The sequence below is a fragment of the Pseudomonas fluorescens genome (assembly GCF_001307275.1).
GTDB classification, from domain to species: Bacteria; Pseudomonadota; Gammaproteobacteria; order Pseudomonadales; family Pseudomonadaceae; genus Aquipseudomonas; species Aquipseudomonas fluorescens_AA.
In genome coordinates, this window is sequence record NZ_CP012831.1 from 1,438,718 (window position 1) to 1,495,937 (window position 57,220).

At 58.5% G+C, this 57,220-nt stretch carries 57 protein-coding genes, 1 tRNA gene and 2 pseudogenes (2 of these 60 cut by a window edge); 18 read left to right on the forward strand and 42 right to left on the reverse strand.

Translation table 11 applies throughout. The features are described from left to right. The 3 genes from AO356_RS06505 to AO356_RS06515 form a co-directional block, all read right to left on the reverse strand. Positions 1-10, reverse strand: the 5' portion of a protein-coding gene (locus AO356_RS06505; RefSeq protein ID WP_060739074.1) for an alpha/beta fold hydrolase. It extends 836 nt beyond the left edge of the window; the window shows 10 of its 846 coding nt (coding positions 1-10); it begins with the start codon at positions 8-10; its stop codon lies off the left edge, out of view. Between the two features lie 169 nt (positions 11-179). Then, positions 180-557 carry an antibiotic biosynthesis monooxygenase family protein gene (locus AO356_RS06510; RefSeq protein ID WP_060739075.1) on the reverse strand — a complete coding sequence of 126 codons (378 nt, stop codon included), beginning with the start codon at positions 555-557 and terminating at the stop codon, positions 180-182. 56 nt (positions 558-613) lie between these two features. After that, complete coding sequence (locus tag AO356_RS06515; RefSeq protein ID WP_060739076.1) at positions 614-1,507, reverse strand: NAD(P)/FAD-dependent oxidoreductase; 894 nt, start codon at positions 1,505-1,507, stop codon at positions 614-616. Positions 1,508-1,612: 105 nt separating this feature from the next. On the opposite strand from AO356_RS06515, the gene AO356_RS06520 reads away from it, so the two are divergent. Further along, complete coding sequence (locus AO356_RS06520) at positions 1,613-2,242, forward strand: TetR/AcrR family transcriptional regulator (protein WP_060739077.1); 630 nt, start codon at positions 1,613-1,615, stop codon at positions 2,240-2,242. A 192-nt stretch (positions 2,243-2,434) separates the two neighbouring features. Here the strand turns inward: AO356_RS06520 and AO356_RS30690 are convergent. From AO356_RS30690 to AO356_RS06545, 6 genes and pseudogenes are all read right to left on the reverse strand, one after another. Continuing rightward, positions 2,435-2,606, reverse strand: a pseudogene (locus tag AO356_RS30690) (GMP synthase (glutamine-hydrolyzing)); the annotation flags it as partial. 13 nt (positions 2,607-2,619) lie between these two features. Next, complete coding sequence (locus tag AO356_RS06525) at positions 2,620-3,900, reverse strand: delta-60 repeat domain-containing protein (protein WP_060739078.1); 1,281 nt, start codon at positions 3,898-3,900, stop codon at positions 2,620-2,622. A 396-nt stretch (positions 3,901-4,296) separates the two neighbouring features. Then, positions 4,297-5,874, reverse strand: a complete 1,578-nt coding sequence (guaA, locus tag AO356_RS06530) for a glutamine-hydrolyzing GMP synthase (protein WP_045155136.1) — start codon at positions 5,872-5,874, stop codon at positions 4,297-4,299. Positions 5,875-5,953: 79 nt separating this feature from the next. Further along, positions 5,954-7,423: an IMP dehydrogenase gene (guaB, locus tag AO356_RS06535; RefSeq protein ID WP_060739079.1), complete on the reverse strand. Its 1,470-nt coding sequence runs from the start codon at positions 7,421-7,423 to the stop codon at positions 5,954-5,956. Between the two features lie 253 nt (positions 7,424-7,676). Beyond that, positions 7,677-8,225 carry a hypothetical protein gene (locus AO356_RS06540; RefSeq protein WP_060739080.1) on the reverse strand — a complete coding sequence of 183 codons (549 nt, stop codon included), beginning with the start codon at positions 8,223-8,225 and terminating at the stop codon, positions 7,677-7,679. 66 nt (positions 8,226-8,291) lie between these two features. Next, positions 8,292-9,059: a sulfite exporter TauE/SafE family protein gene (locus tag AO356_RS06545; RefSeq protein ID WP_060739081.1), complete on the reverse strand. Its 768-nt coding sequence runs from the start codon at positions 9,057-9,059 to the stop codon at positions 8,292-8,294. Positions 9,060-9,305: 246 nt separating this feature from the next. On the opposite strand from AO356_RS06545, the gene xseA reads away from it, so the two are divergent. The 3 genes from xseA to leuA all read left to right on the forward strand — a co-directional run bounded on the left by xseA (position 9,306) and on the right by leuA (position 13,677). Then, entirely contained in the window at positions 9,306-10,685 is a 1,380-nt protein-coding gene (gene xseA, locus AO356_RS06550) for an exodeoxyribonuclease VII large subunit (protein WP_060739082.1), read from the forward strand. A gap of 3 nt (positions 10,686-10,688) precedes the next feature. Continuing rightward, complete coding sequence (locus tag AO356_RS06555) at positions 10,689-11,510, forward strand: peptidoglycan DD-metalloendopeptidase family protein (protein ID WP_060739083.1); 822 nt, start codon at positions 10,689-10,691, stop codon at positions 11,508-11,510. 487 nt (positions 11,511-11,997) lie between these two features. Then, complete coding sequence (gene leuA / locus AO356_RS06560; RefSeq protein WP_060739084.1) at positions 11,998-13,677, forward strand: 2-isopropylmalate synthase; 1,680 nt, start codon at positions 11,998-12,000, stop codon at positions 13,675-13,677. A gap of 190 nt (positions 13,678-13,867) precedes the next feature. On the opposite strand, the gene AO356_RS06565 is transcribed toward leuA, so the two are convergent. The 22 genes from AO356_RS06565 to trmJ form a co-directional block, all read right to left on the reverse strand. Continuing rightward, the gene (locus AO356_RS06565) at positions 13,868-14,281 is read right to left on the reverse strand and encodes a hypothetical protein (RefSeq protein WP_060739085.1); all 414 of its coding nucleotides are present in this window, start codon (positions 14,279-14,281) and stop codon (positions 13,868-13,870) included. 63 nt (positions 14,282-14,344) lie between these two features. Continuing rightward, the gene (locus tag AO356_RS06570) at positions 14,345-15,139 is read right to left on the reverse strand and encodes an amidohydrolase (RefSeq protein ID WP_060739086.1); all 795 of its coding nucleotides are present in this window, start codon (positions 15,137-15,139) and stop codon (positions 14,345-14,347) included. Continuing rightward, positions 15,127-16,275, reverse strand: a complete 1,149-nt coding sequence (locus AO356_RS06575; RefSeq protein WP_060739087.1) for a pyridoxal phosphate-dependent aminotransferase — start codon at positions 16,273-16,275, stop codon at positions 15,127-15,129. Before AO356_RS06575 ends, AO356_RS06570 begins: the two co-directional genes overlap by 13 nt. Before the next feature lie 236 nt (positions 16,276-16,511). Beyond that, positions 16,512-17,984 carry a ribosome biogenesis GTPase Der gene (der, locus tag AO356_RS06580; protein WP_053118638.1) on the reverse strand — a complete coding sequence of 491 codons (1,473 nt, stop codon included), beginning with the start codon at positions 17,982-17,984 and terminating at the stop codon, positions 16,512-16,514. Between the two features lie 201 nt (positions 17,985-18,185). After that, positions 18,186-19,337 carry an outer membrane protein assembly factor BamB gene (bamB, locus tag AO356_RS06585; RefSeq protein WP_060739088.1) on the reverse strand — a complete coding sequence of 384 codons (1,152 nt, stop codon included), beginning with the start codon at positions 19,335-19,337 and terminating at the stop codon, positions 18,186-18,188. Then, the gene (locus AO356_RS06590; RefSeq protein ID WP_003198017.1) at positions 19,330-19,971 is read right to left on the reverse strand and encodes a YfgM family protein; all 642 of its coding nucleotides are present in this window, start codon (positions 19,969-19,971) and stop codon (positions 19,330-19,332) included. The genes bamB and AO356_RS06590 overlap by 8 nt, the downstream gene beginning before the upstream one ends. Before the next feature lie 40 nt (positions 19,972-20,011). After that, positions 20,012-21,301, reverse strand: coding sequence for a histidine--tRNA ligase (hisS, locus tag AO356_RS06595; protein WP_025212010.1), 1,290 nt, complete (start codon positions 21,299-21,301; stop codon positions 20,012-20,014). Positions 21,302-21,325: 24 nt separating this feature from the next. Continuing rightward, positions 21,326-22,435 carry a flavodoxin-dependent (E)-4-hydroxy-3-methylbut-2-enyl-diphosphate synthase gene (ispG, locus tag AO356_RS06600; RefSeq protein WP_003185136.1) on the reverse strand — a complete coding sequence of 370 codons (1,110 nt, stop codon included), beginning with the start codon at positions 22,433-22,435 and terminating at the stop codon, positions 21,326-21,328. 3 nt (positions 22,436-22,438) lie between these two features. Then, positions 22,439-23,467 carry a RodZ domain-containing protein gene (locus tag AO356_RS06605; protein ID WP_060739089.1) on the reverse strand — a complete coding sequence of 343 codons (1,029 nt, stop codon included), beginning with the start codon at positions 23,465-23,467 and terminating at the stop codon, positions 22,439-22,441. After that, the gene (gene pilW / locus AO356_RS06610) at positions 23,467-24,225 is read right to left on the reverse strand and encodes a type IV pilus biogenesis/stability protein PilW (protein ID WP_060739090.1); all 759 of its coding nucleotides are present in this window, start codon (positions 24,223-24,225) and stop codon (positions 23,467-23,469) included. Before pilW ends, AO356_RS06605 begins: the two co-directional genes overlap by 1 nt. A 12-nt stretch (positions 24,226-24,237) precedes the next feature. After that, on the reverse strand, positions 24,238-25,386 hold the full coding sequence (gene rlmN / locus AO356_RS06615) for a 23S rRNA (adenine(2503)-C(2))-methyltransferase RlmN (RefSeq protein ID WP_053118626.1): 1,149 nt from the start codon (positions 25,384-25,386) through the stop codon (positions 24,238-24,240). A 28-nt stretch (positions 25,387-25,414) separates the two neighbouring features. Next, complete coding sequence (gene ndk / locus AO356_RS06620) at positions 25,415-25,840, reverse strand: nucleoside-diphosphate kinase (RefSeq protein ID WP_042727994.1); 426 nt, start codon at positions 25,838-25,840, stop codon at positions 25,415-25,417. An 88-nt stretch (positions 25,841-25,928) separates the two neighbouring features. Continuing rightward, positions 25,929-26,129 (reverse strand): Fe-S cluster assembly protein IscX, encoded by a 201-nt coding sequence (gene iscX / locus AO356_RS06625; protein WP_060739091.1) that lies wholly within the window; start codon positions 26,127-26,129, stop codon positions 25,929-25,931. 13 nt (positions 26,130-26,142) lie between these two features. Continuing rightward, complete coding sequence (fdx, locus tag AO356_RS06630) at positions 26,143-26,484, reverse strand: ISC system 2Fe-2S type ferredoxin (protein WP_042727996.1); 342 nt, start codon at positions 26,482-26,484, stop codon at positions 26,143-26,145. 3 nt (positions 26,485-26,487) lie between these two features. Then, the gene (hscA, locus tag AO356_RS06635; RefSeq protein ID WP_060739092.1) at positions 26,488-28,350 is read right to left on the reverse strand and encodes a Fe-S protein assembly chaperone HscA; all 1,863 of its coding nucleotides are present in this window, start codon (positions 28,348-28,350) and stop codon (positions 26,488-26,490) included. Between the two features lie 50 nt (positions 28,351-28,400). Next, the gene (gene hscB / locus AO356_RS06640; RefSeq protein ID WP_060739093.1) at positions 28,401-28,922 is read right to left on the reverse strand and encodes a co-chaperone HscB; all 522 of its coding nucleotides are present in this window, start codon (positions 28,920-28,922) and stop codon (positions 28,401-28,403) included. Positions 28,923-28,930: 8 nt separating this feature from the next. Beyond that, a complete protein-coding gene (gene iscA, locus AO356_RS06645) occupies positions 28,931-29,254 on the reverse strand; it encodes an iron-sulfur cluster assembly protein IscA (protein ID WP_003185155.1) in 324 nt (107 codons plus the stop codon). A 24-nt stretch (positions 29,255-29,278) separates the two neighbouring features. Continuing rightward, on the reverse strand, positions 29,279-29,665 hold the full coding sequence (gene iscU / locus AO356_RS06650; protein WP_003185157.1) for a Fe-S cluster assembly scaffold IscU: 387 nt from the start codon (positions 29,663-29,665) through the stop codon (positions 29,279-29,281). A gap of 43 nt (positions 29,666-29,708) precedes the next feature. Further along, positions 29,709-30,923, reverse strand: coding sequence for an IscS subfamily cysteine desulfurase (locus AO356_RS06655; protein ID WP_060739094.1), 1,215 nt, complete (start codon positions 30,921-30,923; stop codon positions 29,709-29,711). 50 nt (positions 30,924-30,973) lie between these two features. Then, complete coding sequence (gene iscR, locus AO356_RS06660; protein WP_003185160.1) at positions 30,974-31,465, reverse strand: Fe-S cluster assembly transcriptional regulator IscR; 492 nt, start codon at positions 31,463-31,465, stop codon at positions 30,974-30,976. Positions 31,466-31,828: 363 nt separating this feature from the next. Beyond that, a complete protein-coding gene (gene cysE, locus AO356_RS06665) occupies positions 31,829-32,605 on the reverse strand; it encodes a serine O-acetyltransferase (RefSeq protein WP_060739095.1) in 777 nt (258 codons plus the stop codon). Between the two features lies 1 nt (position 32,606). Further along, entirely contained in the window at positions 32,607-33,377 is a 771-nt protein-coding gene (trmJ, locus tag AO356_RS06670; protein WP_038856918.1) for a tRNA (cytosine(32)/uridine(32)-2'-O)-methyltransferase TrmJ, read from the reverse strand. Positions 33,378-33,521: 144 nt separating this feature from the next. On the opposite strand from trmJ, the gene suhB reads away from it, so the two are divergent. Then, on the forward strand, positions 33,522-34,340 hold the full coding sequence (suhB, locus tag AO356_RS06675) for an inositol-phosphate phosphatase (RefSeq protein ID WP_003185165.1): 819 nt from the start codon (positions 33,522-33,524) through the stop codon (positions 34,338-34,340). 249 nt (positions 34,341-34,589) lie between these two features. On the opposite strand, the gene AO356_RS06680 is transcribed toward suhB, so the two are convergent. From AO356_RS06680 to queA, 6 genes are all read right to left on the reverse strand, one after another. Next, positions 34,590-35,138, reverse strand: coding sequence for a glycine zipper 2TM domain-containing protein (locus AO356_RS06680; RefSeq protein WP_014336691.1), 549 nt, complete (start codon positions 35,136-35,138; stop codon positions 34,590-34,592). Between the two features lie 117 nt (positions 35,139-35,255). After that, entirely contained in the window at positions 35,256-36,170 is a 915-nt protein-coding gene (secF, locus tag AO356_RS06685) for a protein translocase subunit SecF (RefSeq protein ID WP_060739096.1), read from the reverse strand. Between the two features lie 9 nt (positions 36,171-36,179). Continuing rightward, a complete protein-coding gene (gene secD, locus AO356_RS06690; RefSeq protein ID WP_060739097.1) occupies positions 36,180-38,048 on the reverse strand; it encodes a protein translocase subunit SecD in 1,869 nt (622 codons plus the stop codon). 63 nt (positions 38,049-38,111) lie between these two features. Continuing rightward, complete coding sequence (gene yajC / locus AO356_RS06695) at positions 38,112-38,450, reverse strand: preprotein translocase subunit YajC (protein ID WP_007916913.1); 339 nt, start codon at positions 38,448-38,450, stop codon at positions 38,112-38,114. Positions 38,451-38,493: 43 nt separating this feature from the next. Next, positions 38,494-39,609 (reverse strand): tRNA guanosine(34) transglycosylase Tgt, encoded by a 1,116-nt coding sequence (gene tgt / locus AO356_RS06700; protein ID WP_161951757.1) that lies wholly within the window; start codon positions 39,607-39,609, stop codon positions 38,494-38,496. A gap of 14 nt (positions 39,610-39,623) precedes the next feature. After that, a complete protein-coding gene (queA, locus tag AO356_RS06705) occupies positions 39,624-40,673 on the reverse strand; it encodes a tRNA preQ1(34) S-adenosylmethionine ribosyltransferase-isomerase QueA (RefSeq protein WP_028237240.1) in 1,050 nt (349 codons plus the stop codon). Positions 40,674-40,781: 108 nt separating this feature from the next. Between queA and AO356_RS06710 the strand changes: the two genes are divergently transcribed. The 3 genes from AO356_RS06710 (at position 40,782) to AO356_RS32995 (ending at position 42,520) form a co-directional block, all read left to right on the forward strand. Next, positions 40,782-40,866 (forward strand) — tRNA-Leu (locus AO356_RS06710). A 230-nt stretch (positions 40,867-41,096) separates the two neighbouring features. Further along, positions 41,097-41,426: a hypothetical protein gene (locus AO356_RS06715; RefSeq protein WP_060739098.1), complete on the forward strand. Its 330-nt coding sequence runs from the start codon at positions 41,097-41,099 to the stop codon at positions 41,424-41,426. Between the two features lie 29 nt (positions 41,427-41,455). After that, positions 41,456-42,520: a hypothetical protein gene (locus tag AO356_RS32995; RefSeq protein WP_237140805.1), complete on the forward strand. Its 1,065-nt coding sequence runs from the start codon at positions 41,456-41,458 to the stop codon at positions 42,518-42,520. Positions 42,521-42,554: 34 nt separating this feature from the next. Here AO356_RS32995 and AO356_RS06725 read toward each other — a convergent pair. Beyond that, positions 42,555-42,752 (reverse strand): annotated as a pseudogene (locus AO356_RS06725) (phosphotyrosine protein phosphatase); the annotation flags it as partial. 91 nt (positions 42,753-42,843) lie between these two features. Here AO356_RS06725 and AO356_RS06730 point away from each other — a divergent pair. From AO356_RS06730 to AO356_RS30705, 6 genes are all read left to right on the forward strand, one after another. Continuing rightward, positions 42,844-44,220, forward strand: a complete 1,377-nt coding sequence (locus tag AO356_RS06730; protein WP_060739101.1) for a hypothetical protein — start codon at positions 42,844-42,846, stop codon at positions 44,218-44,220. A gap of 464 nt (positions 44,221-44,684) precedes the next feature. Further along, on the forward strand, positions 44,685-45,965 hold the full coding sequence (locus AO356_RS31585) for an N-6 DNA methylase (RefSeq protein WP_109791046.1): 1,281 nt from the start codon (positions 44,685-44,687) through the stop codon (positions 45,963-45,965). After that, entirely contained in the window at positions 45,962-48,232 is a 2,271-nt protein-coding gene (locus tag AO356_RS06735; protein ID WP_060739102.1) for a sensor histidine kinase, read from the forward strand. The genes AO356_RS31585 and AO356_RS06735 overlap by 4 nt, the downstream gene beginning before the upstream one ends. Positions 48,233-48,236: 4 nt before the next feature. Continuing rightward, positions 48,237-48,878, forward strand: coding sequence for a hypothetical protein (locus tag AO356_RS06740; protein ID WP_060739103.1), 642 nt, complete (start codon positions 48,237-48,239; stop codon positions 48,876-48,878). A gap of 1 nt (position 48,879) precedes the next feature. Next, entirely contained in the window at positions 48,880-49,530 is a 651-nt protein-coding gene (locus tag AO356_RS30700) for an HNH endonuclease (RefSeq protein WP_081015326.1), read from the forward strand. 109 nt (positions 49,531-49,639) lie between these two features. After that, positions 49,640-50,602, forward strand: coding sequence for an HNH endonuclease (locus AO356_RS30705; protein WP_081015327.1), 963 nt, complete (start codon positions 49,640-49,642; stop codon positions 50,600-50,602). 172 nt (positions 50,603-50,774) lie between these two features. Here the strand turns inward: AO356_RS30705 and AO356_RS06750 are convergent, their stop codons facing one another. Both AO356_RS06750 and AO356_RS06755 read right to left on the reverse strand, forming a co-directional pair. After that, positions 50,775-51,134 carry a DUF6124 family protein gene (locus tag AO356_RS06750; protein WP_060739105.1) on the reverse strand — a complete coding sequence of 120 codons (360 nt, stop codon included), beginning with the start codon at positions 51,132-51,134 and terminating at the stop codon, positions 50,775-50,777. Between the two features lie 499 nt (positions 51,135-51,633). Further along, entirely contained in the window at positions 51,634-52,200 is a 567-nt protein-coding gene (locus AO356_RS06755; RefSeq protein ID WP_060739106.1) for a helix-turn-helix domain-containing protein, read from the reverse strand. Between the two features lie 150 nt (positions 52,201-52,350). On the opposite strand from AO356_RS06755, the gene AO356_RS06760 reads away from it, so the two are divergent. The 3 genes from AO356_RS06760 (at position 52,351) to AO356_RS06770 (ending at position 54,385) form a co-directional block, all read left to right on the forward strand. Then, positions 52,351-53,133, forward strand: coding sequence for an aldolase (locus tag AO356_RS06760; protein WP_060739107.1), 783 nt, complete (start codon positions 52,351-52,353; stop codon positions 53,131-53,133). A gap of 19 nt (positions 53,134-53,152) precedes the next feature. Beyond that, positions 53,153-54,040: a dihydrodipicolinate synthase family protein gene (locus AO356_RS06765; RefSeq protein WP_060739108.1), complete on the forward strand. Its 888-nt coding sequence runs from the start codon at positions 53,153-53,155 to the stop codon at positions 54,038-54,040. Positions 54,041-54,124: 84 nt separating this feature from the next. After that, entirely contained in the window at positions 54,125-54,385 is a 261-nt protein-coding gene (locus tag AO356_RS06770) for a Rho-binding antiterminator (RefSeq protein ID WP_060739109.1), read from the forward strand. A 120-nt stretch (positions 54,386-54,505) separates the two neighbouring features. Here AO356_RS06770 and AO356_RS06775 read toward each other — a convergent pair whose 3' ends face one another. Continuing rightward, a complete protein-coding gene (locus AO356_RS06775; protein ID WP_060739110.1) occupies positions 54,506-55,189 on the reverse strand; it encodes a hypothetical protein in 684 nt (227 codons plus the stop codon). Positions 55,190-55,552: 363 nt separating this feature from the next. On the opposite strand from AO356_RS06775, the gene AO356_RS06780 reads away from it, so the two are divergent. Next, entirely contained in the window at positions 55,553-56,740 is a 1,188-nt protein-coding gene (locus tag AO356_RS06780) for an S-type pyocin domain-containing protein (RefSeq protein ID WP_060739111.1), read from the forward strand. Positions 56,741-57,041: 301 nt separating this feature from the next. Here AO356_RS06780 and AO356_RS06790 read toward each other — a convergent pair whose 3' ends face one another. Further along, positions 57,042-57,220, reverse strand: partial view of a DUF6124 family protein gene (locus AO356_RS06790; protein WP_060739113.1) — the 3' portion only. Its footprint extends 187 nt past the window's final position; 179 of the gene's 366 nt are visible here — the last part of the coding sequence; its start codon lies off the right edge, out of view; it ends in the stop codon at positions 57,042-57,044.

The window sequence follows — 57,220 nt, forward strand, 5'->3', positions numbered from 1 at the left end:
CGAACTCCATGTGTGTCAGCCTTTTTTCAAGAGTGGTCGGGCGAGAATGCTGATGCTGGCTTCGGTTTTTCTGCTCTTGGACATGTGCGCCTCCATGCTCATCTCCAATCTGTGCTCTCAAGCCGGCATCGACTGCTGGGCGAAGGTACCCGCCATCGCGCCTTGCCATATTTCTGGAGTCAGGCCGTGCAAAAACCGGGGACGGCAACCTTCTGGAACAAGTGCGGAGTGGCTACGACGGATGACGGATAGGCCGAAACCTTCGCGACGAATTCGGGACGAGCGAAGGCATCGCGGAGCGTCTCGGTGGACTCCCACACCACATAGTTCAGGAACGTCGGGCTATCACCGATCGCTCGGTGCAATTGGGTGGAGATGAAACCCGGCTGCTGCTTCAGGGTTTCGCCTGCCGCCTTGAAGGCGTCCAGGAAGCCCGCTTCGTCGGCGGTACCGACCGTGAATATGTTGATAAGTACGATTGGCGCGGCCGAGATGCCGAGTTGGCGCTCAAGCGGGAATTTATCGTCTAGCGGCTTGAATTTCTTCAGCACTTCCATGGTGGCACTCGCGTCTGTTGTGAAATTGGAATTGGCGTGGTCGATGCTGCTTGATCTCAAACCAGCATCGACTGCTGGGCGGAGATGCCCGCCGTCGCGCCTTGCCATGATGCCGTGGTGACCGAGGGCATTCCGAGGCTGGCGAGGTCGCCGGCGGCGTAGATGCCGGGCACGCTGGTTTCGCGGCGCTCGTCGACCTTGAGGACGATGCCCTGGGGCGTATCGACCGTGGCGAGACCCAGCGATTCATGCAGGCGTGCGGACGGTTTGTTGCGCGGATGCGCGAACAGGATGTCGACCGCGACAGAGGGGCCGGCGTCGAGCCTGACGGTGGCGTTATGGCTCTCGTCATGGTCGATTTCGGTGACCCGGCCATCGACGACAGGGATGCCACGGCGCGCCAGATCGGCCCGGATGTCGGGTGGAATGTCGTGACCATTGGCAAAGACCGTCAACGTGTCAGTCCAATCGTGGTACAGCCTGACGTAGTTGTGCGACATTGGGCCGGACCAGACGAGGCCCCAATGCCGGCCGGCAACTTCAAAGCCGTCGCAATAGGGGCAAGGCACGATGGAGGTGCCCCAGCCTTCGGCAAAGCCGGGAAGTTCAGGCATCTGGTCGGCGACGCCATAGCTCAGGATCAGGCGGCGCGCCCTCAGGGTTTCGCCCTCGCCCGTGAGGACGGAGAAATCGTCGATTGCGCCGGAGACGCTCTCGGCCCGGGCAGTGACCAGCTGGATCGTGGGATAGCGCGCCAGCTGCTGCCGCGCCTCGGCCAGGATCTCCAGCGGTGGCTTGTGGTCGTGGCCGAGCAGGCCATGGGAGTGGTCGGCGAAGCGATTGCGCGGCAGGCCGGTATCGAGGACGGTGACCTTGCGGCGGGCACGGCCGAGTTGCAGGGCGGCGGCAAGCCCGGCAAAGCTGCCGCCGATGATGATGACGTCATTCATGATGATGGACTCCGCGCTGTGGATGAAGGGAGATCGCTTGCACAATTAAGAAACTAGGAAGTACCATAATCCACTAATTTAGATACTGTCAAGTACTGGAATTTTATGACCGAACACAGTCAGGCCCGACGCGGCCGGCCCGCCAACGATGCGCTAGGCCAGACGATCATCGACGCCGCGGGCGAACTTTTTGTGGAATTGGGTTTTCAAGCGACGACAATGGACAAAGTCGCCCAGCGGGCGAAGATATCCAAGCTCAGCATCTATCGGCACTTCGAGAACAAGGAGGCGCTGTTCAGTGCGGCCATCGCGGCCCACTGTCAACAGTTTGCACCGCAGGCCCTTATTGAAGGCGTCGGCGGTTCGGCGGCAGATCAGCTCATGGCGGTGGGAACATCCCTGCTTCGCACGTTGTTGAGCCCCGACGTGCGCAGTGTCGAAGCCATGATCATGGCCGACAAGACGAATCAAAAATCGTTAAGCAAGCGCCATTACGAAGCCGGCCCCGCCTATGTCATTGCCCAGATCGAGGCCCTGTTGGGTCAGTTGCACGCGAAGGCGGTTCTGAACGTGCCCGATCCTCTCCAGTCCGCCCGCTTGTTTGCCGCGCTGTTCAAAGGATCCGATCTCCTGATAATCGCGCGCTTCGATGAGGCCTGGGCAGAGGACGACAACGAAATCGAATCCTATTGCCGGGCGGCCGTCGCCATGTTCATCGCCGCGCACGAAAAATAAAACCGTACCCGGAAAAGCACTCATGCATCACGAGAGAACCCAGTGGAATCGGACTGATCAAGAGATTTGATCCCGGGGCCTTCCCTTATCGATTACCCAGCAGGGCATTTACCCCAAAAAGCCAGAAGCCCGCATTACGCGGGCTCCAGGGCAGTTCTTGCTAGTCGGTGCCGGATAATGCCGGACACCCAATCATTCCCACCCAATCGTCGCCGTCGGCTTTGCTCGACACGTCATACGTGACGCGGGAGATGCCTTCGATTTCGTTGATGATGCGCTCGGAAACGGTTTCCAGCAGCCCCTACGGCAGGTGTGCCCAGCGAGCGGTCATGAAGTCGATGGTTTCCACGGCACGCAGGGCTACAAAAGGCCGCTGGCTATCCCAGCAGTTGAAAAACAAAAGAAACGCTTCCTTGGTCGGTGCGCATTTCGCCTGCGACAACAATAGCGTTGTTGTTCTGCAGCGCCATCGCAACGCGCGTCACCTCTTTGCCCAAGCTGATAGGTTTCCACCCCTTGCCATTGAAAGAAGTATCCGGTTTCCCATTTGGCAGATGGCGACCTACAATTATCTCTATATCCACATAGGCCAGAAGGCCGCAGGTCACGATGCGGGCGTCCGGCTGAATCGCGCAACCGACCCAGAACGAGCCTTTGTTATCCACTGTGGGTTGAATCACGGGGTTGCCCTCGTTGAAATCCATGTCCTGGGTCCCGTCTCGATTCAGACTCACCAACATGCCGTTCGAAGCGAACATCGCTTCGCGAACGCCAGTGCCCCCACAGCCCAGAAGCTTTGAGTTTTTTTGCAGAACAACTTTATCGATCTCCCCTGGGCCCTGGGGGCCGAAGACGAAACCATTGACGCCAAAGTCGACGTCAAGTTCGCCTCTCATGTTGACGCGAGCCCAGGCACTCCAGACGATCCTCGTGTCGGTTTCCAGATAACCCGCCAAATAGAGGTGTTGGTCGATTAGGAGTGTCTGCGTCAAGACGGTGTTAGACCCGGGATGTTTAATGACGACAGCACCATTGTTGCCGAACTCTTTTATGAAATGGCCGCCTTCATCAAAGTGCATGATGAGCGTGACGTTTTGTCTGTTATGTATGCCCTTCAAGGCGACATAAATATTTCCGTTATGAACAAGACAGGACAGTCTTGGGTTCAAGTCGACGTATTCAGGAGTTGCGTCTTTCTCGGCGATGAAGGCGGGTAGGCGGATATTTTCATAGTCATAGAGAGGCACGACATGCCCGGAAACACCGAAACCCTGATCCAGTGTACCGTCAGGATGATAGCGGGCAAGCCCAAGCATGATTGCGCCAAAGGAGTTACTTTGAGTAAGGCCTGCAAGCAGGATTTTTCCATCGGGTAATACGGTAATGTCCATGCCCATGGAGTACGCGTCAGGCATAAAGTCCCCGATAACCGGTTCTCCGTTATTGAAATCCCGGTTTCGAGTACCGTCAGGATTCAGGACGGTGATGATATAGCCGCCCATGAATGCGCCTACAGCGCCAGCTACATATATCTTTCCTGCGGCATCAGTAGCGACGGTGGTTGCGATTTCGCCCGGGATAACCACAAGCTTTCCATCGTTAAATGCAGGATCGAAGTCACCGGGTTGTTGTCGTTCGGTTGTTCCATTGGAGTTCATGCCTATGTCCTTTCCGAGCAGCGAAGAATGCAGAAGCGACGTAACTTCATAGGAATAGGAGAGTCAGATTACGTGTCTGCGGTTTGGCTTTGCCTCACGATGATGGGGGACACAAAATTCTCTGTAAGCTGTCAGGAATGACAGTTTTTTAGTCGAATCTGCACTGATATCATTTTTTTTAGTATTTTTAGATCTGAAATAAGTGCCACCAGCGAGTTGATGACGCTGAGGGCGATACTGATTTTCCAGTGTTAGAAAATGCAGCCATCGTCCATGCCATGCCTGGCGGTGCCCAAAACTTTCAGAAGTTGCCAACCCAAAAAGCCAAAAGCCCGCAATTACGCGGGCTCCAGGGCATTTCTTGCTAGTTGGTGCCCGGCAATGCCGGACGCCCCATCATTCCCACTCAATCGTCGCTGGCGGCTTGCTCGACACGTCATAAGTGACGCGGGAAATACCTTCGATCTCATTGATGATCCGACCGGAAACAGTCTCCAGCAGCTCATAGGGCAGGTGTGCCCAGCGAGCAGTCATGAAGTCGATGGTTTCCACGGCACGCAGGGCCACGACCCAGGCGTAACGACGGCCATCGCCAACCACGCCCACCGATTTCACCGGTTGGAACACCACGAACGCCTGGCTGACCTTGTGGTACCAATCGGCCTTGCGCAGTTCTTCGATAAAGATGTGGTCGGCGCGACGCAGCAGGTCGGCGTATTCCTTCTTCACTTCACCGAGAATCCGCACGCCCAGGCCCGGGCCCGGGAATGGGTGGCGGTAGACCATGTCGTAGGGCAGGCCCAGTTCGAGACCAAGGCGACGGACCTCGTCCTTGAACAGTTCGCGCAGCGGCTCGACCAGCTTGAGGTTCATCTCTTCCGGCAGGCCACCGACGTTGTGGTGGGACTTGATCACGTGGGCCTTGCCGCTCTTGGCGCCAGCCGACTCGATCACGTCGGGGTAGATGGTGCCCTGGGCCAGGTACTTGATGTTGTCCAGCTTGCAGGATTCGGCATCGAACACGTCGATGAAGGTGCGGCCGATGATCTTGCGTTTCTTCTCCGGGTCGGACTCGCCGGCCAGGTTGTTCAGGAACTGCTCTTCGGCGTTGGCGCGGATCACCTTGACGCCCATGTTCTCGGCGAACATGGCCATCACTTGCTCACCTTCGTGCAGGCGCAGCAGGCCGTTGTCGACGAAGACGCAGGTCAACTGGTCGCCGATGGCCTTGTGCAGCAATGCGGCAACCACCGAGGAGTCGACGCCGCCGGACAGGCCCAGCAGCACGTTGTCGGTGCCGACCTGGGCGCGGACTTGGGCGATGGCGTCTTCAGCGATTTTCGACGGAGTCCACAGGGCTTCGCACCCGCAGATGTCGAGGATGAAACGCGACAGGATGCGGCCGCCCTGCTTGGTGTGGGTCACTTCAGGGTGGAACTGCACGCCGTAGTAACGGCGATCATCGTTGAACATGCCGGCGATCGGGCAGCTCGGGGTGCTGGCCAGGATGTGGAAGTCTTCCGGCATCTTGGTGACCTTGTCACCGTGGCTCATCCACACGTCCAGGCCGAACAGGCCGTCGGCGTCGACGTGGTCTTCGATACCGTCCAGCAGGCGGCTCTTGCCGACCACGTCGACGCGGGCATAACCGAACTCACGCAGGTCCGAACCTTCGACCTTGCCGCCCAGTTGTTCTGCCATGGTCTGCATGCCGTAGCAGATACCGAAGACCGGCACGCCCAGGTCGAACACGGCTTGCGGGCAGCGCGGGCTGTCGGCTTCGTGCACGGACTCGGGGCCGCCGGCGAGGATGACGCCTTTCGGAGCGAATTCGCGAATCGCTTCGTCATCCATGTCGAACGGATGCAGTTCGCAGTACACGCCGATTTCACGCACGCGGCGGGCGATCAGCTGGGTGTACTGGGAACCGAAGTCGAGGATCAGGATGCGGTGAGCGTGAATGTCGAGGGCCATGACTCATTCTCATGTAGTGAATCAGAAACAACTCGGGGCTGAATGAACAGCCCCGGTGATTAACGTTTTGCTGGAAGCCTTAACCTACGCGGTAGTTCGGCGCTTCCTTGGTGATCTGCACATCGTGGACATGGGACTCGGCCATGCCGGCGCCGGTGATGCGCACGAATTCCGGCTTGGTACGCATCTCTTCGATGTCGGCGCTGCCGGTGTAGCCCATTGAGGAACGCAGGCCGCCCATCAGTTGATGGATGATGGCGCTCAGGGTGCCTTTATACGGCACGCGACCTTCGATGCCTTCCGGCACCAGCTTCTCGGCACCCGCGGAGGAGTCCTGGAAGTAACGGTCGGAAGAGCCCTGGGCCTGGGACATGGCGCCCAGCGAACCCATGCCGCGATAAGCCTTGTAGCTACGGCCCTGGAACAGCTCGATCTCGCCCGGCGCTTCTTCGGTACCGGCGAACATCGAACCCATCATCACGCAGTAGGCACCGGCGACAATGGCCTTGGACAGGTCACCGGAGAAGCGGATACCGCCGTCGGCAATCAACGGCACGCCCGTGCCTTCAAGGGCGGCGGCGACGTTGGCGATGGCGCTGATCTGCGGCACGCCGACACCGGCGACGATACGGGTGGTGCAGATCGAGCCAGGGCCGATACCGACCTTGACCGCGTCGGCGCCGGCTTCGGCCAGGGCCTTGGCGGCTTCGCCGGTGGCGATGTTGCCGCCGATCACCTGCACGTCAGGGAAGTTCTGCTTGACCCAGCGAACGCGGTCGATCACGCCTTTGGAGTGACCGTGGGCAGTGTCGACCACCACCACGTCAACGCCGGCATTGACCAGGGCAGCGACGCGGTCGCCGGTGTCCTTGCCGGTGCCGACCGCGGCGCCGACACGCAGACGACCCTGGTCGTCCTTGCTCGCCAGCGGGTAGGCCTTGGCTTTTTCGATATCGTTGACGGTCATCATGCCCTTGAGGGCGAACTTGTCGTCGACGATCAGCACGCGCTCGATACGGTGCTTGTGCAGCAACTCGCGGACTTCGTCCTTGTTGGTGCCTTCCTTGACCGTGACCAGGCGCTCTTTAGGCGTCATCACTTGGCGAACGGAAGCATCGAGACGGTTCTCGAAACGCACGTCACGGGAGGTGACGATGCCGACCAGGTCGCCATCGTGCAGTACCGGAACGCCGGAGATGTTGTGCATGCGGGTCAGTTCGAACAGATCCCGGACCGTGGCGTCAGCCTCGATGGTGATCGGATCCTTGACCACGCCAGCCTCGAACCGCTTGACCTTGCGCACTTCGGCGGCCTGCTGTTCGATGGTCATGTTCTTGTGGATGATACCGATACCGCCTTCCTGGGCCATGGCAATGGCCAGACGGGCTTCGGTCACGGTGTCCATGGCGGCGGAAACCAGGGGGATATTCAGTTCGATGCCACGGGTGAGACGGGTTTTGAGACTGACTTCGTTAGGCAGTACTTCGGAATAACCGGGCACTAGGAGAATGTCGTCGAAGGTCAGAGCTTCTTGGCTGATACGCAGCATCGCGGGGGCTCCCGAGCGGGAAAATGGAAGCGCGCCATTATACTCATGGACCCCGTCTGGCTCAATGTAAAACTCTGCCTATTATTGGCGGGCTGATTGACGGGGCAAAACCACCACACTCTCATACAACACAGAACCCCTGTGGCGAGGGAGCTTGCTCCCGCTGGGCTGCGAAGCGGCCCCGGCTTTTGGCGGTTGCTGCGCAACCGAGCGGGAGCAAGCTCCCTCGCCACGGGACCGCATGCCTCCTCACCTACAACTCCACCCTCACCCAACTCACCGGCTGATCGAGCCAATCGGCGAACTCATCGAGAAAGTCCTGCTTGAACCCCGCCTCCAGCCAGTTGTTGAAAATGAACCCCAGGTTGGAAAAGCCGCACGGCTGCAGGAACAGAAAACCATTGATGTCATCTTCATGGCCGCATTCGGGGCAGGTGAAGTTGTCGGTGCGCGCTGGCATCCAGTCTTCCAGGCTTTCGAACAACGCTTCGCCGACTTCCTTGCGGCACTCGGCGCAACCGGCTTCTTCGAGAAAGCCCTTGGCTGGCGTATAGATGCAGCGCTTGGTGATGATCTCCAGGCCATTGATCGCTTCGCCGAACGGCAAGGCATCGGGGTGCAGGACCACCGTCCGTGCGCCGGGGGCGATGGCGTGGGCCATGCGATTGCCGGTGCGCCCGCAGGTGGTCAGTTGTTCTTCGACGATATTTTTGCGCACCAGCCAGCGCACGATCGCCCGGGCCCGGGGCTCGTGGACCGGCAGGGTGGAAATTTTCGGGACGATGATGCTTTGCGAATTCATGACGAGGCCTGGAGGTTCCCATGGGGGCGAATAAAGGCCGGCAGCTTAATCCCTGGCCGAGCCAGGTCAAGCACTCAGGTAACGCCCGATCAAGGCAATGCCGCTGGCGAGCACCAGCCAGGTCACCAAGCGCACGAACGCCTCGCGCGACAACCTCATGGTCAGGCGACGACCCACCCACAGCCCCAGCGCCATGGCCGGCAACAAACACAACGCCAGTACCAACAAGGGTAGCTCGGCATACACACCGGCGACGATAAACAGGCTCAAGCGCACCACCGTGCTGCAACTGATCAAGGCACTTTGCGTGGCCCGGGCCGGGTCCTTGGGCAGGCGGCTATTCAAGTAGATGGCATATAAAAAGCCGCCACTGCCAAACAACGCCCCGAACATCCCGCCCACCGTGCCCATCGGAAACGCCCACCGCGATGACAGCTGCGTCGGCCGGGTTTTTATCAACAGGCTATAGATGGCATAGCTGCTGATAAACAGCCCCATCAACAGCAACAACAGGTCGGACTTGAGATTGAGCAGGAAAATCACCCCCAGGGTGCACCCTAGTGCCATGCACGGCAGCAACCGCAGCAGCTCCGGCCGGGACACGTCCCGACGCGATGGCAACAGGTTGCCGAAGGCCGCGACAAAATCCAGCAGGACCAGCAGCGGGATGATCTTCGACAAGGGCATGAACAGCAGCAGGATGGGCGCGGCCACCAGCGCCGTGCCGAACCCGGCGATGCCGAACACGATGTAGGCCAGGGCGATGGCCGAGCCGATCGCCAGCCATTCCAGGGGGGCAAATGCCCACTGGCCCAACCACGACAGAAGATTCATCCGGCACTTCCTTGATGACGAAGCGGCGACTTTAGCCAGATGTGTCGGGGCATATCCAGCATTTGTGGTGACAGCTCCACCACTATCGCGAGCAAGCTCGCTCCCACAAATGGATCCCTGATGCTCACAAAGCTTGCGACCACCCAAGATCCCTGTGGGAGCGAGCTTGCTCGCGATGAAGACAACTCGGTCCGATTTGTTTCCACACATGGAGATTCACCAGCGAATGCCCTTATCATGCCGCCCATGATTAAAGATCCCTTTGCCCGACTGGGCCTGGACCGTGAGGTCCTGACTGTCAGCCAGCTCAACGGCCGTGCGCGGGTGTTGCTCGAAGACGTGTTCAGCAACATCTGGGTCGAGGGCGAGATTTCCAACCTTGCCCGTCCGGCCTCCGGCCATGTGTACTTCACCCTCAAGGACAGCGGTGCCCAGGTACGTTGCGCGCTGTTCCGGCAGAATGCCGCGCGGGTGCGCCAGGCCTTGAAGGACGGGCTGGCGGTGAAGGTCCGCGGCAAGGTTTCGCTGTTCGAAGGCCGTGGCGATTATCAGTTGATCCTCGACACCGTGGAGCCGGCCGGCGATGGCGCCTTGCGCCTGGCCTTCGATGCCCTGAAGGAAAAACTCAGCGCCGAGGGCCTGTTCAGCGCCGAGCGCAAGGTGCCGTTGCCGGCCCATCCGCAACGCATCGGCATCATCAGTTCGCCCACGGGTGCGGTGATCCGCGACATCATCAGCGTGTTCCGCCGCCGGGCGCCGCAGATATCCCTGACCCTGATTCCCACCGCCGTGCAAGGCCGCGAAGCCACCGGGCAAATCGTCCGTGCCCTGAAACTGGCGGACGCCCGTGGCTTCGATGCGCTGATCCTGGCCCGGGGCGGCGGCTCGCTGGAAGACCTATGGTGCTTCAACGAAGAAGCCGTGGCCCGGGCGGTGGATGCCTGCGTCACGCCAATCGTCAGCGCCGTCGGCCATGAAACCGACGTGTCCATCAGCGATTTCGTCGCCGACGTTCGCGCCCCGACCCCGTCCGCCGCCGCCGAACTGCTGGCGCCGGATGCCGGCGACCTGGTGCGCCGGGTCGAAAGCCTGCATCGCCGGCTGGTGATGCGCATGCGCGACCGGCTGATGCGCGATCAATTGCGCCTCGAAGGCCTCACCCGGCGCCTGCGTCATCCCGGTGAGCGCCTGCGCCAGCAAGCCCAGCGCCTCGACGACCTGGACATGCGCCTGCGCCGGGCCTTCGAACGCAACCTCAATACCCGCCGCGAGCGGCTGATCCGCCTGGAAACCCGCCTCGCCGGGCAACACCCGGGCCGACAGTTGGCCATGTTGCGCCAGCGCCTGGACAGCCTGGCCGAACGCCTGCCCCGGGCCATGCGTGAAGGCCTCAAGGCGCGCCGCGTGCAATTGCACAACCAGATGCAGACGCTGCACATCGTCAGCCCCCTGGCGACCCTCGGCCGCGGCTACAGCATCTTGCTCGACGAACGCGGCCATGCGATCCGCAGCGCCGGGCAAACCCAGACCGGCCAGCGCCTGACCGCCAAGCTCGGCGAAGGTGAACTGCTGGTGCGGGTCGAAGACAATCACCTGACGCCAGTCACCCTTTCTTTACTGGACTGATTCATGCCGCGATATCTCGCCCCATTGTTCTTGCTGTGCCTGACCTTCAACGCCCACGCCGACAGTTACATCACTCGCTTGTTGAACAAGCCAGTGCCCGGCGGCGTGGCTGTGGTGGACCTGGGCAGCGCGGCCCAGGCCCCCAAAGCCACTTACCAGGGCAAGCCGGTGCTGGTGGTCAAGGAACAGGACAACTGGCTGGCGATTGTCGGCATCCCGCTGACGGTCCAACCCGGCACCCAACAGATCAGCAGTGGCGGCGGCACCCAGCCGTTTGTGGTCGGCTACAAAAAGTACCCCGAGCAACACATCACCCTGAAGAATAAACGCCAGGTCAACCCGAACCCGGCGGACCTCAAGCGCATCGACGCCGAGCTGGCGGTGCAACTGAAGGCCTACCGCAGCTTCAGTCCGAACATCCCCAGCAACCTGTTGCTGGACAAACCGGTCAACGGCCCGCTGTCGAGCAAGTTCGGCGTGCGTCGTTTCTTCAACGGCGAAGAGCGCAACCCCCACGCCGGCCTGGACTTCGCCGTGCCCGCCGGTACACCGATCAAGACCCCGGCCGCGGGCAAGGTGATCCTCACCGGCAATTACTTCTTCAATGGCAATACGGTGTTCGTCGACCATGGCCAGGGTTTCATCAGCATGTTCTGCCACATGTCGAAGATCGACGTGAAGGTCGGCCAGCAATTGGCCCGAGGCACCGTGGTGGGCAAGGTCGGTGCCACCGGCCGCGCGACCGGGCCGCATATGCACTGGAATATCAGCCTGAACGATGCGCGGGTGGATCCGGCGATTTTCATCGGGGCGTTCCAGCCCTGAGATGTGTGCTGAGGCGACTGGCCTCATCGCGAGCAAGCTCGGCTCCCACAGGTACGACGCTGTTCTTAAAAGTACCTACTTCCACAGGTTCAGCACTATTTCAGAAGTACCGAGCTACCCTGTGGGAGCGAGCTTGCTCGCGATGGGGCCAGCAGCAGCACCGTCTCTCCCTGAATTGCCGAGCCACAAACATCGACGCAATAAAACTACAAATTTCCGAAGAACTCGCGATTAAATCTCGCTAAACCTCCCCAAAGCAAAACTTCTCTCAATTTTTTCCGACTGCTTGCGATCCGCCGTTCACGCGGTTAGGGTTGGAGCATGAAAACCTCTCACACCCTCATCCAGCTTCGCCAGCACCGCAGCCTGTGCCTCGTCAGCGCACGACTGCCGGGCTGAATCGCGGCACCTCGTCCAGGCTTCAAGCCACCCCATTCGAACCACCGGCAGGCCGCCTTTTTCCGGCCACGACAATAAGGATTTCCCCATGAGCATGCTCAAAGACCCGTCTTCCAAATACCGCGCCTTCCCGACCATCAACCTGCCGGATCGCACTTGGCCGTCGAAGACCATCACCGCCGCGCCGATCTGGTGCAGCTCCGACCTGCGCGACGGCAACCAGTCGCTGATCGAGCCGATGGACGCGGTCAAGAAGCTGCGCTTCTGGAAAACCCTGGTCGCGGTGGGCGTGAAGGAAATCGAGGCATCGTTCCCGGCCGCTTCCCAGACCGACTTCGACTTCGTGCGCACCCTCATCGAAGAAGGCCACATCCCGGACGACACCACCATCCAGGTGCTGACCCAGGCCCGTGAAGACTTGATCGCCCGTACCTTCGAATCCCTGCGCGGTGCGAAAAAAGCCATCGTCCACCTGTACAACGCCACCTGCCCTTCGTTCCGCCGCATCGTGTTCAACCAGGACAAGGAAGGCGTGAAGGAAATCGCGGTGAACGCGGCCAAGCTGTTCGTCAAATACGCCGCCCAGCAGCCGGAAACCCAATGGCAGTTCGAATACTCGCCAGAAACCTTCAGCGCCACTGAGCTGGAGTTCGCCAAGGAAGTCTGCGACGCGGTGATCGAAGTCTGGAACCCGACGCCCGAGCGCAAGGTGATCCTCAACCTGCCCGCTACCGTGGAAGTCGCCACCCCGAACATCTACGCCGACCAGATCGAGTGGTTCCACCGCAACATCACCCGGCGTGACAGCGTGCTCATCAGCCTGCACACCCACAACGACCGTGGCACCGGCGTGGCCGCCACCGAGCTGGGCCTGATGGCCGGCGCCGACCGTGTCGAAGGCTGCCTGTTCGGTAACGGCGAACGCACCGGTAACGTCGACCTGGTGACCGTGGCGCTGAACCTCTACACCCAGGGCATCAACCCGGAGCTGGACTTCTCCGACATCGACGGCGTGCGCAAAGTGGTCGAGGAATGCAACCAGATCCCGGTGCACCCGCGTCATCCGTACGTCGGCGACCTGGTCCACACCGCGTTCTCCGGCTCGCACCAGGACGCCATCCGCAAGGGCTTCGCCCAGCAGAAACCGGACACCCTGTGGGAAGTGCCGTACCTGCCGATCGACCCGGCCGACATCGGTCGCAGCTACGAGGCGGTGATTCGCGTCAACAGCCAGTCGGGCAAAGGCGGTATCGCTTACCTGCTGGAACAGGAATACGGCATCAGCCTGCCGCGTCGCATGCAGATCGAGTTCAGCCAGGTGGTACAGCGCGAAACCGATCGCCTGGGCCTGGAAATGACCGCCCAGCAGATCCACGGCCTGCTGCAGCGTGAATACCTGCAAGCCAACACCCCGTACGCGCTGGTCAGCCATCGCCTGCAGGAAGAGAACGGCAACAGCGCCGTAGAGGTGGAAGTGGCGAGCAAGGGCCAGGGCGAGACCAACCTGCACTGGCGCGGCAAGGGCAACGGCGCCCTGGAAGCGCTGGTGGCCGGCCTGCCGATTCCGGTGGAGATCATGGACTACAACGAACACGCCATCGGCGCCGGCACCAATGCCAAGGCGGCGGCCTACATCGAACTGCGAGTCAACGGCGAGCGTGCGGTGCACGGCGTGGGTATCGATGAGAACATCACCACGGCGAGCTTCAAGGCGCTGTTCAGTGCGCTGAACCGGTCGCTGAGCCAGCCGGAAGCCAAGGCAGCCTGATTCCTGGGCTGAAATGCAAAAAGGCCCCGGGGTGTGAACCTTGGGGCCTTTTTGTTTGGCTGATGGTTGGGTGCTGACTGTACTGGCCTCATCGCGAGCAAGCTCGCTCCCACAGTGGATTTATGGTAGCCACAGATCCACTGTGGGAGCGAGCTTGCTCGCGATGACGGCCTGTCAGACAACCAAACTGTCAGGCATGGGTATCGACAGAAACGGTCATGGCCTGCAACAACGACGCCCGCAAGGTTTGCAGCATTGCCTGGGTACCCATGATCTGGGTCTGGATGGCCATGGCCTGCTGGGCCTTCTGCTCTTCGTTGGCCTGGCTCTTCTGCACGCGGGCCAACTGAGCTTGCTGCTGAGCCAGCAGTTTTTCGGCCTGCTCGATCTGCTTTTTCAGTTGCTCAATGATGTCCACACCGCCGCTGGCGGGAGCGCCGGCGACATTCGCGCCGCGGGTATCGACCTGCAGGGTCTTGTCCTTGTCGTCGGCGTCAGTCGATGTCACTGGACTGACCGCTTTCTCTTCTTCAGTCCCGCGGATGGAGACTTTAGGGGCTGACAACGGATAAGGGTTTACGGTGGTTGCGCTGATGCTGGTCATAGGGACTTCTCCTTGGCTGACCGGTTATCGGCACGCAACACCGTTCCTTGAGGCTGAATCGTTTCAATTCGTGAATTCGAAGCGATCGGCATCCAGGTTCGCCGGGAACCGCGTGCGATACGCCGCCAGGTCCACCGCATTCAAACACACGGTGAACACGCCATCCGCGTCGCCGGCGCTGAGCAAGGTTTCACCCTGGAAATCCAGCACCTGGCTGTCACCGGTGTAGGCGAAGCCCTTGCCGTCGGTGCCAACGCGGTTGACCGCCGCCACGTAGCACAGGTTCTCGATCGCCCGGGCCGGCAGCAGCCGATTCCAGTGCATACGCCGCGCTCCGGGCCAGTTGGCGGTGTACAGCAACAGGTCGGTGTCCTCGGCGTCGCGGCTCCACACCGGAAAGCGCAGGTCGTAGCAAATCAACGGGCGAATCCGCCAGCCCTTGAGTTCGAACAGCACCTGTCGCTCGCCCGGCGTGTAGTGGTTGTGCTCGCCGGCCATGCGAAACAGATGGCGCTTGTCGTAATGCAGCACTTCACCGTCCGGTCGCGCCCACAGCAGGCGATTGCGATGGCTGCCGTCGCCGGCCTGGACGATCACGCTCCCGGTGATGACAGCATCCAGTTTCTTCGCCTGGTCCTTGAGCCAACGGCGGGTGGGGCCGTTTTCCGGCTCCGCCAGGGTCTCGGACTCCATGGAAAAACCCGTGGTGAACATTTCCGGAAGGATGATCAGGTCAGCCCCGCGCGCCTGCTCGAGCAGCGCTTCGAAATGCTCCAGGTTGGCCTCGCGGTCGTGCCAGGCCAGGGTGGTCTGGACCAGGGCAATGTCGAGGTCCGGCAACGCGCTCAAATCACGCATAGTTTTTCCGCCGCTTCGCGCAGCGTCTCCTCGCGTTTGGCAAAACACAGGCGCACCAGGCGCTGGCCTTGGGGTGGGTCCTGGTAGAACACCGAGATCGGAATCGTCGCCACGCCATGCTCGCGGGTCATCCACACCGCCATGTCGACGTCATTGAGGTCCGGGCGAATCAGCGAATAATCCACCAACTGGAAATAAGTGCCGGTCACGCGCTTGAAGCTGAACCGTGACGGGGCCAGCAGATCGCAGAACAGGTCGCGCTTGGCCTGGTAGAAGTCCGGCAGTTCGTCGACGTGCTCCGGATGTTCGGCCATGTAGTCGGCCAGGGCGTACTGCAACGGCGTCACGCCGCAGAAACTGACGTACTGGTGCACCTTGCGCAGCTCTGCCGTCAGGGCCGCTGGGGCCACCACGTAGCCGGTTTTCCAGCCAGTGACGTGGTAGGTCTTGCCGAACGAGCTGACCACGAAGGCGCGGCGGTACAGTTCTTCGTGGGCCAGGACACTGGCGTGGGCGACGCCGTCGAACACCAGGTGTTCGTAGACCTCATCGCTGACCAGGTAGATGTCACGGTCGCGAATCAGCGTCGCCAATTGATCGAGTTCGGCGCGGCTGATCAGGGCGCCGCTGGGGTTGTGCGGCGAGTTGAGGATGATCATGCGCGTGCGCGGGCTCAGGGCTTCGCCGAGCTTCTCGAAGTCGATGGCGAAGTCATCCAGGCCCAATGGCACGTGTATGCAGCGCCCACCGGCCAATAGAACGGAAGGCTCGTAGCTGTCATAGCTAGGGTCGAAAACGATCACTTCGTCACCGCTGTGGACCACCGCCGCGATGGCACAGAAAATCGCCTGGGTCGCGCCAGGGGTCACGGTGACCTCTTGATCGGCATCGACGTTGGCGCCGTAGCTGCGGGCGATCTTCGCCGCGATCTGCTGGCGCAGCGCCGGCAGGCCGGTCATCGGTGAGTACTGGTTATGGCCTTGAGCAATATGCCGGCCAACCGCATCGCGCAGGGCCTGCGGGCCATCGAAATCGGGAAAGCCCTGGGACAGGTTCAGCGCACCCGTCTGCGCGGCGAGCTGGGACATCTGGGTGAAAATCGTGATGCCGACGTTCGGCAACTTGCTGGTGATCATGGAGGGGTCCCTGCTCTGCACCCGGCTCTGGTACGGCGCGGGAGAGCTCGAGGATAGCCCAATCGCCGGGCATGAAAAAGGGTGCCACAAAGGGCACCCTTCTCACACTGAAACAACTCATACCCTGTGGGAGCGAGCTTGCTCGCGATGGCGGTGGATCAGCCTGCATCCCTGTTGATGTACTGCCGCTATCGCGAGCAAGCTCGCTCCCACAGTGGATCTGCGGTGACTATCGATCAACGCTTGTCGCGGCGCTTCTTGTCGGCTTTCTTGTGGTGCGACATCAAGCGGCGCTTCTTGTTGACCTGGCGGTCGGTGAGCGTGTTCTTGTTGCCTTCGTACGGGTTCTCGCCACCCTTGAACTCGATGCGGATCGGCGTGCCGACCAGCTTCAGGACGCGGCGATAGGTGTTTTCCAGGTAACGGACGTACGACTTGGGCACCTTCTCGATCTGGTTACCGTGGATCACGATAATCGGCGGGTTGGCACCACCCAAGTGGGCATAGCGCAGCTTGATCCGACGGTTGTTGACCATCGGTGGCGCGTGCTCGCCTACCGCATCTTCGAGGATCTGGGTCAGGCGGTTGGTTGGCCAGCGGGTGACCGCCGACTTGAACGAGTTCTGCACCGAAGCGTAGAGGTTGCCCACGCCCGTGCCGTGCAAGGCCGAGATGAAGTGGATGTCGGCGAAGTCGACGAAGAACAGCCGGCGCTGCAATTCGACCTTGACGAAATCCCGCTCGCTCGGCGTCATGCCGTCCCACTTGTTGATCGCGATGACCAGCGCACGCCCGGCTTCCAGGGCGAAGCCCAGCAGGTTCAGGTCGTGATCGACCACGCCTTCGCGGGCGTCCATCACGAAGATCACCACGTTGGCGTCTTTGATCGCCTGCAAGGTCTTGACCACGGAGAACTTTTCAACTTCTTCGTGGATCTTGCCGCGCTTGCGCACACCAGCGGTGTCGATCAGCGTGTACTTCTCTTCGTTACGTTCGAAGGGAATGTAGATGCTGTCACGGGTGGTGCCAGGCTGGTCGTAGACGATGACCCGGTCTTCACCGAGCATGCGGTTGACCAGCGTCGACTTGCCCACGTTGGGACGGCCGATGATCGCGATCTTGATCCCGTCTTTTTCGCTCGGGCCCGGAATGCGCTTGGCTTCCTCGCCCTCGGCAACGATCTCTTCCTCGCCCTCTTCCGGCTCTTCCGCGTCGTCCTTGGGGAAACTCTCCAGGGCGATTTCCAGCATCTGGGTGATGCCACGACCGTGGGCGCCGGCGATCGGGATCGCCTGGCCCATGCCCAACGGTGCGAACTCGGCGCGGGCCATGTCCGGGTCGATGTTGTCGACCTTGTTGGCGACCACGTAGGAACGCTTGTTACGCTTGCGCAAATGCTCGGCGATCATCTGGTCGGCGGCGGTAAAACCAGCCTTGGCGTCTACCAGGAACAGCACCACATCGGCTTCTTCAATGGCGAGCAGCGACTGCTCGGCCATTTTTTCGTCCATGCCGTGTTCATCACCGGAGATGCCGCCGGTGTCGACCAGAATATAGGTACGCCCTTGCCACTTGGCCTCACCGTATTGGCGATCACGGGTCAGACCGGACAAGTCGCCGACAATGGCGTCGCGAGTCCTGGTCAGGCGGTTGAACAAGGTGGACTTGCCGACGTTCGGTCGGCCCACCAGGGCGATTACGGGAACCATGCGGCTCTCCACTTCGTTATTTCAGAAAATACAAAAGCCGCTGCGAGGCAGCGGCTGGTGCTCGGAGGCAGTCCTGTAGGAGCGGGCTTGCTCGCGAAAGCGGTGTGTCAGTTAACAAATTTTCTTCTGATACACCGTATTCGCGAGCAAGCCCGCTCCCACAAAGGACGGGCCGCTTGAGATCTAGCCCCAAGCATAGTCTTACTTGATGGTCAGGGCTTCCAGTTTGCCGCTGTTGCCATACACATAGATCATGTTGCCCACCACCAGCGGACGGGCACGCAGGCCGTCGCTGTCGATGCGCTCACGGCCGACGAAACGACCGTCCACCTGGCTGAGCAGGTGCAGGTAACCTTCCAGGTCACCCACTGCGACGTAGCTGGAGAACACTTCCGGGGCCGACAGCTGACGACGGGCCAGGGAGTCGTTGCTCCACAAGGCGGTGGTGGAACGCTCGTCAACGCCTTCGACGGTGCCCGAGGACAGGCTCACGTAGACGCTGCCAAAGCCCTGGGCGACACCGGCGTAGCTGGACGCATCGCGCTGCCACAACGGACGACCGCTTTCCAGGTCCAGTGCCGCCACGCGGCCCTGGTAGCTGGCGACGTACAACGTACCGCCGGACAGCAGCAAGCCGCCGTCGATGTCGACCACACGCTCCAGTTCCGAACGACCTTGTGGGATCGCCACGCGCTGTTCCCAGACCGGCACGCCGTTGGAAACATCCAGGGCCACCACTTTACCGGTCGACAAGCCAGCCACCGCCAGGCGGTTGGTGACGATCGGCGCGCTGGTGCCGCGCAGGGTCAGTACCGCCGGGGTGCTGTCATACAACCAGCGCTGGTTGCCGGTGGCGGCATCCAGGCCGATCAGGCGGTCGTCCTGGGTCTGGATCACCACCACGTCACCGTTGGTGGCTGGCGGTGCGAGCACTTCGCTGGTCACGCGGGCGCGCCATTTCTCTTCACCGCTGCTCGCGTCCAGGGCGACGATCTCGCCCTTGAGCGTGCCGATCATGACCAGGCCGTAACCCACGCCAACGGCACCGGAAACGGGCAGTTCAAGATCTTTCTCCCATTTGACGTCGCCATTGCTGCGGTCCATGGCCATGACCACGCCCGTGACGTCGCCGGCATAGATGGTGTCGCCATCGATGGCCGGCACCAGCATGTTGTAGGTTTCACCCTGGCCATCGCCGATGGAGCGGCTCCACTGCTTCTGCAGCACGACTTCTTCTTTGAAGTCGGTCAGTTCGGCTGGCGGCAGTTCTTTCTTGCTGTTGCTGCTGCAACCCGCGGCCAGAATGGCCAGGGCCAGCAATGCTGCATGTTTCCACTGGATCACGTCACGCATCCCCTTTGGCCAGGTCGTCCAGCTTGATTTGCAGGCCACCGACTGCGGCTTCATCCGACAGCGCAGCCTTGGCTTTTTGGTAGGCCGCATGGGCCTCATCGGCACGGCCCAGCTGTACCAGCAGGTCGCCCTTGAGTTCTTCGCGGGTCGCCAGGAACGCCTTGTCGGCATCGCCGTCGAGCAGCTTCAAGGCGTCTTCGGCCTTGTTCTGGGCCGCCAGCACCTGCGCCAGGCGCTGACGCGCCACTTCGCCCAGGGTCGGGTTGGCCGGTTTGTCGACGATACCTTTGAGCTCGGTGGCCGCGTCGTCCAACTTGCCGCTGTCCACCGCCACCTTGGCCACGAACAGGCGACCGTACTGCGCGTAGGCAGTGCCGCCGAACTCCTTGTCCAGCTTGCCGGCCAGGTCCGCCACGCGGGCCGCGTCAGGCTTGCCATCCGGGGTCAGGGTGGTTTCCAGCAATTGCTGGTAGAGCACCGAGGCGCCTTGCGACTGGTTGCTCTGGTATTTCTGGTAGGCCTGCCAGCCGAACACGATGACCAGCGCCAACAGGCCGCCAGTGACCAGCGGCTTGCCATTGCGCGTCCACCAGTCCTTCAAATCCGCCAGCTGTTCATCTTCGGTACTCGACACCCCAATACTCCTTAATCGCTAAATCGGCTGTTTGACAGCTTCAACCCTGCACGACGCAGGTGGCCAGGTGTGCAGCAAGCGCATCCCAGGCAATGCTTTGTTGTTCGCCCTGGCCACGCAGGGGTTTGAAACCTACCACTTGTTGGGCCAGTTCGTCGTCACCGAGGATCAGTGCATACAGCGCACCGCTCTTGTCGGCCTTCTTGAATTGGCTCTTGAAGCTGCCGGCGCCGGCGTTGATCTGCAAGCGCAGGTTGGGCAACTGGTCGCGGATCCGCTCGCTCAACGACAAGGCGGCCAGTTCGGCGGCCTCGCCAAAGGCGCACAGGTAGACGTCGACCTGACGGGACAGTTCTTCGGGTACCTTGTCCAAGGCTTCCAGCATCAGCACCAGGCGCTCGATGCCCATGGCAAAGCCCACGCCCGGGGTCGGCTTGCCGCCCATCTGCTCCACCAGCCCGTCGTAGCGGCCGCCGGCACATACAGTGCCTTGGGCGCCGAGTTTGTCGGTGACCCACTCGAAGACCGTCTTGCTGTAGTAATCCAGGCCGCGAACCAACTTGGGGTTGATCACGTAGGGAATGCCCACGGCGTCCAGGCGCGCCTTCAGCCCTTCGAAGTGCGCACGGGATTCGTCGTCGAGGTAGTCGGCCATTTTCGGCGCGTCGACCAGGACCGCCTGGGTGTCGGCATTCTTGGTGTCCAGCACACGCAGTGGATTGGTCTTCAGACGGCGCTGGCTGTCTTCATCGAGCTTGTCCAGGTGCGCGGAAAGAAACTCCACCAACGCTTCACGGTAGCGGCCACGGGACTCACTGGTGCCCAGGCTGTTGAGCTCGAGCTTGACCGCATCACGCAGCCCCAGCTCGCCCCACAGGCGCCAGGTCATGACGATCAGCTCGGCATCGATGTCCGGACCTTCGAGATTGAACACTTCCAGGCCAATCTGGTGGAACTGGCGATAACGGCCTTTCTGCGGACGCTCGTGACGGAACATCGGGCCGACGTACCAGAGCTTCTGCACCTGGCCGCCGCCGGTGATGCCGTGTTCGAGCACCGCACGCACGCACGCCGCCGTGCCTTCGGGGCGCAGGGTCAGGGAATCGCCGTTGCGGTCGTCGAAGGTGTACATCTCTTTTTCGACGATGTCGGTCACTTCACCGATGGAGCGCTTGAACAGCTCGGTGAACTCGACGATCGGCATGCGGATCTGCCGGTAACCGTAGTTATCCAGCAGGCGCGCCACGGTGCCCTCGAAATAGCGCCACAGGGGCGTCTGCTCGGGCAGGATGTCGTTCATGCCACGAATGGCTTGCAGAGACTTGCTCACAGGTAATCCTTAAATTCGTTCGACTCAACCACGCGCAATCACTGCAGCGTCGGCTTCGACCTTTTCGGCCGCTTTCTGGCGAATCAGCCGTTCCAGCTCATCCACCAGATTGTCATTCGTCAGTTTCTGCGACGGCTTGCCGTCGATGTAAATCAGGTTCGGTGTACCGCCAGTCAGGCCGATATGGGCCTCCTTGGCTTCGCCCGGCCCGTTGACCACGCAACCGATCACCGCGACATCCAGCGGCACCAGCAGGTCTTCGAGGCGCCCTTCCAGTTCGTTCATGGTCTTGACCACATCGAAGTTCTGCCGCGAGCAGCTCGGGCAGGCGATGAAGTTGATGCCACGGGAACGCAGGTGCAGGGACTTGAGAATGTCGTAGCCGACTTTCACTTCCTCGACCGGGTCAGCCGCCAACGAGATGCGGATGGTATCGCCAATCCCTTCGGCGAGCAGCATACCGAGGCCGACGGCGGATTTCACCGTGCCCGAACGCAACCCACCGGCTTCGGTGATGCCCAGGTGCAGCGGCTGGACGATTTCCTTGGCCAGCAGGCGGTAGGCTTCGACGGCCATGAACACGTCGGACGCCTTCACGCTGACCTTGAAGTCCTGGAAGTTCAGGCGCTCAAGGTGCTCGACATGGCGCAGGGCGGATTCCACCAGCGCCGCTGGGGTCGGTTCGCCGTATTTCTTTTGCAGGTCTTTTTCCAGGGAACCGGCGTTCACACCGATACGGATCGGGATGCCCCGGTCGCGGGCCGCATCCACCACGGCACGTACACGGTCTTCGCGACCGATGTTGCCCGGGTTGATACGCAGGCAATCGACGCCCAACTCGGCCACGCGCAGGGCGATGCGGTAGTCGAAGTGAATGTCGGCGACCAAAGGCACCTTGACCAGTTGCTTGATCTTGCCGAACGCCTCGGCGGCGTCCATGTCCGGCACGGAAACGCGCACGATGTCGACACCGGCGGCTTCCAGGCGGTTGATCTGCGCGACCGTGGCGGCCACATCATTGGTGTCGCTGTTGGTCATGCTCTGCACAGCGATAGGCGCATCGCCGCCCACGGGCACGTTACCGACCCAGATCTTTCGGGATTCGCGACGCTTGATTGGAGATTCGCCGTGCATGACTTATTGACCCAACTTCAGGCGAGCGGTCTCGCCACTGGTGAACGGAGCGATGTCGACCGGCTGGCCGTTATAGCTGACCTGTGCGCCACGGGCATAACCCAGGCGTACGGCAAACGGCGGCTTGCCATTGACGGCGGTGCTGTCGCCCTTGCGCTTGAGGCCACTGAACAGCACCTTGCCGTTGCCGTCGGTGATCTGCGTCCAGCAGTCGGCGACAAACTGGATCTGCACCTGGCCTTCACCCGCGACTGGCGCCGGGGTCGGAGCCGCTGGAGCTGCCGGGGCGACTGGAGCGGTAGGCGCGGCGTGGGTCGCAGGCGCAGCCGGTGCTGGCGTACTCGGCGCGGCCGGGGCCGTGGCAATCGGTGCGCTGCCGGTGTTCGGGGCAGCCGGTGCAGTCGGCGTGGTCGGTGCTGGAACAGCCGGCTCGGCACCGGCCTGGGCATCGGCGTCGTCCTGGCTTTGTGGCAACGCCAGGGCGGTTTCGCCTTCGGTCTGGCCTTCGATGACAGCCTGGTCTTCCGGCTCGTCCAGCGGATGGATCTGGGTGGTGCCGTCAGCGCCCTCGACCTCGACGTGCTCGGGGTTCATGGCGACGGGCTCCTTGTTGCGCAAGGACGCCTGGTCCTGCCACCAGACAAAACCGCCACCGATCACCGCGATCAGCAGCAACAGGCTGACGATTCGCAAAATGGTGTGGGAAACGCGAACCGGCTCCTCGATGCGCCCCAGGCTGTGCACATTGCTGCCCTGGGCATCGGAACCGGTGTATTGATCGAATTGCTGGACCAGCACGGTCTGGTCCATGCCGAGCAACTTGGCATAGGCGCGGATGTAGCCCCGGGCGAAGGTGTGCCCGGGCAGCTTGTCGAACGCGCCCGCTTCCAGATTGCCGAGGGAAGCCACGGTAAGATTGAGCTTGAGGGCCACTTCGGCCAGCGACCAACCATTGCTTTCGCGGGCTTGACGCAGGGTCTCACCGGGATTTACGCGAGTCGCTGCTACAACTTCGGGATGCGCCGCTTTCATCATTGCTCCGACAGGTATTGCTGATATTCCGGCGTACCGGGATAGAGTCTTTTGAGTTGCAAGCCGTAACTTGCAGCTTTGTCGCGATCTTCAAACACATGTGCCAGCCGAACGCCGAGCAATAGACTACGTGCATTTTGCTCGCTCAGCAGGCTAAAACGCTCGTAGTAGTCACGGGCGGGCACATAATGCCTGTCTTCGTAAGACAACTCAGCCATTTCCAGCAGCGCCCGCGGTTGCTGGCGGTTGAGCCGCAGCGCCTTTTCGAGCTGCTGGCGGGCCAGGTCACGCTGTCCCAACTGCGCGGCCGTCATGCCGAGGTTCTCGAACACCCGCGAACGCTCAGGGTAAAGGGTATCGGCGGCAGCCTGCTCGAAGCGCTCGTAGGCTTCCTTGTAGCGTTTCTGCTCGAAAAGAAAGCTGCCGTAGTTGTTCAGGATCCGTGCATCCTGGGGGCGGCCGGCCAACGCCTTGCGAAAATGCTGGTCGGCCAGTTCCGACTCCATCTCGGCCTGGAACACCAGGGCCAGGGCCGCGTTGGCATCCGGGTCGGAATCGTCCAGCTCCAGGGCCTTCTTGAGCGGCACCTTGGCCCGTTCGGTCATGCCCTGCTGCAGGTAGCCGATGCCCAGTTGCACATAGGCCACACGTGCCTCGTCACGCCCTTTGCTGGTCTTCATCGGGTTGTAGTCACCCGACAGGACACAACCGGAACAAAGGCCGGCCAACAGCAAAACGAGCGCGAAGCGCAGGGACATAGAGTTCCTCTCTTAGTGACTGTTCGCAGCGTTTTGCACCGCATCATCCGCGGCGTTCAACTCACGCACGGCAATGTAGCGTTCGCTGCGACGGGTGCGATCCAGCACCTGTCCTACCAATTGGCCACAGGCGGCGTCGATGTCTTCGCCGCGGGTGGTGCGCACGGTGACGTTGAAGCCAGCGTGGTGAAGCTGATCCTGGAAGCGACGAATCGCGTTGTTGCTCGGACGCTCATAACCGGAATGCGGGAACGGGTTGAACGGGATCAGGTTGATCTTGCACGGGATGTTCTTGAGCAGCTCGATCATCTCGACCGCGTGCTCGACCTTGTCGTTCACATCCTTGAGCAGCGTGTACTCGATGGTCAGCACGCGTTTTTCGCCCAGGGACGACATGTAGCGCTGGCACGACTCGAGCAGCATCTTAAGCGGATACTTCTTGTTGATCGGCACCAATTGGTTACGCAATGCGTCATTGGGTGCGTGCAGCGACAACGCCAGGGAGACGTCGATGTGCTTGGCCAGCTCATCGATCATCGGCACCACGCCAGAGGTGGACAGGGTCACGCGGCGCTTGGAGATGCCGTAGCCCAGGTCGTCCATCATCAGGTGCATGGCGGAAACGACGTTGTCGAAGTTCAGCAGCGGCTCACCCATGCCCATCATCACCACGTTGGTGATGGCACGGTCGACGGTCGCCGGGACGCTGCCAAAGGATTTGTTGGCAATCCACACCTGGCCGATCACTTCGGCGGCGGTGAGGTTGCTATTGAAGCCTTGCTTGCCGGTGGAGCAGAAACTGCAATCCAGGGCACAGCCTGCCTGGGACGAAACGCACAAGGTGCCGCGCTTGCCCTGGGGAATGTAGACGGTCTCGACGCAGCTGCCGGACGCCACGCGCACCACCCACTTGCGGGTGCCGTCGCTGGAAATGTCCTGGCTGACCACTTCGGGGCCGCGAATCTCGGCAACAGCCTTGAGCTTTTCACGCAGGGCCTTGCCGACATTCGTCATGGCGTCGAAGTCGTCGACGCCAAAGTGGTGAATCCATTTCATCACCTGGCCGGCACGGAAACGCTTCTCCCCGATCGAGTCGAAGAATTTCTCCATTTCCGGCTGGGTCAGGCCCAACAGGTTGGTTTTGCCGTTCGATGTAGTCATGGATTCACCTTCACTCAAAAGCCTGGGCTTAGCGAGTGGTTACTTCAGTAGCGGAGAAAAAGTAAGCGATTTCGCGAGCGGCAGCGGCTTCGGAGTCCGAACCGTGGACGGCGTTGGCGTCGATGGACTCGGCGAAGTCAGCACGGATGGTGCCGGCAGCAGCTTCTTTAGGGTTGGTGGCGCCCATCAGCTCACGGTTGCGAGCGATGGCGTTTTCGCCTTCCAGCACCTGAACGACAACCGGACCGGAAGTCATGAAGGCAACCAGCTCACCGAAGAAACCGCGCTCGCTGTGCTCGGCGTAGAAGCCTTCGGCTTCGGCTTTGGACAGTTGCTTCATTTTCGAAGCTACAACGCGCAGGCCAGCGTCTTCGAAGCGGGTAACGATCTTGCCGATCACGTTTTTAGCAACGGCGTCAGGCTTGATGATGGAGAAAGTACGTTGAACAGCCATGGTGTAACTCCAGAAACGGTAATTTGCGAAAAATTAAACCCGCGAATTATACGCGGGTTCAGGGGTATTGCCTAACCTGCCAGGTCGATCAGTCGATTTCTTCGATCCAGAGCGTCTGGACCGCTTCCAAGACCTTCTCGCCACAACGGCCAGAGGTATTGTCGAAATCGGGTAGCTCCATGATCCAGCGCTGCAAATCGACAAAATTCACAGCCAGCGGATCCACGTCCGGCTTGGCTTCGGCCAGTTCTTCTGCGATGCGTTGAACATCATTCCAACCATAGCTCATGACAGTGTCACCATCAGTGCGGCGCTTCGGCCGCATGGTTAAGCGAATATTTCGGGATTTCGACCACCAGGTCCTCGGTGCCGACCTTGGCCTGACAGGTCAGGCGCGACGTCGGCTCCAGGCCCCAGGCCCGATCAAGATAGTCCTCTTCCAGCTCATCGGCCTCATTCAGCGAGTCGAAACCCTCGCGAATGATGCAATGGCACGTGGTGCAGGCACAAACGCCGCCGCAGGCGCTCTCGATCTCGATGTGGTTGTCATGGGCCACTTCAAGCAGGGACTTGCCGGTTTCGGCCTCTACCACCATACCGTCCGGGCAATGCTCGGCGTGTGGCAGAAAAATGATCTGCGGCATCAGTTATTCCTCGATTTCATTCAGGTTGCGCCCCGCCAGGGCGGCTTTCACCGTCGAGTCCAGGCGGCGGGCAGCAAAGGCATCGGTGACTTGCGACAGACGCTTGGTCTGCTGCTCAATGGCATAACCATCGGTGCCTTTGATCAATTCGGACAGTTCCTGCATCTGCAGCTCGATGACCATGCGCTCTTCAGCGTCGAGCAAGCGATCGCCGTCAGCTTCCAAGGCACCTTGCACGGCTTCGATCAGGCGCTGGGCGTCGACCTGTTGCTCGCGCAGCACTCGCGCCACCTTGTCGTCGCTGGCGTGCTGGAAGGAATCCTTGAGCATCTTGGCGATTTCGCCGTCGGTCAGGCCATAGGACGGCTTGACCTGGATGCTCGCTTCCACGCCCGAAGCCAGTTCGCGGGCGGAGACGTTGAGCAAACCATCGGCATCGACCTGGAAGGTCACGCGGATCTTCGCCGCACCGGCCACCATCGGCGGGATGCCGCGCAGTTCGAAACGGGCCAGGGAACGGCAGTCGCTGATCAGTTCACGCTCGCCTTGCAGCACGTGGACCATCATGGCCGACTGGCCGTCTTTATAGGTGGTGAAGTCCTGGGCGCGGGCAACCGGGATGGTGGTGTTGCGTGGAATCACCTTCTCCATCAGGCCGCCCATGGTTTCCAGCCCCAGGGACAACGGAATCACGTCGAGCAGCAACAGTTCGCCGCCGTCGCGCTTGTTGCCGGCCAGGGTATCGGCCTGGATCGCGGCGCCGATGGCGACCACCTGGTCCGGGTCGATTTCGGTCAGCGGCTGGCGGCCAAAGGCCTCGGCAACGGCTTCGCGAACCCGAGGCACGCGGGTCGAACCACCGACCATGACCACGGCTTTCACATCTTCAAGCTCGACACCGGAATCGCGCACGGCACGGCGGCAGGCCTTGAGGCTGCGGGCGACCATGGGCTCGATCAGGGCATCGAAGGCTTCGCGGGTCAGCGCCGCTTTCCAGTCGCCATAAGCGACTTCAACGGTGGCGGCGTCGGTCAAGGCTTCCTTGGCGGCGCAGGCGGTTTGCAGCAGGTGGCGTTGCGCACCCGGGTCGAGGTCGGCGGACAAGCCGGCTTGCTCGATGATCCAGCCGGCGATGGCGTGGTCGAAGTCATCGCCGCCCAGGGCGCTGTCGCCACCGGTGGCCAGGACTTCGAAAACACCGCCGGTCAGGCGCAGGATCGAAATATCGAATGTACCGCCGCCCAGGTCGTAGATCGCGACCAGGCCTTCGGCATGCTGGTCCAGGCCATACGCCACGGCAGCGGCAGTCGGCTCGTTGAGCAGGCGCAGCACGTTCAGGCCGGCCAGCTTGGCGGCGTCCTTGGTGGCTTGGCGCTGGGCATCGTCGAAATAGGCCGGGACGGTAATGACCGCGCCCACCAGTTCACCACCCAACGCCGCTTCGGCACGCTGGCGCAGGACCTTGAGGATGTCGGCGGAAACCTCGACCGGGCTTTTCGGGCCCTGCACGGTTTCGATGAACGGCATGTGGGATTCGCCGCCGACGAAGCGGTACGGCAGCTGGTCGCCCAATTGCTTGACGTCGGACAGACCACGACCCATCAAGCGCTTGACCGAGACAATGGTGTTCAGCGGGTCGGTGGCGGCGGCCAGCTTGGCGGACTCGCCCACTTCCACGCGGTCGGCGTGATAACGCACGGCGGACGGCAGGATCACCTGCCCTTGCTCATCGGCCAGCGGCTCGGAAAGACCGCTGCGCAAGGCAGCGACCAGGGAATTGGTGGTACCCAAGTCGATCCCGACAGCCAGGCGACGCTGGTGCGGTTGTGGACTTTGGCCGGGTTCGGCGATCTGCAGTAGGGCCATCGTAATCAGGACTTATCTGTAATCAGGCGTGCGACCGGAGCGGCACTGGGTTAATCGTCGAGGCGCTCTTCTAGCTGGCGCACTTCGTAGGTGAGCTTGTCGAGGAACTGCATGCGCCGCATCAGGCGTTCGGCCTGTTCGCGTTGCGCGGCATCGTTCCAGCAAGCTGCGAAGCTTTCGTTCAGTGTTTGCTGGGCGTCTTTCAAGCGCCGCTTGAATACCGCGACACCGGCCAGGTCGGCGCTGTCCTGCAGGTCCTCGAGCTCTTCGCGCCACTGCATCTGCTGCAAAAGAAACTCGGGATCGTGGACCGTGACCTCCAACGGCAACTCATGGCCGCTGATGGCGAGCAGGTAACGCGCGCGCTTGGCCGGGTGCTTGAGCGTCTGGTAAGCCTCGTTGAGGTTCGCCGACTGCTCGAGCGCCCGCCGCTGCTCCGCCTCGGAGGCATCGGCAAAGCGGTCGGGATGGACGCCACGGGCCAATTCAAGATAACGCGCGGACAACTGCTCGAGATCCAGCTGGAACGCAGGCTGCATCTGGAACAACGCAAAATGACAAGGAGTACCCACAAGCCGCCTCAGATGTTGAAGCTTTCGCCGCAGCCACATTCACCGCGCACGTTGGGGTTGTTGAACTTGAAGCCTTCGTTCAACCCTTCCTTGACGAAATCCAGTTCGGTACCGTCCAGGTACGTCAGGCTTTTCGGGTCGATGATCACTTTCTGACCATGACTTTCGAACACCTGATCGTCTTCGCCCACTTCGTCGACGAATTCCAGTACATAGGCGAGACCAGAACAGCCCGTGGTGCGCACACCCAGGCGGATACCCTCACCCTTGCCGCGCCCCGCAAGTGAGCGCTGGATATGGTTAGCTGCCGCTTCTGTCATCTGGATAGCCATGGAAAACTCCTTACCGTACGCGGATCAGATCAAGCCTTTCTTCTGCTTGTAATCGCGAACGGCGGCCTTGATGGCGTCTTCGGCGAGTACCGAGCAGTGGATCTTCACTGGCGGCAGGGCCAGTTCTTCGGCCAGCTGGGTGTTCTTGATGGTTTCGGCTTCATCAAGGGTCTTGCCCTTCATCCACTCGGTGGCCAGGGAGCTGGACGCGATGGCCGAACCGCAGCCATAGGTCTTGAACTTGGCATCTTCGATGATGCCCTGCTCGTTGACCTTGATCTGCAGGCGCATGACGTCGCCGCACGCCGGAGCGCCGACCATGCCGGTGCCGACATCAGGATCCTGCGCGTCCATCTTGCCGACGTTGCGCGGGTTCTCGTAGTGGTCGATGACCTTTTCGCTATATGCCATTTGCTTCAATCCTCATCAGTGAGTCGCTCTGGTGGCGACTTCTTCAGTGCGCCGCCCACTCGATTTTCGAAATGTCGACGCCGTCTTTGTACATGTCCCACAGCGGCGACAGAGCGCGCAGCTTGGTAACGGCCTCGCAGACTTTCTGCGCGGCGTAATCGATTTCTTCTTCGGTGGTGAAACGGCCGAAGGTAAAGCGAATGGAGCTGTGGGCCAGTTCGTCGTTGCGGCCCAGGGCGCGCAGTACGTACGAAGGCTCCAGGGACGCCGAGGTGCACGCCGAACCGGACGACACGGCCAGATCCTTGAGCGCCATGATCAGCGACTCGCCTTCAACGTAGTTGAAGCTCAGGTTCAGGTTGTGCGGTACGCGGGCGGTCAGGCTGCCGTTGACGTAGAGTTCTTCGAGGTGCTCGACCTGCTTGAAGAAACGGTCGCTCAGGGCCTTGATGCGTACATTCTCGGCCGCCATGTCTTCCTTGGCGACGCGGAAGGCTTCGCCCATGCCGACGATCTGGTGGGTCGCCAGGGTACCGGAACGCATGCCACGCTCGTGACCGCCGCCATGCATGGTCGCTTCGAGGCGAACACGCGGCTTGCGGCTGACGTACAGCGCGCCGATGCCTTTAGGGCCGTAGGTCTTGTGGGCCGAGAACGACATCAGGTCGACTTTCAGCTTGGACAGGTCGATGTCGACCTTGCCAGTGGACTGCGCGCCGTCGACGTGGAACAGAACGCCCTTGGAGCGGGTCAGTTCGCCGATGGCCGCGATGTCGTTGACGGTGCCGATTTCGTTGTTCACGTGCATGATCGAAACCAGGATGGTGTCGTCGCGCAGGGCGGCTTCAACCATGGCCGGGGTGATGATGCCGTCTTCACCGGGCTCGATGTAGGTAACTTCGAAGCCTTCACGCTCCAGTTGGCGCATGGTGTCCAGGACAGCCTTGTGCTCGATCTTGGAGGTGATCAGGTGCTTGCCCTTGGTGTGGTAGAAATGCGCGACACCCTTGATTGCCAGGTTGTCGGATTCGGTGGCACCGGAGGTCCAGACGATTTCACGCGGGTCGGCGTTGACCAGGTCGGCGACCTGGCGACGGGCGTTTTCGACCGACTCTTCGGCCTTCCAGCCAAACACGTGGGAACGGGACGCCGGGTTACCGAAGTTTCCGTCGACCAGCAGGCATTCACTCATTTTTTGCGCAACACGCGGATCAACCGGGGTGGTCGCAGAGTAATCAAGGTAAATCGGCAATTTCATGGACTTTCTCCTAAATCAGGCTGGCTGGCGTTCCGCGTGCTCTGCGGCAGTCATTCGACGGCGGACGCTTCAATCTTGTCCAGGTGCGGCGCCTTGCTGTTGCAACGGCGCTGGTCCTGACGCTGGGCTACTTCTTGCACCTCACGGCGAGTTACAAGGTCAGCCAAGCTGATACCGCTTAGAAATTCGTGAATCTGCAGGCTGAGGTCGCACCACAAGTGGTGGGTCAGGCAAGTATCGCCGCCATGGCAGTCGCCTAGGCCCTGGCATTTGGTCGCATCGACCGATTCGTTCACCGCATCGATCACCTGGGCGACCTGGATGCCTTGCATGTCCCGCGACAGCTGGTAGCCACCGCCAGGGCCGCGAACGCTGGAGACCAGGTTGCTGCGGCGCAGCTTGGCGAACAGTTGCTCAAGGTAAGACAGGGAAATGCCCTGGCGCTCGGAGATATCGGCCAGGGACACCGGCCCGTGCTGCGCATGCAATGCCAGATCGAGCATTGCGGTCACGGCGTATCGGCCTTTTGTAGTCAGTCGCATGGACAATTACCACGGAGTTCGGAATGGGGGCGAGTATGCAATTCCCGAGTATTTAAGTCAAGTATAAGACCTAGTGCTTTACTCAGGTTTACCCGCGAAAGAGCGCGCGCATGATAGCAAAGGCTGGCTGGCGGCGGCCAGTGATACCGCGTTATCGTTCATCGCGGGCAAGCCTTGCTCCCACAGCCTGCTCCCACAGCCTGCCCCCAAAGCCTGCTCCCACAGCCTGCTCCCACAGCCTGCTCCCACAGCCTGCCCCCAAAGCCTGCTCCCACAGCCTGCTCCCACAGCCTGCCCCCAAAGCCTTGCGCTTAAAGGAGCCCCCTGTGGGAGCAAGGCTTGCCCGCGATGCAGACACCTCGGTCAGCCGGCCTGACTTTGATCCTTATCCTTCACACACGCAAAGTCTTCCTCGCGCAGTTCAGGCAGGTCCTTGGCACAGTAATTACTGCCCAGGTCCTTCAGGGCGCCGCACATCCCCTCCAGGCGCCCATCGACGGCCTGCAGGTGATCGAGCAACTGGTTGATGGCCCGGGCGACCGGGTCGGGCATGTCTTCGCCGACACCGTAGGCGTCGAAGCCGATCTTCTCGGCCATGGCCTTGCGGCGAGCATCCTGCTCCTCATCGGACTTGACGATGATCCGCCCCGGAATCCCCACCACGGTCGCACCCGGCGGCACGGCCTTGGTCACCACGGCGTTGGAGCCGACTTTCGCCCCCGCCCCCACCGTGAACGGCCCGAGCACCTTGGCACCGGCACCGACCACCACGCCGTCTTCCAGGGTTGGGTGACGCTTGCCTTTGTTCCAGCTGGTGCCGCCGAGGGTCACGCCCTGGTACAAGGTCACGTCGTCGCCGATCTCGGCGGTTTCACCGATGACGATGCCCATGCCGTGGTCGATGAAGAACCGGCGACCGACCTTGGCGCCCGGGTGGATCTCGATCCCGGTCAGCCAGCGGCCGAAGTTCGAGACCAGCCGCGCCAGCCACTTCCAGCCCATGTTCCACAAGGCGCCGGACAGGCGATGGATCCAGATGGCGTGCATCCCCGGGTAGCAGGTCAGCACTTCAAAGGCATTGCGCGCCGCCGGGTCACGATGGAAAACACTTTGGATATCTTCACGCAAACGTTCGAACATTTTATTTCTTCCGCTTAATCAGCTCGCCACGGGCCGCCTTCTGGGTTTCCGTGAGGATGCCGCGCAATATATTCATCTCCGCCCGGCTGACCGAGCTTCGTCCGTACAACCGACGCAGGCGCGCCATCAAGTGCCGCGGCTTTTCCGGGTCGAGGAACTCGATGTCCACCAGGGTCTGCTCCAGGTGCTCATAGAATCGTTCCAGCTCGTCCATGGTCGCCAGTGTCTCACTGCGCGGCGACGTGACCTCGGTTTTTTCGACTTTGCTGGGCTTGCCTTCGGCCGCCAGCCAAGCCATGCGCACTTCATAACTCAACACCTGCACCGCCGCCCCCAGGTTCAAGGAACTGAACTCGGGGTCGGAAGGGATATGCACGTGAAAGTGACATCGCTGCAGCTCGTCATTGGTCAGGCCGGAGTCTTCACGGCCGAACACCAGGGCGATTTCAAAGCCTTGCGCGGCCTCTTCGACCACTTTGGTGCCGCATTCCCGGGGGTCGAGCAGCGGCCAGGGAATACGCCGGTCGCGGGCGCTGGTACCAAGCACCAGGTTGCAACCCACCAGGGCATCTTCGAGGGTGGCGACGACTTGCGCGTTGGCCAGGATGTCACCGGCACCAGAAGCGCGGGCGTCGGCTTCGTGATGAGGAAACAAGCGCGGCTCGACCAGCACCAGCCGCGACAGGCCCATGTTCTTCATGGCCCGCGCAGCTCCGCCGATGTTACCCGGATGGCTGGTATTGACCAGGACGACACGAATGTTCTGCAACAAGGGGGGCGCTCTCGAACACGATAAAGGGAGCAAATCTTACAGAAGCACCTACCGTTAAGCTATGAAAGCGAACACCAACCTTCTCCTGAGAAAACTTTCTGATAGAATGCGCGGCTTTCTTTAACAACCTTAGGTGACACATCCATGCAGCCCATGCTGAATATCGCGCTGCGCGCCGCCCGCAGCGCCAGTGAACTGATCTTCCGCTCCATCGAGCGCCTGGATACCATCAAGGTCGATGAAAAAGACGCCAAGGACTACGTGTCCGAGGTCGATCGCGCCGCCGAGCAAAAGATCGTCGACGCCCTGCGCAAGGCTTATCCGAACCACTCCATCCTCGGTGAAGAGACCGGCATGCACGCCGGCACTGGCATCGAAGGCGAAGAGTACCTGTGGATCATCGATCCGCTGGACGGCACCACCAACTTCTTGCGCGGCATTCCTCATTTCGCTGTCAGCATCGCCTGCAAATACCGTGGCCGCCTGGAACACGCTGTCGTGCTGGACCCGGTTCGCCAGGAAGAATTCACCGCCAGCCGCGGCCGTGGCGCCCAACTGAACGGTCGTCGCCTGCGCGTCAGCGGCCGCACCAGCCTGGACGGCGCCCTGCTGGGTACCGGCTTCCCGTTCCGTGATGACCAGATGGACAACCTGGACAACTACCTGGGCATGTTCCGCGCCCTGGTCGGCCAGACCGCCGGCATCCGCCGCGCTGGCGCCGCGAGCCTGGACCTGGCTTATGTGGCTGCCGGTCGTTTCGATGCATTCTGGGAGTCGGGCCTGTCCGAGTGGGACATGGCAGCGGGTGCCCTGCTGATCCAGGAAGCGGGTGGTTTGGTGAGCGACTTCACCGGCGGCCACGACTTCCTTGAAAAAGGCCACATCGTTGCCGGCAACACCAAATGCTTCAAGGCTGTGCTCACTGCTATCCAGCCGCATTTGCCGGCTTCGCTGAAACGCTAAGCGACACAGCTACAGAAAAAGCACCTTTCGGGGTGCTTTTTTATGCCTGGATTTTGCACACCCGAACCACTGTGGGAGCAAAGCTTGCTCGCGATACAGTGGCACACTCAACAGAGAGGCCACCTGACCCACCGCTATCGCGAGCAAGCTTTGCTCCCACAGTCATCCCACAGGATATTTGAGGAATGGGCCACAAAATGCGGGCGAAAAAAAAGCACCCCGAAGGGTGCTTTTTTCATAGCGGCTGGATCACTGGGCTGGTTCGTTCTGGCCCAGGATCAGTTGGCCTTCCTTGCTCACCGGGATCTGGTTGCCCGGGTCGCGATCCATGCGGACTTTGCCTTCTTTGCCGTCGAGCATGTAGCGAACGTCGTAGCCTACCACCTTGTCGCTGATGTCATTGACCGTGTTGCAACGCGTCTGGGTGGTGGTGTAGGTGTCGCGCTCCTGCATGCCTTCCTGAATCTTGTTACCGGCATAACCACCACCGGCCGCACCCGCCACAGTGGCGATTTTCTTGCCGGTGCCACCGCCGATCTGGTTACCCAGCAGGCCACCGGCTACGGCGCCCAGCACGGTGCCGGCGATCTGGTGCTGGTCCTGGACTGGCTTCTGCCGAGTCACGGTGACGTCCTTGCACACTTCACGCGGGGTCTTGATTTGGGTCTTGACCGGTTCCACGGCCAGTACTTGCGCATACTCAGGGCCACTCTTTACCAAGCTGTAGGTGGCGACCGCGCCACCGGCTGTTACACCGACAGCACCCAATACCGCACCAACCAGCATCGATTTGTTCACTTGAACCTCCTGACCATCACAAGCGGATTAATCCGCGCTTCTCCCAGCCTTGGAGCACAAAAAAAGGCGCGAGTTCAACTCGCGCCTTTTCAGCGGTGACCGGCGGAGCGACGAGCCTTATGGGCGGTCGTCCACTTCCGTTTCGGTGGCCGCAGGAGGAATCAGGTCCTCGGAGTTCAGGTTCAGCCAGATCAGCACCACGTTAGCGATGTAGATCGACGAGTAGGTACCCGCCATCACACCGATGAACAGCGCGATGGAGAAACCGAACAGGTTGTCGCCACCAAAAAACAGCAGCGCAGCAATCGCCAGCAAGGTAGAGATCGACGTCGCCATGGTCCGCAGCAGCGTCTGGGTGGTCGAAATGTTGATGTTCTCGACCAACGATGCCTTGCGCAGCACACGGAAGTTTTCACGCACCCGGTCGAACACCACGATAGTGTCGTTGAGGGAGTAACCGATGATCGCCAACACCGCCGCCAGCACCGTCAAGTCGAAGGTGATCTGGAAGAACGACAGGATACCCACGGTCACGATCACGTCGTGGATCAGCGAGGCAATCGCACCCACCGCGAACTTCCACTGGAAGCGGAAAGCCAGGTAGAGCATCACGCCGCCCAACGCCAACAGCATGCCGAGGCCGCCCTGGTCGCGCAGTTCTTCACCCACTTGCGGGCCGACGAACTCGACGCGCTTGACCTGCGCCGGGTTGTCGCCTCCAGCCTTCTGCAAGGCTTCGGCTACCTGGTGGCCCAGTTGCGGGTCTTCACCCGGCATGCGCACCAGCAGGTCGGTGGTCGCACCGAAGCTCTGCACGATGGCATCGCTGTAGCCCGAGGTCGCCAGTTGCTCACGCACCTTGGTGACATCAGCCGGACGCTCGTAGGTCAGCTCGATGAGCGTACCGCCGGTGAAGTCCAGGCCGTAGTTCAATCCCTTGGTGGCCCAGCTGAACAACGCCAGTACGGTAAGGAACAATGTGACGCCGAACGCAATGTTGCGAACGCCCATGAAGTTGATTGTACGTAACATGGCAGCCCCTTAAATCCACAACTTCTTGAAGTCACGACCGCCAAAGATCAGGTTGACCATTGCGCGGGTCACCATGATGGCTGTGAACATCGAGGTAAAGATCCCGAGGGACATGGTCACTGCGAAGCCCTTGACCGGGCCGGTGCCCATGGCAAAGAGAATCCCGCCGACCAGCAACGTGGTCAGGTTGGAGTCGAGAATCGCGGTGAATGCCCGGCCGAAGCCTTCGTTGATTGCCCGCTGGATCGTCATGCCCGCGGCGATCTCTTCACGTATCCGCGAGAAGATCAGCACGTTGGCGTCCACCGCCATGCCCATGGTCAACACGATACCGGCGATACCCGGCAGGGTCAGCGTAGCACCCAGCAGCGACATCAGGGCCAGCAGCAGCACCATGTTCACCGCCAGCGCGACGGTGGCGATGATGCCGAAGAAACGGTAGATGGCGATGATGAACAGCGAGACGAACAGCATGCCCCACAGCGATGCATCGATACCCTTGGTGATGTTGTCGGCACCCAGGCTCGGGCCGATGGTGCGTTCTTCAGCGAAGTACATCGGCGCGGCCAGGCCACCGGCACGCAGCAGCAGGGCCAGTTCCGAGGATTCACCCTGGCCGTTCAGGCCGGTGATGCGGAACTGGCTGCCCAGTGGCGACTGGATGGTCGCCAGGCTGATGATCTTCTTCTCTTCCTTGAAGGTCTGCACCGCGACGTCTTTCTCGACACCGTCGACCACTTGCTTGGTGTAGGTGGTGGTCGGTTTCTGCTCGATGAAGATCACCGCCATGCTGCGACCGACGTTGCTGCGCGTGGCGCGGCTCATCAGTTCGCCACCGTGGCCGTCGAGACGGATGTTCACCTGCGGACGACCCTGCTCGTCGAAGCCCGCCTGGGCGTCGGTCACCTGGTCACCGGTGATGATCAGGCCACGCTCGATCTGCGCCGCCGGACGACCGCCTTCACGGAACTCGAAGCTCTCTGTGGTGGCCTTGGACGCCCCCGGTTCAGCGCCGAGGCGGAATTCCAGGTTGGCTGTTTTACCAAGGATACGCTTGGCTTCGGCGGTGTCCTGCACGCCTGGCAGCTCAACCACGATGCGGTTGGCGCCCTGGCGCTGCACGATCGGCTCGGCCACACCCAGTTCGTTGACGCGGTTACGTACCGTGGTCAAGTTCTGCTTGATGGAGTATTCGCGGATTTCCGCCAGCTTGGCCGGGGTCATCGCCAGACGCAGCACCGCCTGACCATTGAGGTCGGCCGGCACAATGTCGAAATCGTTGAAGTTCTTGCGGATCAGCGCACGGGCCTGCTCGCGGGTATCTTCATCGCTGAAGCCCAGCTGAATGGCACCGTTGAGTTGCGGCAGGCTGCGATAGCGCAGGCGCTCTTTACGCAGCAGGCTCTTGACGTCGCCTTCGTAGACTTTCATCCGCGCGTCGAGGGCTTTTTCCATGTCCACTTCCAGCAGGAAGTGCACACCACCGGACAAGTCCAGGCCCAGCTTCATCGGATGCGCGCCAAGCTTGCGCAGCCATTGCGGGGTGGTCTGGGCCAGGTTCAGGGCTACAACGTAATCGTCGCCCAACGCCTTGCGCACCACGTCCTTGGCTGGCAACTGGTCTTCCGACTTGACCAGGCGCAGCAGGCCGCCCTTGCCGTTTTCGGCAATGGACGCAGCCTTGACCTCGATATTGGACGCCTTGAGCGCAGCGCTCGCACGGTCCAGATCGGCCTGGGTGACCTGCAGCGCAGTGCTTGCGCCACTGACCTGAATGGCCGGGTCATCCGGGTATAGATTGGGAGCGGAATAAATCAGACCGACCGCCAGCACCGCCAGGATCAGTACATATTTCCACAGAGGGTATTTGTTCAGCATCACGCCGCCCGCTTATGACGCGGGGCGCCTTGCGCGCCCCGTCGATTGAATAGAAGTTGTTACTTAGATCGCTTTCAGTGTGCCTTTTGGCAACGTGGCCGCGATAGCGCCCTTCTGGAACTTCATTTCAACAGTGTCGGACACTTCCAGTACCACGAAGTCGTCGGCCACTTTGGTGATCTTGCCAGCGATACCGCCGGTGGTGACCACTTCATCGCCCTTTTGCAGGCTGCTCAGCAGGTTCTTCTGCTCTTTGGCGCGCTTGGCCTGTGGACGCCAGATCATCAGGTAGAAGATGACCAGGAAGCCGACCAGGAAAATCCACTCGAAACCACCGCCCATAGGGCCGGCAGCAGCAGGTGCAGCCGCGTCAGCCATGGCATTAGAGATAAAAAAGCTCATTTAGCACTCCAGTTGCAAGTATTGAATCTAGGGATCGGAAAACTCAGTCCAAAGGCGGTACAGGCAACCCGCGCTTGGCATAGAAGGCCTCGACAAAGGCGGCCAATGTACCCTGTTGGATAGCCTCGCGCAAACCAGCCATAAGCACCTGATAATGGCGCAAATTGTGGATGGTATTGAGCATACTGCCGAGCATTTCGCCGCACTTGTCCAAATGATGCAGATAAGCGCGGGAGAAGTTCTGGCAGGTGTAGCAATCGCACGTCGGATCCAGCGGCGAATCATCATGGCGATGGAACGCGTTACGAATCTTCAGCACACCCGTGTCGATGAACAGATGCCCATTGCGGGCATTACGGGTTGGCATCACGCAATCGAACATGTCCACCCCGCGACGCACACCCTCAACCAGATCTTCCGGTTTGCCAACGCCCATAAGGTAACGAGGTTTGTCAGCAGGCATTTCCCCTGGCAGGTAATCGAGCACCTTGATCATCTCGTGCTTGGGCTCGCCCACCGACAGCCCGCCAATCGCCAGGCCGTCGAAGCCGATCTTGTCCAGGCCTTCGAGGGAGCGCATGCGCAGGTCGCGGTGCATGCCGCCCTGGACGATACCGAACAACGCCGCGGTGTTTTCGCCATGGGCATTCTTCGAACGCTGGGCCCAGCGCAACGACAGCTCCATGGACACCCGCGCCACGTCTTCATCGGCCGGGTACGGCGTGCATTCGTCGAAGATCATCACGATGTCCGAGCCCAGGTCGCGCTGCACCTGCATCGACTCTTCCGGGCCCATGAACACCTTGGAACCGTCCACCGGAGAAGCGAAGGTCACGCCCTCCTCCTTGATCTTGCGCATCGCGCCCAGGCTGAACACCTGGAAACCGCCGGAGTCGGTCAGGATCGGGCCCTTCCACTGCATGAAATCGTGCAGGTCGCCGTGGGCCTTGATCACTTCCATGCCCGGGCGCAGCCACAGGTGGAAGGTATTGCCGAGGATGATCTCCGCGCCAATCGCCTCGATGTCCCGTGGCAGCATGCCCTTGACCGTGCCGTAGGTGCCCACCGGCATGAACGCCGGGGTTTCCACGGTTCCGCGGGGGAAGGTCAGACGACCGCGACGAGCCTTGCCATCGGTGGCGAGCAACTCGAAGGACATGCGACAGGTGCGACTCATACTGTTTCCTCGGGTCCGCGTGGCGCGGGGTTACGGGTGATGAACATCGCATCACCGTAGCTGAAAAAGCGGTATCCATGCTCGACGGCGGCCTTGTAGGCGGCCATGGCTTCGGGATAACCGGCGAACGCCGAAACCAGCATCAACAGCGTGGATTCGGGCAAATGAAAGTTGGTGACCAGGGCATCGACCACATGGAACGGTCGGCCCGGGTAAATGAAGATATCGGTGTCGCCACTGAACGGCTTGAGCACGCCATCGCGGGCAGCGCTTTCCAGGGAACGCACGCTGGTGGTCCCCACCGCCACCACCCGACCACCTCGAGCGCGACAGGCCGCCACGGCATCGACCACGTCCTGGCTCACTTCGAGCCATTCGTTGTGCATGTGGTGGTCTTCGATACGCTCGACCCGCACCGGCTGGAACGTGCCAGCGCCCACGTGCAGCGTCACGAACGCGGTCTCCACGCCCTTGGCGGCAATCGCCTCCAGCAACGGCTGGTCGAAATGCAACCCCGCCGTCGGCGCCGCCACCGCCCCCAAGCGCTCGGCGTACACGGTCTGATAACGCTCGCGGTCCGAACCTTCGTCCGGGCGGTCTATATAAGGAGGCAACGGCATGTGCCCGACACGGTCGAGCAGCGGCAACACCTCTTCGGCAAATTCCAGCTCGAACAACGCATCATGCCGCGCCACCATCACCGCCTCGCCGCCACCGTCGATCAAAATCGACGAACCCGGCTTGGGCGACTTGCTGGAGCGCACATGGGCCAGCACACGATGACTGTCCAGCACCCGCTCCACCAGAATCTCCAGCTTGCCGCCGGAGGCCTTCTGGCCAAACAACCGCGCCGGAATCACCCGGGTATTGTTGAACACCATCAAATCGCCCGGGCGCAAATGCTCAAGCAAATCAGTGAATTGACGGTGAGCCATGGCACCGCTGACCCCATCCAGGGTCAACAGTCGACTGGCGCGACGCTCGGCCAGAGGGTGGCGAGCGATCAGCGAATCCGGGAGTTCGAAGGTAAAGTCAGCAACACGCATGATGGGGTTCGTCTAGCAGGGCCGGAAAGTCTAGCGGAAATATCAAAAATTCACCATGAAACGTGATTGACCAACGGTAGGCACCTCTCTATACTTCGCCGCCATTGAGCCCTGATGGCGGAATTGGTAGACGCGGCGGATTCAAAATCCGTTTTCGAAAGGAGTGGGAGTTCGAGTCTCCCTCGGGGCACCATCTTAAAGAAAGACCTTGAAATTCAAGGTCTTTTTTTTCGTCTGCAAAAAAGTGTCTACCGTGCCCACACCCACAAGAACACCGCAACCCCTGTGGCGAGGGAGCTTGCTCCCGCTTGAGCGCGAAGCGCTCACAAAGATCTCACGACCTCCACCAATGCTCCGCCTTGCGACGCCCAATTGACCCAGCTCCACCGCCCCTCCTCACCCGCTGACAAAGGATTTCACCCCATGGAATTGCTGCTGGAAACAGTCGCTCTTTACTCCCTCAAGCTGGCCTATGAGACAGAGGGTCACAGCCCGATCCTGCGGGATGATCCGTTGATGGGCGGGTGTGATCGGGAGGTGTTTGGGTTGTTGGTGCGCAGAGAAAACATCCAAACTATCCAGGCGAAAGTGCAGCACTGCCTGGACTTGGCGCTGGAGGCAATTGGGGGAAGCAATACAGCTTTGGGACGGGAACTCGAGCGGTTAGCGACTGACTTCGGCGCTTCCCGAACGGTAGAAGAGCTTCGGGGCCCGCTTCTAGCCCTTAGGGATTACCTGAAAGATATCCAGTAAACCTGCGGGACCTGGCGCAACCGAACATCTTGGAGAAATACGTTTTGCTGAAATGGATCTCTGCATTTTTTCTTAGCAGTAGCGAAAACGACACGCTGGGCGAGTTAGTGATGGAGAACCGGCGCTGGCGCATGTTCGCCAAGGTCGGCTTCACCATATTGGTGTTCATGCCCATCCTCACCTACTGCTCCTGGATAGCCCCACGGTTTGAGGACTCGGGGCTTACCAATCCCGCAGTGCTTGAGGTGATCAATAGCGAAGAGTATCAACGGGCATCCCGGGAGGTCTTTGCTCTGCTCGACCTGTATAACCGCGGGGAGATCGACCTGGATTCGCTGCATGGTTTACAGGGCGTACATCGAATTGGCGGGGTGATGGTCACTTTCAACCTGAAACTGGTGCCACGAGACGAGCCCAGGCAGGGAGGAGGCAGCAAATACAAGCTTGATGGCCAGTACAAAGTGACCGTCTCCATAGGCTATCTTGTTTTGTTTTTGACCATCGAGTTGGTTCTGATCGGGCTAACAGCCTGCGCAATTTTCCAAGGGCCACCAAAAGCGCAGCGCAGGTTTGAGGAACAGATACTCCAAGAGCATTTCTCCTTTGATATGCCCGTGCTCCCCGCCCCCCAAGAGCGAGCCGACCAGATCATCGAGCGCATGCTGCTGCGTTTTCACCGTTTTGCGAAAGACCTGGAACACCGCCCACGCGGCCGAAAGGGAATCCAGCTTGACGATGAATACGACGTCCAGTTTCTGGTCAACGCGTTGCTAAGATTGCAGTTCGATAACGTAAAGCCTGAAGAGCCGTCCCCGAGCATGGCAGCAGGCGGCACCCGCGCAGACTTCCTCCTGCCTGAACATGGGCTCTTTATTGAACTCAAGATGACGCGCGACGGTATGACCGCAAGGTCGCTAGCCGACGAGCTGATCCTGGATATCGCACGCTATCGTGCCCATCCCGAATGCCATGCAATCATTTTCTTCGTTTACGACCCTCGCGGCCTTGTTAAGAACACCATGGCATTGCGAACGGAGTTATCGGAGATTGCGGGTGAACTCCCTGTGAGCCTGATCGTTTCGCCTAGCCATTGAGGAAAGGGCGGCTCGTGAAGATTGCCCTAAATGCTCAAATACACAGGTACGGCGTCACCGCCAGCTCAAGCATGTCCACCAGCTCAGGATCCATGAAGCGATAGTCATCGGGAATATCCAGAACATGCAGCTGCTTGTGCTCAAGCAGCCGAGCGTACCCTGCCCGTAGACGATGCTCGTGCTTGCGCTCCATCACAAAAATGACATCGGCCCAACGGATATCCGCTGGGCCGCCTCGGATAGACTCACCCATAATCTGGCCGTTTTTCCCGCTCTCCTCCACGTAACCACGGAATGGCAAAAAAATTGAAGGACTCAGATTGATGTCAATTTCAATAGGGGATTTTTTCTACCCTTACGTAAAGTTCCTCCACGGCGCGGCCTACAACCTACACCAGATCCTGGAAGGCCTTGGCGTCGTATCATCGACCTTCACCGGGCGTAACGACGCCGGGCAAATCATCGGAACTTACTGGTCGCCTGATGAAGCCATGGTGATCACGCTGGGCTATCTGATGATGCTGTCATTGCTGCTGATTCCCCTGCTGGCAGCAACGGCCTTTACCGTGAGCAAGAAGCGAGGCGTGTTCATCTTCTTCGCGCTCCTGTTCCTACCTGGCGTGTTGAACTGCCTGGGCCTTTTCCCAACCATCAATTACCTGCCCATCCGCTACACCATCAACGGCGTTGGGAAGCTGGGCAGCGAAGTCGGGCTGATTCCCCTGTTGATGCTTTGCGCCCTCACTGGATGGGGTGTCATGGTCCTTATTTATGACAACCTCAACCTCACCGAACGCTTCCGCCAAATATATGATCACTTCTGGTTTCCGCTGGCATTGGTCGCAGCGGTGTTCTTCGTGGCGGACAACGGTGCCAATGAAGACGCCGCACTGCTGAAGGAGGCGACAGCAAGCATCCAGGACGCCAGCGCGTTCCTGTTGAGCCAAATCAGGCGCTACGACGATTACTGTAAGGCCAATGACTTGGGTAGCCTGAAGTCGTGCCAGTGGAGCAGCGATTCGCAGTGGACCTTTACTCATATCAAGGAAGGTGAAGCCAGCTACTTCATGGATTACGCACCGGACGACTCCAAAGGGTTCTACGCCGCGAATAGAAGAACCCTAAGCGATGAGGACGTGATCGCCATTCGCACAGAGATCAACGACTACAACCAACGGTTGTGCCCCGTGAAGCACTTTTCCAATGGCATGTCGCGCTCATCGCCGCTCTCCAGCACCTGTGAGTACGTCCCCCGTGGTTATTGCTCGGTCAATCCTGATGGTCCGCCGGGACTTGTAGACAAAAATATCAGCAGCCACACCGTAGCCTTAGCCAGCGAATGCATTATTCCCTGGCTCGCCGGTGCCAAGCCTTCCTTGAAGCAGTTGTCGGCGCTAGTCAGCCAACATGACAAGGCCAAGAATCACCGTTGGCTGTATTTCCTTGCTGTCGCCGTAGCGGTCGGAGCGAAAGTGGCCTTGGCGACTACCAAGCTGTGTTTGATCGATGCACGGCCTGCGGCTGATAGGCGTCGTGTTTTTAGGGCTGCACGGTATCGGCTGGGCCAGTGTCTGCGTGTACTGAAGCGTCTGCTGGTCGGTTTTGGCCAATTTGCATGGGTTGCTGCGACCCGCGTATCCAAGCTGCTTAGCCGTCTCCTTTTTGCACAGTCCCCTTTTTGCACAGATCATCAGCTCTGACCTTGTAAGCGACTTCAGGCCAGCTCGCGAACCTGGAATCATGGGTCCTTCCTAGGGGTCGCCCCCTACGGGTTATCAGATTCGCAGCTTTCCTCTAGCTGAGAAATCTGCTGGGACGTCCGTCTTTGTTGCTGAGTACAGTGACCTAACCGCTAGAAACTAGACCCGTCAAAACCATTGCTCGAAGCTCAATGACGTCTCAAACCGGTCCTGACGCATATTTTAACCGAATTCACCGACTGGATGCTCAGATCCTGCTCGTGTGCCGCTCGAGCACTGCTGTATATTTGTGCTAAGGATCGTGATTCCATCAAGACTGCTGAGTGACGTCCAAATGCTTTCTCATCTTGAAGGCTACGCAAAATGGAATTTTGCGAATAAAAACCTTGTAGACATCACAGCTTTAAATATTTATCTACCCAAAACCATACACAGAAACACACCAGATTCATGATGAGGAACAAATGGAAGGCTTTGCGGAATACAATACAAAACTCGAGCAAGTCTTCCATCTATGGAGAAAAGACTCTAATTCGGAGTACTCCAATCACAGTAATGTCACTGCAGCAAAAGTAAGAGAACTGATAGACATAGCGACTCTACGCGAGTCCGGCGTATTCTTTACCAGCGAAAACTTGGCGGAGAAAGCGATTAACGCTTTCAACGCACCTATAGACGATAGCGCTTTGGTCGTAGATCCAACATGTGGATCGGGAAGTCTTCTTGTTGCCGCCTCAAGAAAGCTCGCTATAATGCCATTAGCTAGTGATACTTTAAAAAAGTGGGGAAAACAGCTCTGTGGAATTGACCTATTCCCGGAGTTTGTTTACTGCACCAAGCTAAGACTAATACTAGAAACCCTAGTGAGAGGAGCGGAGGCAGATAAGAGCCTTCCAGAACTTCTAAATCTACTAACCAACATTCATGTTGGCAACTGCCTAGATCAATTACCCTTAATAACTAAGGCCACACATCTAGCACTTAACCCGCCTTACAACAACTCAAAGACGCCAGCAAACTATAGCTGGGCCAATGGAAAAATTAATAACGCAGCGATCTATTATTATGAATTGTCACTCATCTTAAAAGACGGCTGTTCAGTTTCGGCTATTCTTCCCGATGTTCTTAGAAGCGGAAGTAGGTTCGAAGCATGGCGTAGAACCGTCGAGCCCGCACTGGCCATGTCCAACGTCGTAGTCGAAGGTAGATTCGACAAACAAACTGATATTGACATATTCATCCTCAACGGCTTAGTTGACCGACAAAGCTACAACACCGTAGAGTGGCAGACGGTGGAAACTTTAGGTACGGAGGGCGCTCCCAAAATTCGAGATTTTTTTGAAGTTGCGGTCGGAGCGGTAGTTCCCTACCGGGATCCTCATGAAGGGAAGCTGTACTCATACATTCATCCAAAAACACTTCCTCGCTGGGGAGAAATAAGCAAGATCCCGGAAAGCCGTAGGTTTTTAGGAAGGGTTTTCCAGCCGCCCTTCGTTGCTATCCGAAGGACATCGGGGCCTAGAGATAGGCATAGAGCCGTACCGACACTGGTGCTAGGAAAGAGATTAGTCGCAGTCGAGAACCACCTTATCGTACTAACTCCACGGAACGGAAGTTTAGAAAAATGCCGCGAACTTTCAGAGTTACTCAAAGAGAACCACATCAATGAGTTTCTGAACAATAGAATTCGATGCCGTCACCTCACCGTATCGGCAATATCCGAAATACCATGGAGGTTTGAATGAAAGAATTGCTAGATGAGCTGCCTTTTGAGATTGCTGCTCGCTTACCCATTCAGCTCGGACGGCAAAGCATATCAAGCTCTATGGTTGCTATTTCCGAGCTTATTAAAAACTCTTACGACGCCGACTCGAAAAATGTGCAACTCAAATTCACCCTTTCAGAAGAAGGCCTTCCAACCCTCATAATTGAAGACGATGGGGAAGGCATGTCTCATGATGATGTTAAAGAAAATTGGTTAATTATAGGCACAAGCCATAAGACGCATCAGGACATCTCGGAAAAAGAAAGAATATACACTGGCGCAAAAGGTCTTGGCCGGCTTGGCGCGGATAGACTTTGCAAGACTTTAATCCTGCAGACAAAGCGCGAAAGCGAACAAATTGCACTGGAGCTTCAAATACAATGGGAGGCATACGAAAATTCAGAAAAGCCCCTATCCCAAATCAAGCACAAACTATATAAATACTCCACCCAAATTCAAGATGAATACGGAAAATTCCCGACTAACAAGAAGAACTCTGGCACAAGGATTATTCTGAAAGGATTAAAAGACGACTGGAATCTTAGTCTTTTAACCGACCTAAAAAAAGAGCTTTCACTTTTAATATCACCTTTTGATGAAGCTAATGACTTTTCAATTTCGATTAAATCGGACTACCCGGAAGTAAACGGAAACGTCTCTAGTTCATCCGCTGTTGAGTACGCACGTTGGGTTGTCGATGCGGAGCTTGATGGCGAAATCATTAATGCTAAATTTAAATACTCTGACGGTCGTGAATTTACAATCGATGCAGAAGAATGGAAAAACTGGATTAAAGATCGCCCTCCGCTGCCTAGCTCTGGTCCGTTAAAGCTCAAAATGTACTTTATTCCGTGGGATGCCCCTGGCCTAAAGAACGTAGACTTCACCAAGCGTAACTGGCGGGAGTTCATGAACGCAAACCAGGGTATACGTATTTATCGAGATCGATTCAGGGTGCGTCCTTATGGTGAACCCACAGGCAAGGGGGATTGGCTAGACCTTGGCATTCGCCGCGCACGTAGCCCTGGAGGGGTAAAACAAGGTGGCTGGAAAGTCGGGCCACACCAAGTTATTGGCGCAGTATTTATAGGTAGACAAACTAACCCCCTCTTAGAAGATCAAACAAATCGTGAGGGCATCGTTGAGTCAGAAGCATATTACGACATGCGCGCTTTCTGTGTAAAAATTATCGATCGCTTTGAACTTTACGCTCATCAAATTGCGCGAGAGGAAGATGACGACTCTGATACAGAAGAAAAGAAGCTGCTAGCCAAAAGAGCTATATCCGACACTACAAAAGTAGTCAAAGAGCTAAAAGAATCAATTTCGAAAAACATTCAACATCACGCTGACTCTGGTGAGCACAAAAACATCAGCGTTGATGAACCTGACATTTTGATGAATAGAATCGCCGAGGTTGAATCTAGGTTGGCAGAGGCGGCAGCCCGAGCAAGCGAGCTGGAAACCCATCTAGAGAAAAAGGCCGAAGAACTAGAGCATGAGAAAGACACGTTAGCTAACCTAGCATCATTAGGCATACTAACTGTCTGTTTCGGTCATGAAGCAAAAGAATTCACAAATCTATCACTAGTTAATGCAAAAAATTTAAGAGATAGTTTCGAAAGCGGTATATTTATGCTCACACCTCCTTATGACGAGGAGTTCGCAAACTGCTTAAAAACAATAATTTCAAGCACAGGCTTTGTAAGAAACTTTGCTTCATTTGCCTTGGGAAATATCAAACCAGACAAAAGAAGGCGTAAAGCAGTTCATATTGGCGACGTAGCTTCAGGCGTATTTAAAGCTTTAAGTGCATCCTTGGAAAGACAGAATATCGAAACAAGCGTCACATGCGAAACCAAAAGAAAGATCGTTGCCTTTGAAATAGATCTGGAAAGCATCTTTGTAAACCTAATATCCAACTCTATATGGGCGCTCAAAAAAACAGCAATAGGCGAACGGTTTATATCAGTTCACATTCATGAAACGAATGATTACATGACTATTAGCTTTGCTGATAGTGGATTTGGGTTAGAGTCAGGAACAGAAGATCAAATCTTCCAACCTATGTATAGTACTCGACTCGACAGGAAAGGATCGGTAGAAGGCACAGGCATGGGTCTTTCCATTGTTAAAAGCTTCGTGGATAATCATACAGGTGGAAACATTTCCTCGATAGCGAAGGGTAGACTTGGCGGAGCAGAGTTTACAATTAATATACCATTAAATACAAATCTCAAGGCGTAACCTCATGGAAAAGAATGTTGTGCTTTATATTGATGAGGAACAAAGCGCTCTAGACTCTTACGGTCGAGAATTAAGGAAAAACCTGCCGCCAGAGCTAGAGATCATTTGCTCACTACCTCAACCCACTCTCCCTGAGATGCTGAAGTTTATCTGCAGCATGCGCCCTAGAATCGCGTCCATTGTAGTTGATGAGCACCTTGAGGTGGCAGGAACTGCTGACTACATAGGAAGCCAATTAGCAGATGCATATAGACAGCTTGACAGCAAAATCCCTATTTACATCCTCAGCAACCATCCAGACGAGATTGATGACAATTTAGAAAGTGTTGAGTACATATTAAGCAAAGACGACTTCGCGGATGGAGGGGTCGCCTTGGACAGCGCTATTAAAAGGATGGTTCGCCACATCAACGCTTACGAACAGATCGTAGATGAGCGAGAACAGCGCTTTGTTAATTTATTGAAAAAATATGTATTATCTGAGATATCGACAGAAGAAGCATTGGAGCTAAGTGAGCTAAAATTTTGGAGAGAAGCTCCCGCAGCCATTGAAGAGTCAACCATGACCATGGAGCTTAAAAGAAAACTAGATGAACAGGAGGACACATTAAACAATATAGAAAAATTACTTTCGGGTGAAAAATAAGATGTTCTATCCCACCCTCACTCGCCGCACCAACTACTCGAAAAAACCTGACAATACATATTACGCAGACTACCACCATTACTTCACAGAAATAAAAGAAGACTGCCAAGAGCGCTGCGTCTATTGTGACGCGCTTCTGTCAGAACACGGAGACGAAGGTTTTCACATCGACCACTTTAGACCGTTTGTGCATTTTTCAAGCTTGAAGAGCGATCCTAACAACTTAGTTTTAGCCTGTTCCAAATGCAACATATGGAAATCTAAAAACTGGCCCACCAACATGTACTTTCATGTACATGCGTCCCACGATGGCACCGTTGGCTTTATTGATCCTTTCTTAGAACCGTTATCAGACTATTTTGAAGTTGAACCATCAGGAAGACTCTTAACGAAAGGAACCGTAGCAAAATACATGCTTGAACTTCTTCATCTCAATAGAGAATCAAGAATACAACTGAGAAGAAAGCGAACCATTTTATACAAGGCGATGCAGCTCAACGAGATAGTGGACCAAAAACTAAAAGTAATCGTTGAATACATGCAGAGCGAGGACTTCGACAGAAACATCGCACGCGAAATGGTCAACTCGCTACGTGAGGCGAAAAATTTGTTAACTGATGCCCTAAATATGCTTCATAAAAAAATTTCGTAAAATTGACCTACGTATCGATAATTTATTCATGAGGCTACTTGCTGCGTTACTAGTCTTGTAGGAAGGCATATTTTTTAACCTTACTGTCAACTACTACCGGTGATTATGAATGAAATCGACACCCCAGAAACGAGCATTTCGTACACCTGAAAGTATTCAAGCAGAGACGTCCACTCGTGAAATGCTCAAACCTTTCCTGGAAAGCAGAGGATTCACAGACATCAGCGATGTTCGTATAGGACACTCACAGCTACTTTCCGCCAGAAGCCCTGAGGGCCGATGGTTTAGGGCACGAGTGCGACTGTGCTGGCGGTGGGAGGATCGTAAAGAAAAATATTCTGCAGCGCAGCTACGTGCTCGTTTGAGCCATGGAGATTGGGATAAAACCATTGTTCAAATCGTAGATCGCGAAGGCCCGCGAGGGATTACACATGCTCTCTTGGTGCAGCGCTTTGGCAGCGATATTGTTTTTGCTGCATTGATTCCAGTTTCCGCCATTGCTGGAATTATTAATGAACAAAAAAAGATAAGCGCTGAGCTGATAGCAGCGGGCAGATTAGGACGCCTTAAGAAGAATCATGCCGTCAATGGGGGCAGCCCTACAATGTGGCTGATGGATGACAGGTTTGAGGAAGCGCACAAAGTGGCAGATGCCCTCTGGAAGTGGGATGGAGTAGAAGATCTCTCCAAGCGGCCACTTTTAAAAAATCTCATTGAACGCGTTGACGATACAGTCAACGATCTGCCGGGAATCGATTTATCGCTCCTCGGCCGCGATGAAGCGTCTCGTTTTCTAGCAACGGTGTCTAGGGTAGCTAGAGATCCGAATGTGCGGAAAGCTGTGATCAGGCGGTGCCAAGGTCGATGCGAACGTCCTGGATGCGGAGCGAGCCGTCCTTACACTGGCTTTCTTGATGTACACCATATTTTTGGAGTGGAGGTTAGTGATCGCGTTTCTAACTGCGTCGCGCTCTGTCCAAATTGTCATCGAGATGCACACTTCTCGATTGACCGGGAGACGTTGAATCAGTCTTTTTCGTTGATAGCTCAGAATCACGTTCGAGACATATGATGCGGCATTGGATGCCCAGCGGGGTTAGAGCTGTATCCCCGCTTGTATCCCTTAGCCAGAAATAGCTCTGAAGACCTCGAATTATATAGCCTAGTCGAGTCTCCCTCGGCTCATAAAAAGGCCTTGCTGGGCAAGACCTTTTTTAGTCCGGGCGGCACGTAGCACTGCCGCCCTACCTCACCTCAACAATATCCAACGCCCGATTAGCCAACAGCTCACTCACCTCAATCACCTGCAAAATCCCCAACGCCACATGCCGCCGTGATCCTTCAAGATCAAACGCCAAATCACTGATCATGGCATTCGCCGAAGCCAGATTCTCACTGAGATTCGCAAGCAAACACTCAGAATCAACATCCGGATCAATCCGAAAAATGGAGTCCGACTTGTCAGACGTTTCGCTCTTAGGCTTGGGCTTCAGGTAGTAATCCAACGCTCGCGTAGCAGCGTCGTCGATTTTCTTGTTGCGGGCAGATTGGGCGCGGGACGTAGGTTCGTCTGCCGCAGGAGGGTTCGGAGTAACTTTTACCATCGTCTTGCTTCCTGTAGTAGGAGCCATCACCCGCTCGCTGCTAAACGATGGGAGGCAGCTGTACGCAGGTTAGCAGACCGGGGAAACAAGAAACCGGCGCGTCCGGGGACGCCCTGCGCACAGCCACCATCAAGTGCAGGATGGGGAATCCTGACTGGATGACGCCTTGCACAACCTGTTTCACCGCGAGCTGCTAAACCCGATCACTGACCATCAGTGACAGGTCCAAAACTACCGACGCAACCCCAGGCGCACAAGCCGGCGGATTCTGGCGTAGTTGTAGGCAAAGGCGCAAGGCGCTGTGGCTTGGCGAGGCGTTGTCGCTGGTGTCTGTCGGTCTTTACTGACAGACGCCGCTCGACTGGTCCGGGCAGGTGCTCGATGCCGTTCAGTTGAGGCTGTCGGAAGGTCTGTGGCGAGGCGCTTATAGGAGGGGGCTGCTGCGCAGCCCAGCGGGAGCAAGCTCCCTCGCCACGTTGGTTACCTGCGATTGGAGCTGTTAGGCGCCCTCGCCCTTCTCCGCCGACTCATCGCTATGCACCACCACCAGCAACTGCGCCTGGACGTCGCCCACCGAACGCAGCCGATGGGGTTTCTGCGCATTGAAATGCAGGGCATCGCCACGGTTCAGCAGCACGCGCTCGTTCATGAAGTCCACTTCCACCTGGCCCTCGTGCACGAACAGGAACTCCTCTCCGGTGTGTTCCTTGAACGCGTGATGGGCCGTGAATTCAGCCGCCGGGTAGAGGATGAAGGGCAGCAGGCTGCGCTCGGACACTTGATGGGCCAGTACCGCGTATTCGGAGCTGCCGCTGCTCGCCGCGAGGGATTGGCGGTCTTCGCTGCGCACCAGGCTGTAGCTGTCGAGGGAGACGTTTTCTTCGGAGAACAGCTCCTCGACTTTCACGCTCAGGGCCTTGGCGAGCTTGAGTGCCGTGGCGATGGAGGGCGTGCTCAAGCCCCGCTCCACCTTGGACAGGTAGCTCTTGGTCATCCCGGTTTTTTCGGCCAGGACGTCCAGTGTCATACCGAGTTTTTTCCTGAGCAATTTTAAGCGAATGGACATAGGTAACCAACATTTCCAGAGAAACGGACAATCTGCGATTGCTAATGACACTTTGTGTCATATAGTCTATTTAGTGTCATTAGCACCTTCCTTTCACAGCTTCCATGACGCGGATCAAGAACGGTCAAAGAACGAATCAGGAGAACGGATATGAGCAAGACACTGGCGACGCCCAAGGACCAACTGGTCCAGCATGCTGTTAACCAGATGCAGAAAACACTGCCGGATAATACGTGGACTGTACGACAAAAGCTGGCCCTGACCTGCCGCATCCTGTTCGAGAACGGCCACGACTCAGGGCTGGCGGGGCAGATTACCGCGCGCGGGCCGCAACCGGGCACCTATTACACCCAGCAATTGGGCCTGGGCTTCGATGAAATCACCGCCGGCAACCTGTTGCTGGTCAATGAAGACCTCGAGGTGCTGGAGGGCCATGGCATGCCCAACCCGGCCAACCGCTTTCACACTTGGGTCTACCGCGCCCGGCCGGATGTGAATTGCATCATCCACACCCACCCGACCCACATCGCCGCGTTGTCGATGCTGGAAGTGCCGCTGCAGATTTCTCACATGGACCTCTGTCCACTGTACGACGACTGCGCCTTTCTGGAGGGTTGGCCGGGGGTGCCGGTGGGCAACGAGGAAGGCGAGTTGATCGCCGGAGCCTTGGGTGACAAGCGCGCCATTCTGCTTTCCCACCACGGCCAGTTGTCCACCGGTGCCACCGTGGAAGAAGCCTGCAACATCGCCCAACTGATCGAACGCGCCGCGAAGCTGCAATTGCTGGCCATGGCCGCCGGCGAGGTGAAACCGATCCTGCCTCACCTGGGCCGCGAAGCCCACGACTGGATCGCCCGCCCCAAGCGCCATGCGGCCGCCTTCAACTACTACGCCCGGCAGAACCTGCGCCAACACGCCGATTGCTTGAACTGAACCCACCAGGAGCGAAGCCATGTCTACCCCCAACATCCACGGCATCATCGGCTACACCATCACGCCCTTCTCCACCGACGGCCAGGGCTTGGACCTGGACGCACTGGGCCGGTCCATCGACCGTCTGATCGACAGCGGCGTGCATGCCATCGCGCCCCTGGGCAGCACCGGCGAAGGCGCCTACCTGAGCGACGCCGAGTGGGACCAGGTCAGCGAGTTCAGCATCGCCCGCGTCGCCGGTCGGGTGCCGACCGTGGTCAGCGTGTCTGACTTGACCACCGCCAAGGCGGTACGCCGCGCACGTTTTGCCCAGGCGAAGGGCGCCGATGTGGTGATGGTGTTGCCGGCCTCGTACTGGAAACTGAGCGAGGCGGAAATCCTCGCGCACTACCAGGCCATCGGCGCCAGCATCGACCTGCCCATCATGCTCTACAACAACCCCGCCACCAGCGGCATCGACATGTCGGTGGAGCTGATCCTGCGGATTTTCAACACGGTGGATAACGTCACCATGGTCAAGGAAAGCACTGGCGACATTCAGCGCATGCACAAGCTGCAGTTGCTGGGCGAAGGCCAGGTGCCGTTCTACAACGGTTGCAACCCGCTGGTGCTGGAAGCCTTCGCCGCCGGGGCCAAGGGCTGGTGCACTGCCGCGCCGAACCTGATCCCGCAGCTCAACCTCGACCTGTACGCCGCTGTCCTGGCCAACGACCTGAGCCAGGCCCGGGCGTTGTTCTATCGTCAATTGCCGCTGCTGGACTTCATCCTCAAGGGCGGTTTGCCCGCCACCATCAAGGCCGGTTTGCGTACTCTTGGCCTGGAAGTCGGCGACCCACGGCTGCCGGTTTTTCCACTGGATGACGCCCGTAACGAGCAACTGCAGGCGATGTTGAAACAACTGCTCTGATTCACGAAGGGCGCTGAGTTCTAATATTGCGACGGACAGGTGGCGCCCTAACCTGTCCGCTCGCTCCATTGGGGGTCACTTGAGATGAAGACCTATCAACCGTTGAACTGCGACCTGCATGATTACCTGGAGATCGCCTGCCTGTACGGCTACACCCTGGACATCGAACTGACTGACGGCCAACGCCTGACCGCCCGTGCGATCACCACGCGCACCGCCCCCACGCGGGAGGAGTTTCTTGATGTGGAAACTGCGGAAGGTCGCCGAGAGATTCGCCTTGATCAGTTGCTGGCGATTACGCCGCAGGATGACAACGCCCGGTTTGGTCGGGTTGTGCTAGCGTAGCGGAGTCTGCCGGGCTGGGAGGTTTTGGGGCTGCTGCGCAGCCCTGCGGGAGCAAGCTCCCTCGCCACGGGAAAACTGCCTGCCGTCCCCTTTCGATAAGTGCCGGGGGTGCTTTGGTGGTCAGGACGGGGGATAGGCCTCGTTAAAGGCCCCGGCAAAATCTTCCGCCTTCGAAAAGAGCAGCATCTCCACGTCACCGATCTCCACATCCAGTTTTCGGGAGACGTTCACCAGCAACTCGATGTAGGTCGGGTAGACATCGGTCGTTGCAATTCGAATCCAGCGCTGTTCACGCGCCTGAGTTTTCAAGCGGGGCCAACAGGCGTTGAGGTGGGTGTTTCGACCCGCCAAGTGCGGAAACCACCAGCGTTGCTCATCGCAGTGAAGCACCTGTAGAACGTTCAGGGAAAATGCAACCCGCGCATCGAAGATGGCGTGCTCGGTTGGATTCGAGAATGCCGCCACCTTCGACCATGAGGCGATGCCCTTGTGCTTGTCCGGCACCCGCCCCTCTGACACGGTCTGAACGTAGCCTTGCATCGTCGCGAGCTTATTTCCCCCAATACCGCCCCACACGCGCACCGCGTAGTCTGCGAGGGCCATTCGTTGCTCGGGCGACGTGGTCCACTCCTGGGCGACATGTCGCTTCAGGGCGCGCGCTTTTTCGTACCAGTTCGAGCCGTCGATCTCCCATTTGAATGAATGGTGGACGAGAGCGGTATCGAACGTCCAGGTATAGGTATGGGGAAGTGATGGCAAGTGCTGTGTGGCGTAGGAAAGCAGCGCATTTTCGAGAGACTGCATGGACGAGACCACGTATTGGACGAGGTCGAGATATTAAATGACTCCCGGTCGAGCAGCGAGTATTCCTGCTTCGCGTGTAGAGAGAAGCCACGGCACTAAAGAGCAAGGGGGACAAAATGCTGGGAGTGGCAACGCGCCGAACGGGCTAGAGAGTGTTATCTTTTTTTGGTAGCACTCAGATGCATGCTGATTGCCGCCCAATGACTGACATCCCCCGCTGACGCTTCAGCTTATTCCGCCCCTCACAGCCAGCCCTACCTGTATTGAGGAAACCGGAACAACCACTTCAAGAAACCTCCTACATCACCCCCCTCTCTTCCCGCGTTAGCGTCTTTCCTGCATTTAGCGGACGAGACTCACTACGTGGCGACACGCGAAAAAGACATCCCCCAGGTTCGCAACCCGCCCGGCGGTGACGGGCATCACCTCACTTATCGGGACATGAGCGCCAGCGAACTGGCCGAGCGCGACGCCCTGCAGCAGGCTCATGAAGCCATGCTTGCCCGCCAGGCAGCCTACGAACAAATGCGCTGGGCCACGGTGGATAGCAAGCCGTTATCCAGCATGACCGGAAGCGTGTTTGCCAAGAGCTGCAAGCTCCCCAACGGCATCATCGACTACAACAACCCCAGCGGCTACGTCCCGGCGGATCTGGTCAAGCAGTACGGCGATCTCATGTGGCTCGGGGGCAGGAGCGCCGACCCGTCCGGCACGATCCCCCTCAAGCGGATCGGCGCTGGCACGGTACCCGCTACCTTGGGCAGGCTCGCGCTGGGCGGTTCGGCAACTTCTACGGCTGCCGCTGCCGGCGGTACCGTAGGCGCAGCTCTGCTGACAGGTATCGTCGCCCTACTCTGGCCGTCCAATCTGGGCGACAGCGCGCTTTACAGCGAAGATCAGTTACGCGACCTCAAGCAGGCCCGTAGCCGCATGCGCCTGAGCATCGAGCAGCAGGCCGACGGCAGTCTCAAGGGCTATGGCTTCTACACCGGCCAGAACTCCGACTGGGAAATGGTCGATGTTGTCCAATTCACCCCACGGGCCGATCAATTCGTCGCCGACCTGGGTGATGGCATCGAGCTGATCTGGACCCCGGCCACCGCCCCGTCCGACACCCTCGGCATTCCTGCCCTGGAAGCGGCGCCACAGGCACCTAACATCTGGATCTATCCGCCGACACCGGTGGCCGACAGCATTATTGTCGATCCGATCTATCCGCCGGAGTATAGGGATTTCATTCTGGTGTTTCCGGCGGATTCGGGGGTTCGGCCGGTTTATGTTGTGGTGAGTACGGCTCATCATGACTACCACCCGAAACCAGATTCTTTACCTGCTTTTCCAAGTGCGAAGTGGACGCCACCCAAAACCCGCATGAAAGGAGGAGGATTACGTCCTCGCTGGAAAGATAATGACAAAATAATATATGAATGGGATTTTCAGCATGGCGCAGTAGAAAAATATAACAAACGAGGGAAGCACTTGGGCGAATTCGACCATATTACGGGGGCCCAAACCAAACCAGCCGACCCAACGAGGTGGATAGAACCATGAAACACAAAATAATGGGGGTAATTGACGGCGACGATTTCGCCTCATACGAAAAAACGCTCTGCATTGACACTCAAGTTCTAGCAAAAATAATGAACTGGACCAAAGAAGAAGACTATTTTTACGATTACGAACTGAATACATCTCAACTTAAAGCGTTGGAATCTGAGTGTTCTATAGAACTGCCCCGAAACCTGTTGTTTTTTTTAACTAGCAGCAACTAATTGAAAAGCAGAGGCAAGTTTTTCAGGACGAGAAAGGCCTAGCTGCAAGACCTTTCTTGTCCTGAGAGCAAGCGCCTCGGCTACCTCACCTCAACAATATCCAACGCCCGATTCGCCAACAACTCACTCACCTCGATCACCTGCAAAATCCCCAACGCCACATGACGCCGGGACCCATCCAGATCAAACGCCAAATCGTTGATCATGGCATTCGCCGAAGCGAGGTTCTCACTGAGATTCGCAAGCAAACACTCAGAAT

Coding starts and splice junctions, on each gene's coding strand:
- AO356_RS06605 (WP_060739089.1), bottom strand. CDS start 23,467: ATGAAAGCGGCGCATCCCGAAGTTGTAGCAGCGACTCGCGTAAATCCC.
- ndk (WP_042727994.1), bottom strand. CDS start 25,840: ATGGCTGTTCAACGTACTTTCTCCATCATCAAGCCTGACGCCGTTGCT.
- AO356_RS06730 (WP_060739101.1), top strand. CDS start 42,844: ATGTCAATTTCAATAGGGGATTTTTTCTACCCTTACGTAAAGTTCCTC.
- hscA (WP_060739092.1), bottom strand. CDS start 28,350: ATGGCCCTACTGCAGATCGCCGAACCCGGCCAAAGTCCACAACCGCAC.
- guaB (WP_060739079.1), bottom strand. CDS start 7,423: ATGCTGCGTATCAGCCAAGAAGCTCTGACCTTCGACGACATTCTCCTA.
- ispG (WP_003185136.1), bottom strand. CDS start 22,435: ATGCACGGCGAATCTCCAATCAAGCGTCGCGAATCCCGAAAGATCTGG.
- AO356_RS06765 (WP_060739108.1), top strand. CDS start 53,153: ATGTCTACCCCCAACATCCACGGCATCATCGGCTACACCATCACGCCC.
- iscA (WP_003185155.1), bottom strand. CDS start 29,254: ATGGCTATCCAGATGACAGAAGCGGCAGCTAACCATATCCAGCGCTCA.
- iscX (WP_060739091.1), bottom strand. CDS start 26,129: ATGAGCTATGGTTGGAATGATGTTCAACGCATCGCAGAAGAACTGGCC.
- secF (WP_060739096.1), bottom strand. CDS start 36,170: ATGTTACGTACAATCAACTTCATGGGCGTTCGCAACATTGCGTTCGGC.
- AO356_RS06575 (WP_060739087.1), bottom strand. CDS start 16,275: ATGATCACCAGCAAGTTGCCGAACGTCGGCATCACGATTTTCACCCAG.
- leuA (WP_060739084.1), top strand. CDS start 11,998: ATGAGCATGCTCAAAGACCCGTCTTCCAAATACCGCGCCTTCCCGACC.
- AO356_RS06655 (WP_060739094.1), bottom strand. CDS start 30,923: ATGAAATTGCCGATTTACCTTGATTACTCTGCGACCACCCCGGTTGAT.
- AO356_RS06510 (WP_060739075.1), bottom strand. CDS start 557: ATGGAAGTGCTGAAGAAATTCAAGCCGCTAGACGATAAATTCCCGCTT.
- AO356_RS06760 (WP_060739107.1), top strand. CDS start 52,351: ATGAGCAAGACACTGGCGACGCCCAAGGACCAACTGGTCCAGCATGCT.
- queA (WP_028237240.1), bottom strand. CDS start 40,673: ATGCGTGTTGCTGACTTTACCTTCGAACTCCCGGATTCGCTGATCGCT.
- secD (WP_060739097.1), bottom strand. CDS start 38,048: ATGCTGAACAAATACCCTCTGTGGAAATATGTACTGATCCTGGCGGTG.
- pilW (WP_060739090.1), bottom strand. CDS start 24,225: ATGTCCCTGCGCTTCGCGCTCGTTTTGCTGTTGGCCGGCCTTTGTTCC.
- tgt (WP_161951757.1), bottom strand. CDS start 39,609: ATGTCCTTCGAGTTGCTCGCCACCGATGGCAAGGCTCGTCGCGGTCGT.
- rlmN (WP_053118626.1), bottom strand. CDS start 25,386: ATGACTACATCGAACGGCAAAACCAACCTGTTGGGCCTGACCCAGCCG.
- AO356_RS30705 (WP_081015327.1), top strand. CDS start 49,640: ATGAAATCGACACCCCAGAAACGAGCATTTCGTACACCTGAAAGTATT.
- AO356_RS06750 (WP_060739105.1), bottom strand. CDS start 51,134: ATGGTAAAAGTTACTCCGAACCCTCCTGCGGCAGACGAACCTACGTCC.
- AO356_RS06525 (WP_060739078.1), bottom strand. CDS start 3,900: ATGAACTCCAATGGAACAACCGAACGACAACAACCCGGTGACTTCGAT.
- yajC (WP_007916913.1), bottom strand. CDS start 38,450: ATGAGCTTTTTTATCTCTAATGCCATGGCTGACGCGGCTGCACCTGCT.
- AO356_RS06540 (WP_060739080.1), bottom strand. CDS start 8,225: ATGAATTCGCAAAGCATCATCGTCCCGAAAATTTCCACCCTGCCGGTC.
- AO356_RS06515 (WP_060739076.1), bottom strand. CDS start 1,507: ATGAATGACGTCATCATCATCGGCGGCAGCTTTGCCGGGCTTGCCGCC.
- AO356_RS06775 (WP_060739110.1), bottom strand. CDS start 55,189: ATGCAGTCTCTCGAAAATGCGCTGCTTTCCTACGCCACACAGCACTTG.
- bamB (WP_060739088.1), bottom strand. CDS start 19,337: ATGCGTGACGTGATCCAGTGGAAACATGCAGCATTGCTGGCCCTGGCC.
- AO356_RS06715 (WP_060739098.1), top strand. CDS start 41,097: ATGGAATTGCTGCTGGAAACAGTCGCTCTTTACTCCCTCAAGCTGGCC.
- cysE (WP_060739095.1), bottom strand. CDS start 32,605: ATGTTCGAACGTTTGCGTGAAGATATCCAAAGTGTTTTCCATCGTGAC.
- AO356_RS06520 (WP_060739077.1), top strand. CDS start 1,613: ATGACCGAACACAGTCAGGCCCGACGCGGCCGGCCCGCCAACGATGCG.
- iscR (WP_003185160.1), bottom strand. CDS start 31,465: ATGCGACTGACTACAAAAGGCCGATACGCCGTGACCGCAATGCTCGAT.
- guaA (WP_045155136.1), bottom strand. CDS start 5,874: ATGGCCCTCGACATTCACGCTCACCGCATCCTGATCCTCGACTTCGGT.
- AO356_RS06570 (WP_060739086.1), bottom strand. CDS start 15,139: ATGCGTGATTTGAGCGCGTTGCCGGACCTCGACATTGCCCTGGTCCAG.
- AO356_RS06755 (WP_060739106.1), bottom strand. CDS start 52,200: ATGTCCATTCGCTTAAAATTGCTCAGGAAAAAACTCGGTATGACACTG.
- AO356_RS06740 (WP_060739103.1), top strand. CDS start 48,237: ATGGAAAAGAATGTTGTGCTTTATATTGATGAGGAACAAAGCGCTCTA.
- AO356_RS31585 (WP_109791046.1), top strand. CDS start 44,685: ATGGAAGGCTTTGCGGAATACAATACAAAACTCGAGCAAGTCTTCCAT.
- fdx (WP_042727996.1), bottom strand. CDS start 26,484: ATGCCGCAGATCATTTTTCTGCCACACGCCGAGCATTGCCCGGACGGT.
- iscU (WP_003185157.1), bottom strand. CDS start 29,665: ATGGCATATAGCGAAAAGGTCATCGACCACTACGAGAACCCGCGCAAC.
- AO356_RS06770 (WP_060739109.1), top strand. CDS start 54,125: ATGAAGACCTATCAACCGTTGAACTGCGACCTGCATGATTACCTGGAG.
- suhB (WP_003185165.1), top strand. CDS start 33,522: ATGCAGCCCATGCTGAATATCGCGCTGCGCGCCGCCCGCAGCGCCAGT.
- AO356_RS06545 (WP_060739081.1), bottom strand. CDS start 9,059: ATGAATCTTCTGTCGTGGTTGGGCCAGTGGGCATTTGCCCCCCTGGAA.
- AO356_RS06735 (WP_060739102.1), top strand. CDS start 45,962: ATGAAAGAATTGCTAGATGAGCTGCCTTTTGAGATTGCTGCTCGCTTA.
- AO356_RS06555 (WP_060739083.1), top strand. CDS start 10,689: ATGCCGCGATATCTCGCCCCATTGTTCTTGCTGTGCCTGACCTTCAAC.
- AO356_RS30700 (WP_081015326.1), top strand. CDS start 48,880: ATGTTCTATCCCACCCTCACTCGCCGCACCAACTACTCGAAAAAACCT.
- xseA (WP_060739082.1), top strand. CDS start 9,306: ATGATTAAAGATCCCTTTGCCCGACTGGGCCTGGACCGTGAGGTCCTG.
- AO356_RS06565 (WP_060739085.1), bottom strand. CDS start 14,281: ATGACCAGCATCAGCGCAACCACCGTAAACCCTTATCCGTTGTCAGCC.
- der (WP_053118638.1), bottom strand. CDS start 17,984: ATGGTTCCCGTAATCGCCCTGGTGGGCCGACCGAACGTCGGCAAGTCC.